Raw genomic sequence first — 54,090 nt, 5'->3', positions numbered from 1 at the left:
TTCAGCTGGATGTCCTTCACCCGATAGGCAAAGCCCGACAGGTTGAAGCGCACGCGATTATCGAGCAGGCTGGCCTTGATCCCGGCTTCGCCCGACAGGATCGTTTCCGAATCCGCCGTGGTGAAGTCGCTGTTGAAGACCGCCGAGCGCCCCTGGATCGTCGGGCCGCGGAAGCCGCGCGCGACGCGGGCGTAGAGGCTGACATTGGGGTTCACTTCATACAGGGCGCTGACGTCCCAGCTCGGCTCCTCGCCCTTCAGCCGGACATAACGCCGCCCGGCATAGCTCGACACGCCCGCCGCATTGGCGGTGGTGCGGACCAGCCGGGTTTCCTTGATATCCTTGGTGTAGCGGCCACCGGCGGTCAGGGTGAAACCGGGCGCAAGCTCGTAGCTGGCCTGGCCGAACAGCGCCCAGCTTTCATTCTTGTTGCGCAGCCGCACCCAATTATTGGGATTGTTGGCGGCGCCGCTCAGGAAATAGGCGCGCTGGTAGAAATCGGTGGTGTCGCGCTGGTCGAAATAAAGGCCGCCGACCTGCCATTTGAAACGGCCATCGCCATCGCTCGCCAGGCGGATTTCCTGGGTCAGCTGGTCGAGGTCGCGGACATTGCCCTGGCTCTGGCCAAAGCCGTTGGCGACGCCATTCACTGGATAATCCGCACCCGCGCCGCCGTCGGTATCGCCCCGGCTATAGCCCGACGTGGTTTCATAGGCGGTGATGGACGTCAGCGTGACGCCGCCAAGGTCCAGCCTGATATGCTCGGACGCGCCATAGGTCTTGTAGGCCTGCGGGTTGTTCATCGCCTCGTCGAGCGCGATCTTGGTGCGCGGCTCGTCCGCGACGCTGTTCGACCCCTTGGTCAGGCCGGCGCGGTGGAAGATGGTCGATGTGCCCTCATAGTCGCGGGCATGGACGCTGGTCAGCATCGACACCGTGTCATTGGGCGCCATCAGCAGCTGGAGGCGGACATCCTTTTCCTCGAAGCCGCCCATGGCGTCCTTCTTGGGGCTGACGGTGCCGTCGGCGCTCGGACCGTCATAGACATTATCGACCCAGTCGTCGCGGCGCTGGTAGAGCGCGGAGACGCGGAAGGCGAGCTTGTCGGCGACGATCGGGCCGCCAATGCCGCCGTCGAACGTGACCGTGTTGTAGCTGCCATAGCTGGCGGACGCGCGACCCTGCCAGTCCATCGTCGGGCGATTGGTATCGAACTTGATGATGCCCGCGGTCGTATTGCGGCCGAACAGCGACCCTTGCGGGCCACGCAGCACTTCGACCTGGGCAATGTCGAACAGCGGGTTCGACTTCAGCACCACATGTTCCAGCACGACATCGTCCTGGATGATCGACACGGGCTGCGACGCGCCCAGATAGAAGTCGATATTGCCCAGCCCGCGAATGTAGAAGCGCGGGAAGATGCGGCCGGTGGTGGTTTCGGCGTAGAGGCCCGGCACGCGCGCGGCCAGTTCCAATATGTCGCCGCCGCCCGCCTGGATGGCGCGCAGCTGGTCCCCCTGCACGACGCCGACCGACACGGGCACGTCCTGCAGATTTTCCGAACGCCGCTCGGCGGTGACGATGATTTCGTCAAGCTGCGCCGGATCGGCGGGAGCAGTCTGGGCGGCGGCCGATCCGGCGGCGGCGATCGCGCCGATGGCGCAACCGAACAGGAGCGCGGAGCGCCCGAAAAGCATGGTCGACACGAATGTCTCTCCCTGAAAAAAACAGAAGTTCGTCCCTGCGCCGCGGCCGCACATTGGCGGCCCTCTCCCCTCGCGCGTGCGCCCGGTCGTCCCTGCCGCTAGGCCCGGATTGTGGCGCGTTGGTGACAAATATTTCAGCCGCTTACATAGCCACGCCGAAAAGAAGAGCGCCGTGGCAATCGCGCAACAGCACCGCTAAGCCCGTCAGGATCATCCCTGCGGCGCACGCGTTGGCCCGCCAGTTTCCTGCGCGCTTGCGCCCTTATGTGAAAGGACGACCGATGCCGCTGCGTCACGCCCTCGCCTTGCTGTCCCTTGGCCTTGCCGCCCCGGCGCTGGCCGATCCGATGCTCGCCGATTTTTCCTATGGCTGGCCGGTGTCGCGCCACAGCCTGGTGAGCCAGGATGAAGCCATGGAAATGGCCTATATCGACGTCAAGCCCACGCGCCCCAACGGCCGCACCGCCGTGCTGCTGCATGGCAAGAATTTCTGCGCGGACACCTGGGATGCGACGATCCGGGCGCTGGCGGGCGCTGGCTTTCGCGTGATCGCGCCCGACCAGATCGGCTTTTGCAAATCGACCAAGCCGGCGCGCTATCAATATGGGCTGCATACGCTGGCGGCGAACACCCATGACCTGCTGACGACGCTGGGCATCGAAAAGCCGGTGCTGATCGGCCATTCAATGGGCGGCATGCTGGCGATGCGCTATGCCATCCAATATCCCGATGCGCCTTCGCGCCTGGTGCTGGTCAATCCGATCGGGCTGGAGGACTGGCGCGCCAAGGGGGTGCCCAACGCCACCGTGGATCAGCTTTATGCGACCGAGCGCAAGACCACGCGCGAGAGCATCAAGGCCTATCAGCAGAGCACCTATTATGCCGGCGGCTGGTCGCCTCGCTATGACCGCTGGGTCGACATGCTGGCGTCCATGTATCTGGGCAAGGGCGGCGACATCGTCGCCTGGCACCAGGCGTTGACCGCCGACATGGTCTTCAACCAGCCGGTCATTCATGAGATCGACCGGATCAAGGCGCCGACGCTGCTGATGATCGGCGCGCGGGACAATACGGCGCTGGGCAAGGGCCGCGCCGACCCGGCGCTGCAGGCGCGGCTGGGCGACTATCCCGTGCTGGCGCGCGCGGCGGCGGCGCGGATCAGGGGCGCGCAACTGATCCTCTATCCCGATTATGGCCATAGCCCGCAGGTGCAGGCGCCCGATCGTTTCCATGAGGATCTGCTGAAGGCGCTGGCGCGCTGACGCATCAGGAGGCGAGCGAGCGCGCCTGCGGGCGCAGCGCCGCCTGATCCACCGGCCGGTCGAAGGCGACACCCATCCGATCGTCCTTCGACCAGCGCGCCGTTGCCTGCACTACCAGCTGCTCGGCCAGTTCGATCGAGAAGCTGGTGCCCGGCGGCACGTTCCACAGCCCCTCGATCAGCGCGCCGGTTTCGGAGATATTGCGCACCCGCCCGGTATAGACATGGCCATCATGATGGACCGCCACGGTGCGCAGCATCGTCCGGCGCGCCGGACGGCTCGACAGGAACCCTTTGGGCGCGGCCGCCGTGGCGCCGCCGCGATGCGCGACCAGGACATCCTCATTGGGCATCGGCCGGCCATAGACATAGCCCTGGATATGGCTGCACCCCAGCTGCCGGATCAGCGCCAGCTCGTCCTGGGTCTCCGCGCCTTCGGCGGTCGTGTCCATGCCCAGCGCTTCGGCCAGGCTGACGATCGCCTTGATGATGGCGCTGTTGCGGCTGCCCTTCATCGCCGCGCCGCGCACGAAGCTCTGGTCGATCTTGATCTTGTCGAACGGCGCCTTCTTCAGATAGCCGAGCGAGGAATAGCCGGTGCCGAAATCGTCGAGCGCCAGCCGGACGCCCAGCGCCTTGAGCCGCGCGAACATCGAATCGGTGTCGGCGTCATCGTTCAGGAAGACGCTTTCCGTGATCTCCAGCTCCAGCCGCTCGGGCGCGAGCTGCGCTGTTGCGAGCGCGTTCATCACCGTGGAGGGGAAACCCGGATTGGCAAATTGCGTGGGCGACACATTGACCGCCACCCGGATGCCTTCGGGCCATTGCGCCGCGTCCAGGCAGGCGGTGCGCAGCACCCATTCGCCCAGCGGCGCGATCAGGCCCGTATCCTCGGCGATGGGTATGAACATGGTGGGCGAAATCGCGCCGCGCGTGGGATGGTCCCAGCGCAGCAGCGCTTCATAGCCCGTAACCTGTTCCGTGCCCGACGACACCACCGGCTGGTAGACGAGGTGCAGCCGGTCGCCGGCCAGCGCACGGCGCAAATCCTCCTCCAGCTGCCGGCGATCCTCGGCATCGGCGTGCATTTCGGGCGCATAGAAGCGATGCACGCCGCGCCCGTCGCCCTTGGCGGCATAAAGCGCCAGGTCCGCGTTGCGGATCAGCGCGTCGGCGGTCACGCCATCGCGCGGGCAGACGGACATACCGATCGACACGCCGATCACGACCGCCGTCCCTTCGATCATATAGGGTTCGGAAATGGTCGCGATGATCGTGCGCGCCAGCAACTCCAGGCTGGCCTTGTCGTGATTGCGCGGCAGCAGCACCTTGAACTCGTCGCCGCCCTGCCGTCCGACCAGCCCCTTGTCGCCGACCACCCGCTGCAATCGCTGGCTGACCTGGCGCAACAGCGCGTCGCCCGCCGGATGGCCCAGCGAATCATTGACGCTCTTGAACCGGTCCAGGTCCAGCATCATCAGCGTGCATTCGCCCGGCCGGCCATGGCGCACGGCCACCGCCTGCTCCAGCGAGCGCAGCATCTGGATGCGGTTGGCCAGGCCGGTGAGCGAATCATATTGGGCCAGCCGCGTGACTTCCGCCTGGCTGCGGCGCATTTCGGTGAGGTCGGTGCCCGATCCGCGAAAGCCGTGAAATTGCCCATATTCGTTGAACACCGGCTGACCCGAAATCGACCACCAGCGCTCTTCCTTCGACAGGGCGGCGCAAACCGCGATTTCGGAAAAAGCGGTGCGCGCGGACAGATGGAAGCCCAATGTCCGCTCGCCATCGCCCGCCTGCCGATCGCCATGACGCAATATGTCGGTAAAGGACCGGCCGATCAGGCTGCCGCAGGGCACACCCAGCGTTTCGCACAGCGCGTCGGAAATATAGGTGAGGCACCCCTGCCGGTCGGTTTCCCAGAACCAGCCGCGGCCGCTGCGCTCATGCTCCTGCAGCAGCCGGTCGGACCGCTGGGCGCGCAAATCCTGGCGGTGCAGCGCGATCGCGCGGTCGCGGTCGGCCGACGCCTGCCGCACCGTCGCCACCGCCATCACCAGCATGCAGCTGGCGAGCAGCGCGATCTGCGTCAGCCCCGCCCGGGCCGCCATGGCCGCCAACAGCAGCCCCAGAAGATAGCTCATGCCCAGCAGCCTGCGATCCCCCACGATGCAGGCGACCAGCAGCGCCACCACCAGTTCGGGCACCACCAGCTTGAGCACTGCGCCAGGCGCGGCCGGCACCTTGCCGTCCAGCCACAGGCTGTAGACCAGCCCCGACAGGAACAGCATCGCCAGCATCGCCCAATTCTGGACATGTGGCATCAAGCTGCGGAACCGCTCCTGCCGCGGCAGGATCATCACCAGCCCGTCGAACAGCAGCATCAGCGCCAGCAGCCCCGCCTGCGCCCCGTCGCCCAGCCGGAAGAAGGGCAGGCGCAGCATCATCACCATGCAGATCTTGGCGAGCAGGATCAGCGGCCAGAGCCGCGCGATATGAACGAATGCGCCGGAAATCCAGGAGGCGGACACCTCCGTTCCGCTGCGCGTCAGGCCCAGCGCCATCAGCAGCGTGACGGGACTGACCGGCTCTGACGAGGACGCGCGCATCAAGGACATGCGCGCTGTCTAATGCCGACTTGTTGACAGAGACTTACTGGCCGCGACGGGAACATCGTCAGCCGACGATCGCCCGACAGGACGATCGCGGCAGCGATGCGCGTCAGACCCGCATCGGCATCAGCACATAGAGCGCCGGGCTGGCGTCGCTTTCGCGAATCAACGTCGGCGCGGCGGCATCGGCCAGATGCAGTTCGACCAGATCGCTGTCGATCTGCCCCAATATGTCGAGCAGATAGCGGGCGTTGAAGCCGATATCGAAACCCTCGCCCTGGAACGCGCCCGGCACTTCCTCGGCCGCCGTGCCATTTTCGGGGCTGGTGACCGACAGCGTAATGCGGTCCTTGTCCAGGCTCATCTTGACCGCGCGGGTCTTTTCCGTGGCGATGGTGGCGACGCGATCGACGCCGTCCTCGAAGCTGCGCGGATCAATCTTGAGCAGCTTGTCGTTCGCGGTCGGAATGACGCGGCTATAGTCGGGGAAGGTGCCGTCGATCAGCTTGCTGGTCAGGATCGCACTGCCGAGGCCAAAGCGGATCTTGCTCGCCGACAGGCTGATCTGGACCGATCCCTCCACTTCGTCGAGCAGCTTGCGCAGTTCGCCGATGCATTTGCGCGGCACGATGATGCCCGGCATGCCGTCGGCGCCATCGGGACGGACCACGGTCACGCGCGCCAGGCGATGGCCGTCGGTGGCCGCGGCCTTCAACACCGGCTGACCCTCATCGGACACGTGGAAATAGATGCCGTTCAGATAATAGCGCGTCTCTTCGGTCGAAATGGCGAAGCGCGTCTTGTCGATGATCTGCTTCAGCGTCTCGGCCGGCAGTTCGAACTGAGTCGGCAGGTCGCCCTCGGCGATCACCGGGAAATCGTCGCGCGGCAGCGTCGACAGGTTGAAGCGCGCACGGCCCGCCTGGATCAGCATCTTGCCGTCGGCCGCATGCAGCGACACCTGGCTGCCTTCGGGCAGCTTGCGGGCGATGTCGAACAGGGTGTGCGCGGAAATGGTCGTCGCGCCGGGCTGCTCCACCTGGGCGGAAATGCTTTCCACCACCTGAAGGTCAAGGTCGGTCGCCATCAGCTTGATCGCGCCATCGGCCGACGCTTCGATCAGCACGTTGGACAGGATCGGGATCGTGTTCCGCCGCTCGACCACCGACTGGACGTGGCTCAGGCTCTTGAGGAGCGTTGCGCGTTCGATGGTGGCCTTCATGTCCCTGTTCTGTCCGTTCTTTTTAAGCCGATAGCCGGGCGTTCGGTCGAATCCCGGCGACACTGATGGATGCTTCTTCATAACCGCTGTTGCCGTCCCTGCAAGCGCGGCCTTCGCCCTTTCGTTACGCATGTCGATCGTCCCAGGGGTTGCAAATGGGGGCGGCTTGCGCTTTGCCGGGGCCATGCGTCGCGCCCTTGCCTGCCTGATCCTGCCGCTGGTCGCCGCGACGCCCGCCATGGCCCGCGATTCGCTGGGCATATTCGAACGCTGGGGCGCCTTTCGCGATCCTGCCGCGGGGCAAGGCGAGCCGCGCTGCTACGCCATCGCCCAGCCGCTGGTGCGCCGCGGGCGCGCGCCGCAGGGCTTTGCGGCCGTGGGCAACTGGCCGCGCCGCCGCGTGCGCGGGCAGGTGCATTTCCGCCTCAGCCGCGCCCGCGCCGCCGACGCGCCCGTCCAGCTCAGTGTCGGGGAAAGGCGCTTCACCCTGGTCGCGGGGCAGGTCGACGCCTGGGCGGCGGACCCGCGCGCCGACGCGCAGATCATCGCCGCCATGCGCTCGGCCAGCAGCATGAGCGTCTCCAGCGTCGGCGCCAACGGCCGCGCCTTCGCCGACAGCTACGCCCTGCGCGGCGCCGCCACCGCGATCGACGCCGCCGCTTTGGGATGCGCCCGGCTGCGCTGATGTAACATGGCTTTAAAAATCCGCCGAAATCGGCTATGGGCGCGGCCATGCAGACAGCCGCCAGCCCCCTGATGCCGATTCCCGGCGCTATCGATCCTGTGCCCGTGCCGCGGGCGGTGACCCCGCGCGCGGATGGACGCGTCGACCTGATGGGCCTGTCGCGCGCGCAGATCAAGGGCGCGTTCGAGGAAGCGGGCCTCGACGCCAAGGCCGCCAAGCTGCGCTCCAAGCAGATTTTCCACTGGCTCTATCACCGCGGCGAAACCGAATTCGACGCGATGACCGATCTCGCCAAGCCGATGCGCGGCTGGATGGCGGAACGCTTCGTCGTCGGCCGCCCGCAAGTGGTGGAGGCGCAGGTGTCGAGCGACGGCACCCGCAAATGGCTGCTGCGGTCGGACGATGGCCAGGATTATGAAATGGTCTTCATCCCCGATGCGGATCGCGGCACGCTGTGCGTGTCGAGCCAGGTCGGCTGCACGCTCAACTGCTCCTTCTGCCACACCGGCACGATGCGCCTGGTGCGCAACCTGACGCCGGGCGAGATTGTGGGCCAGGTCATGCTGGCGCGCGACGCGCTGGGCGAATGGCCCAAGGGCAGCATGGCGTCGGCCAATGATGACGAGGAAAGCGACGAGGCGTCGCACTACACGTCCGACGGCCGGATGCTGACCAACATCGTGATGATGGGCATGGGCGAGCCGCTCTATAATTTCGATCATGTCCGCGACGCGCTCAAGGTGGTGATGGACGGCGACGGCCTCGCCCTGTCGAAGCGCCGCATCACCTTGTCCACCAGCGGCGTCATCCCGATGATGGCGCGCGCGGGGGAGGAGATCGGCGTCAACCTTGCCGTATCGCTGCATGCCGTGACCAAGGATGTGCGAGACGAGCTGGTGCCGCTCAATCGCAAGTTCGGGATCGAGGAGCTGCTGGCCGCCTGCGCCGCCTATCCCGGCGCCAACAATGCCCGTCGCATCACCTTCGAATATGTGATGATCAAGGACAAGAATGACAGCGACGCGGATGCGCGCGAGCTGGTCCGGCTGCTGCGCCACTACAAGCTGCCGGCCAAGGTCAACCTCATCCCCTTCAATCCCTGGCCGGGCACCGACTATGAATGTTCAACGCCCGATCGGATCCGGCGCTTTTCCGACATCGTGTTCGAAGGCGGCATTTCCGCGCCGGTGCGCACGCCGCGCGGCCGCGACATCATGGCGGCCTGCGGCCAGCTGAAGAGCGCGAGCGAGAAGAAGAGCAAGGCGGACATGCGCCGCCTCGCCGAAGAGAAGCAAGCCGCTCTGGGGTGATCCGGGGCACATGACGCGCGCATGCGCTTCTTTGAACCCCGCCCTCACCCGGCGGGGTTTTGCTTAAGGGGACCGACGATGACGGACGATGAGATCGGGGCGCTCGCGCAAGGCTTTGTTGCCTGCACCCTGCCCAAAGCGCGCTGGACTCATGGCGCGCATGTCGCGACCGCGCTGTGGCTGATGCTGCGTCGGCCCGACCTGCTGCCCGAACGCGACCTGCCCGGCCTGATCCGCCGCTATAATGAAAGCGTCGGCGGCGTGAACAGCGATCGCAGCGGCTATCATGAAACGATCACGCAGGGCTCGCTGCGCATGGCGCGCCGCCTGCTGGCGGGCCTGCCGGCCGACATCGCGCCGTCGGCCGCCTTCGCCGCGCTTATGGCCTCGCCGCTCGGCGACAAGGATTGGCCCTTCGCCTATTGGTCGCGCGCGCTGCTGATGACGCCGGCGGCGCGCCGCGCCTGGGTCGAGCCCGATCTTCAGCCCCTGCCCGCCTGAACGTGACAGAAAAAGGGCGGCCCCTTGCGAGGCCGCCCTTCCCTTGATCTGATCTTGAGAGGGACCAGAAAGGCTTGGATCAGAAGCGGAAGCCCACGCCGACCATCGCGGCATCGCGGCCACCGACATTCTGCTCATATTCGGTGCGCTGATATTCGGCCGAGATGTAGGCGGTCGGCGTCGCGGCGAATTCCAGGCCGCCGCCATAGCGCACGCCTTCCAACGCCGCGCCGTCGCCATCGACCTCGAAGCGGGTCGAGGCATAGCCGACCTTGCCGAAGGCGAGGACGCGCGGAGCAAGGACATAGCCGGCGCGCAGCGAAGCGGCGAGATCGCGGCTGACGTCCAGGCCGCTGTCGTCGACGGTGCTGTCGCCCAGGCTGACTTCGACGCCGCCGGTGATGCGGGGGGCGAGCGCCAGGTCATAGCCAGCGGTCACGCCATAGGCGAAGCCGTCTTCGCCGCCGATCTTGTCATAGCCCAGCGTAACGCCGGCGCGCGGCCCGGTGAAGGGCGCAGCGTCCTGAGCGAAAGCAGGGGCCGAAACAGCGGTGGCAGCAGCAATCGCTGCGAAAATCACAGTCTTCATAAAGTCCTCGTTTTTATTCTAATCGCCTCGACTTAGATATTCATCGGGCGTTCAGGTTCGATGCAAAGAGACCATGGCTATTTACCTATGCTCACTCCTGCTTCTGTTCTCTCCGTCTTGGGGGAGAACAAAGCGCGTTGTGCATCATCATCGCGCAGGGCCCATCTAGGATTGCAAAAATCAGTTGCAAAGAGGGGCAGACTTTATTTCAATCAATTTCGCCGCTTGTGTTGCAAAACGGTTACATCGCTCGCCGGCGCGGGTCAGGCGCCGCGCGCCGACCTGTCATAAAAGAGGGCTTGGGACTATTGGCCATGGACAGCTTGCCCGACATCGCCGGACCCACCGTGAAGCGGCATCGCCTGTCCACGCGGCTGTGGCACTGGCTGAACGCGTTGCTGCTCTACATTCTCTTCGCCAGCGGCCTTGGCATCTTCAATGCCCATCCCCGCCTCTATTGGGGCCATTATGGCGCGAATTTCGACCGCGCCTGGCTGCAGCTGGAACGGTTCGGCAGCTGGTGGACGCTGCCGGCCAGCTATGATCTGGCGCTGTCGCGCCACTGGCATCTGGCCGCCGCGCCGATCTTCGCCTTCGCCCTGCTCGCCTATATGCTCTGGAGCCTCGCCAACCGCCATGTCTCCCGCGATCTCGCCTTCCGCCAGGGCGAACTGGCGCCGCGCCATGTCTGGCAGGACATCCGGGACCATGCGCGCCTGCGCTTCCCCACCGGCGCGGCGGCGCTGCGCTATAAAGTGCTGCAGAAGGCCAGCTATATCGGCGTCATCTTCGTCGCGCTGCCGCTCGTCATCCTGACGGGCCTCACCATGTCGCCGGGGATGAACGCGGCCTGGCCCTGGCTGGTCGACCTGTTCGGCGGGCGCCAATCGGCGCGCTCGCTACACTTCATCGCCGCCTTTGCGCTCGCCGCCTTCTTCCTGGTCCATATCCTGATGGTGCTGCTTGCCGGCCCGCTCAACGAAATGCGCGCGATGATCACCGGGCGCTATCGCGTGCCGCAGGACAAGAGCGGGGAGCGCCCATGATGTTCGCTCGCCGCGCGCTGCTCCTGGGCGCCACCGCCGCGCTGACCGGATGCGACCGGCTCGCTCGCAACGATCAGTTTCGCCGGGCGCTGTTTTCGGCCGAGAATTTCCACAAATGGGCGCAGCGCAGCCTGATGGCGCGCGACGCGCTGGCGCAGGAATTTCGCCCCGACCAGATTTCCCCGATCTTCCGCGCCAATGGCACCGCCAATCCCAACACCCCGGCCTACAAGGCGATCTGGCGCACCGGCTTTGCCGACTGGCGGCTGCGCGTCGATGGCATGGTGGCGCGGCCCCTGTCGCTTTCGCTGTCGCAGATGCACGCCCTGCCCCATCGCGAACAGATCACCCGCCATGACTGTGTCGAAGGCTGGAGCGCGATCGGCAAGTGGCGCGGCGTGCCGCTGCGCATCCTGCTGGACGCGGCCGGGCTGCGAAGGGACGCGCGATATATCGTCTTCCACTGCGCCGACGACATGGGCGGCGGGCGACCTTATTATGAGAGCATCGACCTGGTCGACGCCTTCCATCCGCAGACCATCCTCGCCTTCGCGCTCAACGACCGCCCCCTGTCGGTCGCCAATGGCGCGCCGCTGCGGCTGCGGGTCGAGCGGCAGCTGGGCTACAAACAGGCGAAATATCTGATGCAGATAGAGGCGGTGGACAGCCTCGACGCGATCGGCCGCGGCAAGGGCGGCTTTTGGGAGGATGTTGCGGGCTATGATTGGTATGCGGGCATTTGACGCCTGCGTAACGAGGTGACACAGTAGCAGCATGAAACTTTTCGAACGTGTTCTCAAACGGTTGGTCACACGCGGTCAGCTGACGGTCCACTATGCCAATGGCGAAAGCTTCACCGTCGGGCGGCCCGATCCCACCTTCCCCACTCTGGCCCTGCGCTTTCATGACGGGCGCGTCCCCTTCGACATCGTCCGGGACCCGCGCCTTGGCATGGCCGAAGCCTGGATTGATGGCCGGGTAGGCATAGAGGGCGGCGGCATCTTGGAGTTCATCTCCATGATCCGCGCGAACAATCCCTGGGAAGCGGGCCGCTCGATCGACGCCCGGAGCCGCCTTCGCCGCAGTTTCAAGACCGTGCGGCAAAAGCTGTGGCGCGCCAATCACAAGGCCCGCTCGAAAGCCAATGTCGCGCATCATTATGATCTGTCGGGCGCGCTCTACGCGCTCTTCCTCGATCGCGACCGCCAATATAGCTGCGCCTATTTTCCCGACATGGACAATCAGGCCGGCATCAGCCTGGAACAGGCGCAGGAGGACAAGAAGGCGCATATCGCCGCCAAGCTGCACCTGAAACCCGGCATGAAGGTGCTGGACATAGGCTGTGGCTGGGGCGGCATGGCGCTCTACCTGCATCGCACCTGCGGCGTCGACGTGACCGGCATCACCCTGTCGGAGGAACAGCTCAAGGTGGCGCGGCAGCGGGCGAAGGACGCCGGCGTCGCCGACCATGTCCGCTTCGAGCTGATCGACTATCGCGACATGCAGGGGCCCTTCGACCGCATCGTGTCGGTCGGCATGTTCGAACATGTCGGCACCGCCCATTATCGCACCTTCTACAACAAGTGCCGCGACTTGCTGACGCCCGATGGCGTGATGCTGATCCACACGATCGGCCGGATCGACGGGCCGGGCATCACCGACGCCTTCACCCAGAAATATATCTTCCCCGGCGGCTATATTCCCGCTTTGTCGGAAATGATCCAGGGCAGCGAAGGCACGCGGCTGATGGTGACGGACGTGGAGGTGCTGCGGCTTCATTACGGCCTCACCATCCGCGAATGGTACAAGCGCACCATGGCGCACAAGGCCGACATCATCGCCCTCTATGACGAGCGGTTCTTTCGCCTCTGGACCTTCTATCTGGCCGGCGCGGCGACGGTGTTCGAACATGGCGGCATGGTCAATTACCAGGTCCAATATGCGCGCGACCGCCGTACCCTGCCGATCACGCGCGACTATATGCAGGACGCCGAAAGCGCCCTGCGCGGACGCTGAACCTGCGCTGACGGCGTCATTCCCTTTCCGTTCAGTCGGCATGGCGCATCCCTCGATCACGGCCCGCCTGGCGGCGCGCCGTGAGAGGAGAGATGGGTATGACCTTGTTCTGGAAAGGCGCGGCGGCGCTCAGCCTCGCCATCGCCGGCCTGGGTGCGGCGGCGACGCCCGCGCAGGCGCAATATCATGGCGGCTATGGATGGCGCGACGGCCGCGAGGTGCGCTGGGACAACCGGCGCTGGGATGATCGGCGCTGGGATAATGGGCGCCGCTGGGACGGGCGCCGGCACTGGCGCGGCCAGCGCGACTATTATCGGCCCCATTATCGCTACCGCCCGCGCTGCTGGACCGAATGGCGCTATGATCGCTGGCGGCATCGCGACGTGCGCGTGCGCATCTGCCGCTGATACTTCCGACACAGACCCGCAACCCGCCCGATTGACTTTGCGGCGGGTTGCGGCATGTCTGCGGCATGAGCGATCCCATGCCCGTCATCCAGAGCCTGCTCGCGGGCCTGCCGATCCTGCTGCTCCATCTCGGGAGCGCCGCTCTGGTGTGGCTCGGCGCGCTGGCGCTCTATCTCTGGATCACCCCGCATGACGAGTTCGCGCTGATCCGCGCGGGCAATGAAGCGGCCGCCATATCGCTGGGCGGCGCGGCGATCGGCCTGGCGGTGCCGCTGGGCTTCTGCCTCGCCGGCTCGGTCAATGTCTGGGATGTCGTCATCTGGGGCAGCGTGACGCTGGTGCTGCAACTCATCGCCTTTCGCCTTGTCGACTTTCTGCTGGGCACCCTGTCCGCACGGATCGAGGCGAATGAGCGTTCGGCTGCCATCTTCCTTGCCATGATGAAGGCGGCGATCGCCTGCCTGACCGCCGCGGCGGTGGCGGGCTGAAGGCCGCATGGCGCGCCAGCAGGGCTGTAGCTGCCTTCCCTTTGCGCTGGGCGCGCTGCTGCTGGTCGCCTGGGTCATGCAGGACCAGGCCGTGCCCCCGCTGCAAGTAGAGCAGTTCGATCCGCGCAGCCCGCGCCGGCCGATGCCGCAATGGGGCGATGAACAGTTCGTGATCGAGGATCAGCCCGGCGGGCCGGCTGATTCGATGGGCACTGCCTTCGCGGTCGATCGGGACGGGGTATGGCTGACGGCCGAGCATGTCACCCATGGCTGCACTCGCGTCGGGCTGGAGGATGGCCGCTTCGCCCGTCCGGTCGCGCGCGTGCTCGAAAGCCGGGAAGCTGACGCGGCGATCGTGCAAGCGGATCTCGCCAGCCCCGACGCCCTGCCGCTTACCGGCGCGATGCCGCAGCCGGGCACGCCGGGCTATCATATGGGCTTTCCGGCAGGCGAGCCGACACTGGTCGTCTCGGAATTTATCGGATCCGCGAGCGCGCGCCGCGGCCGCAGCGAATTGATGCAGCCCGTGCTCGCCTGGGCCGAGCGCGGCCGCGTGCCCGTTGGCGCGGGCACGCTGTCGGGCATCAGCGGCGGCCCCATATTGGCGGAGGACGGTCATGTCGTCGGCGTCAACAGCGCCGCCACCGACCGGCGCGGCCGCATCCTCACCACCGCGCCGGATGCGGTCATCCGCCTCGCCATAGCCAGCCGCGCGATCGACGAACGGCCGGTTGCCTATCCCGTCGCTGGACTGTCCGACGCCAGCGCGCGCTTCGTCGCATGGCTGGACCAGGGCGTCATCCGACGCATCTTCTGCGATGTCGATGAGAGCCGGAGCGGGCTCGGCGGCGGTTGACGAGCGCGCGCCCCAGGCGCTAGGCGCGGCGCAACTTTTCGAGGATTTCCATCATGAGCGACACGCCTCCCGACCATCTGTCCACCAACCCCAAGAGCCCCCATTTCGACATGGACGTGCTCCAGCGCGGCATCGGCATCCGCTTCAAGGGGCGCGAGCGCAAGGATGTGGAGGAATATTGCATCTCCGAGGGCTGGATTCGCGTCGCCGCCGGCAAGACTCGCGACCGTCACGGCAATCCGCTGACGATCAAGCTCAATGGCGAGGTCGAAGCCTGGTTCGAAACGCCGGCCGAAGGCGCCGCGGACGATAAGGCGGCCGACCCCGAGTAAGCGAACATTGCGAAGGGCGCCGCGACCGGCGCCCTTTTCGCATCAGTTGAGCATCGTCTCGCGCTTCACGTCTGCGATGATGGCGCTGAGGCTGCGTTCCGCCGGCGCATTGTCGGCAAAGGTCAGGATCGCGGGATCGGTGCGCAGATGGGGCGCGCGCTCGCGCCGCGCGGGCTTGGGCTCCGCCACGGCCTGCACGATCCGCACCGACATGCGGCGGTCTGGCGTAGCCTTCTCCTCCTCCCAGCGATCGGCATCGACCCGCGCGAAGCGGATGCTGGCGCCCAGCGCCGGATCGGGCGTGAAATCGTGCAGCCTCGCCTTGGCCGGATAGATGAAGCCGAAGGTCGGATTGGTGCGCGCGCCCATCTGCCCGGTCGGGCTGTGCCAGACCCGCACCTGGCTCCAGTCGCCCAGCGCCGACACGTCGATGGCCAGCACATCCTCCTCGATCGCGCCGGGCGCCGACCAGTTGGCGTGCCGGATCAGGACGCGGCGATCGTCCAGCACGCGGCTCACCACCGCGACATGCCCCAGCGCCATCGGGCCGAAGGCCCGGAACGCCAGCACCGCGCCCTTTTTCGGCCTGTGGCCCCGCTGGAACCGGCCGTCGGCCTGATCCCACCAGTTGAGCGCGTCGCCATGGATGTCCACGCCCGACACGATGCGCGCATAGGGCACGCATTGCAGCATCCCCGCGCTCCAGCCAGGCGCGGCCGTCATCCCGGACAGCAGCAGCGCTGCGACCCGGATCATTGCTCGAATCATTTGCGATCCCGAAACGTCAAGAATCGCCCCACCGGGGGCGACCCTATGCGTCGGTCGGTTGGGAAAAGGTTAACGGCTCAGAAAGCAGAGCGGATCGCCGCGCCACCCGCCGCATAGGCCGAAGCGACCTGCACCGGCTGGTCGATGGTCGCGGGCTCATCTGCATAGATGAAGCCATTGGCGGGGTTGGACCGGGTGCCAAGGCCGCCGATCGGACCGTACCACACACGCACGTCGGTCCAGTCATTATGGGCCGACACGTCGATCGCGCGCACGTCGCGCTCGATGCCGCCGCGATAGGACCAGTTGGCGTGGGTCAGCAATATTTCGCGATCGCTCACCACCTTGCTCACCATGGCGACATGGCCCACCGGCATGGAGCGGCTGGACGCGAAGGCGAGCACGGCGCCGACGCGCGGCTGATGGCCACGAGCGTAGCGGCCCTCGGCCTGGCCCCACCAGGTGTTCGCGTTGCCGTAAATCTCAATGCCGGACACCTGCCGGGCGAAGGGCGCGCATTGCAGCGTGCCGGCGGCGGCGGGAACGGAAATCAGGGCCGAAAACGCAAGAACAGACGCCGCGAAAAACGCGCGAAAACCAGCCAACATGCGATTGCGACCCCGACTTGATAAAGGCTTGAACCCCGATAACCGCTTTAGGGCAGACGCCCGCTGCGATGAAAAGAGCCGGGCGACGAGTCGTTTGATCGTTGCGTTATGCTGCGGAACGAAAAATATGCCCGGCCGTTACCGTCAACCGGGTTGCAGATGCCAAGTCACTGAAAAGGCTTGGTTCCGTTCCCGTCATCCACACTTGCCCCCCGGTTTCGGCCAGCCGGTCGAACAAGGCGGCCCGCCGCGACGGGTCGAGATGCGCCGCCACTTCGTCGAGCAGCAGCACCGGCGGCTGGCCACGATCCGCCGCGACCAGCCCGGCATGGGCCAGCAGGATGGACAGCAGCAGCGCCTTCTGCTCCCCGGTCGAACACAGCGCCGCCGCCTGCCCCTTGGCCGCATGGATGACCGCCAGGTCCTGGCGATGCGGCCCCGACAGCGTCCGACCGGCCGCCGCGTCGCGTCGCCGCTCCCGCCCCAGCCGTTCGGCCAGCGGCGCATCGGCGCCCTCCTCGCCGGTTTCGATCGCGATCATCGGCCGCGCGAACGGCGCGTCAGGCTGGTCCGCGAGCAGCTGGTTCAGCCGCTCGACCAGGTCGGCGCGGGCGGCGGACAAGGCTGCGCCATGGTCGCCCATCTGCGCCTCCAGCGCGGACAGCCACGCCGGGTCGGCGTTGCGCGGGTCGCTCAGCAGCCGGTTGCGCGCACGCATCGCCGCGTCATAGCGCGCGCTGTGCGCCGCATGGCCGGGATGAAGCGCCAGCGTCAGCCGGTCGAGAAACCGGCGGCGTCCGCCCGGACTGTCGAGGAACAATCGGTCCATCGCCGGCGTCAGCCACACGATCGACAGATGGTCGGCCAGCGCATTGGCGGAAGCGGCCACCCCGCCGATCCGCACCTGCCGTCGTTCGGGCGCGGCCGCCTGGACCCCGGTGCCCAGCACCACCCCGTCCACCTCGGCGGCGATGCCGAACCCGCCCGGCCCGTCCTGCCGCGCCATCGCGCCGAGCGCCGCGCCGCGCAGCCCGCGCCCCGGCGCCAGCATCGATACCGCTTCCAGAATATTGGTCTTGCCCGCGCCATTATCGCCAGTCAGCAGCACGAAGGCATGGTCGGGCAGGATCAGCGCATCCGCATGATTGCGGAAATCGCTCAGGGTCAGGCGGCCGATCATCGCGTGGCTGTAGCGGGGACTGGACCGCGAAGGAAGCGCGCTTCGTCAGCAGCGCTTGCGCGTTACGGCCGTTCCGTCATTGACGATGGTCAGCCGCGCGCCATCGGCCGACGGCTTCAGGCTGAGCGTCCGGGTCCAGCTCTCGCCCTCTCCGGTGAAGGCCGCCTGCACCGCGATGCGGCCGTCCGCGCCCGCGCTCGCCGACTGCACCTTGCCCACGCTTTCGTGGAAGATCAGCTGGTCGGGCGCGATCGTCAATTCCAGCGCGTCGGACCGGTCGCCGCAGCGCGCGTCGATGCCGGCCCAGCGCCCCTGCACATTGGCGGGGATCAGCCCGGCGGGCGCGGGCGGCGGCGCGGGCGTTTCGATGTCCGGCGGCGGCTCGACCGGCGTGATTGCGTTGGGCGGAGGCGCGGGTTCATCCGTCGCAGGCAGGGCCTGGTCCATGATGTTGGACACGACGCCGGGCTGTTCGGTCTGGTTGCCGTCCTGCCGCCCGCACGCGGCGAGCAGGACGATCGGCAGGAGGGGGAGCAGGACGCGCATGGCGGGAAAACCCGGCGCGCCCGCCCCCGGTTCCAGCATCGCCCGCATCATGGTAGAAGCGGAGCCTTATCAAGGGGAGTCGATGCCATGCCGGTGCTGGGAATGGGCGGCCTATTCTTTCGCGCGCGCGATCCCGAAGCGCTGGGACAATGGTATCGCACGCACCTCCATGTCGGCGGCGGCTGCGTCGCCGATCCGGCGGCTCAGGCCAATGAATGGGTCTGGCAGACGCTGGGCGGGCCGATGGTGTTCGCGCCCTTCAAGCAGGACAGCGACTATTTCGCGGCCGACAAGGCCTTCATGCTCAACTTCCGCGTGTCCGACCTCGATCCTCTTCTGGACAGCTTGCGCGCGGCCGGCATTGCGATCATCACCAAAGCCGACTGGGACGATCCCGCGATCGGCCGTTTTGCCCGCATTCACGATCCGGAGGGGAATGCGATCGAATTGTGGGAGCCCCCGGCCCCGTCCGCCTGATCCGCATGCCGCCCTCCGCATATCGCCTGTTCCAAGGAGTCCATCGATGAAGCGCCTGTCCCTGATCCTCGCCGCCGCCGCCGCCCTGCTGCCGGCCGGCAACGCCACGGCTGCGCTCGCGGTCGGCGCGAAGGCCCCCGACTTCACGACGCGCGGCGCGCTGGCGGGCAAGACCTTCACTCTCACCCTGGCGCACCAGCTCAAGCGCGGGCCGGTGGTGCTCTATTTCTTCCCCAAGGCGTTCACCCCGGGCTGTTCGGCAGAAGCGCGCGAGTTTGCGGAGAATATCGACAAGTTCAAGGCGGCGGGCGCCACGGTCATCGGCATGTCGGCCGATCCGGTCGATGACCTCATATCCTTCTCCACCAAGGAATGCGCGGGCAAATTCCCGGTCGCCTCGGCCGGCCCGGGCATCATTTCGGGCTATGACGTGGCGCTCAAGATGCAGCCGGGCATGACCGACCGCACCTCCTATGTCATCGCGCCGTCCGGCCGCATCGCCTTCGTCCATAGCGAAATGAACTATGCCAACCATGTGAAGGCCACGCTGGACGCCGTGAAGTCGATGAAGGCGAAGTAGGAAAGCTTCGCTCACCCCTCCAGCTTGGTGAGCATGAACGCCAGCAGGAAGCCCGCGACGGCGATCAGGCCGGAAAATTCGTGGGTCTCCTCGGTCGCCTCGGGGATCATCGTATCCACCAGCATGGCCAGGATCGCGCCCGCCGCGACGGCGGTGGTCGCGGCGACGATGTCGTGATTGGCGCCAGCCATGGTGGCATAGCCGATCGCCGCCGCCACGCCCGATGCCGCGGCGATCGCGCCCCAGACGCCGAAGATATAGCCGGCGCTGCGCCCCGCCTTCTTCATCCCCGCCGCGCTGGACAGGCCTTCGGGAACGTTGGACAGGAACACCGCCGCCACCGTCACCAGGCTGACACCTCCGCCCTGCAACAGGCTGACGCCGATTACGACCGATTCGGGTATGCCGTCCAGCAACGCGCCAATGGCGATGCACAGGCCTGAATCTTCGTCCGCGACGGCCTGGCTCTTCGCCGGATTGGATCCCGACCGCTTGCGATGCTTCGCCCCCGCCCGCGACACCAGGATGTTCGCGGCGGTATAGACCAGCGCGCCGCCGAAAAAACCCACCGCTGTCGCGTCGAGGCCGCCGCGCGCATAGGCGTCATCCATCAGGTCGAAGGCGACGGCGGAAATCAGCACGCCCGATCCTACCGCCATGATGGCCGCGATCAGTCGCTGGGGCAGGTGGACCAGATAGGCGATGGCCGCGCCGATCAGCAGCGCCGACCCGCCGACAAAACCCCAAAGACCGGCGGCGACCGCGCCTTCCATGGCAACTCCTCTTCCAACAATCAGCAATGATTGGGGAAAGCGTCAGCGCCGGGTGGGTTCCGGCGCGTGATCGTAAGCGTCAGGGCGCAAGGAAATCGCCGCTCCGGATTGGCGCCAGCCCCGCCTCGTCGCGAACATAGACATAGGCCCAGGCACAGGCAGGTCCGCCCGGCCCATCGACCATGATCCGGCTGCGCCGATATTCCCGGGGTTCGGGAAAGCCGGGCGCGCATTCTTCATAGATGTCGATCCAGCCCAGGGTCGTTGCCGGGTCCGGAAGGGCGAACAGGTCGCCGACCACCCTGGCCGCGCCGCCGGGCACCAGGCCGGGATAGTCGGCAATGCGATACAGCAGCCCGGCGGTCCTGGCGCGGCCCAGAAGCCGGGCTTCGCACCGCAGCCGCTGCGCCATCGGTCCGGCAAATTCGGCCCGCAACGTGCCATAGACGAAGAGCAGCGCCCCGCTCATGGAACCTCCGCGCACATTTTCCCAAGTCCATGAACATTTCCCCAATAGTCCGCGAGGATCACTGCGACCCATGGCTGCACGTGACGCAAGAACATCGGAAATCCGCCGAAAATGGAAATTGGCACACCCCCTGCAATTGCTTTTGGCATCAAGGCCGGATGGTCCGGCCGCACAATCAGGGAGTATCCACCATGTTCATCGCCAAGATCCAGAACGCCGCCTTCGCCCTCGTCGGCGCTGTCGTCTTCGCCAGCCTGTTCGTGGGCGCAGCGGTTCCGGTTGCGCCGATCGCCTGATCGGCGCGACCCATCTTCCAGACCATGTGATCCATAGAAGGCCAGACACATGAACAACAGCTTCACCCTCGACCGCCGCCACGGCAAGATCATGGGCGTGTGCGCGGGTCTTTCCAACCGGTCAGGCATCGACGTCACGCTGATCCGCGTCGCGCTGGTGCTGCTGACGCTCTGCGCGCTGGGACCGATCGGGGTCGCGGCCTATCTGCTGGCCGGATGGCTGGCGGAGGGCTGATGCTCCCTCGCGCGTCGCTCGGACCGTCGCCCCTTTCTCCTCATGAGGCCGCTCCGGCGCCCGCCGGACGCGGCCTTCCCGTTCCTGCGCCCGACCTTACCGGCGCGAAGCCGCCAGCGCCGCGATCATCGCCTGTGCCGCGGCAGGGTTGCGCTCCTTCGCGCCGCTGATGAAGAAGGCGAAGACATCGCCCTTCTCCGCCTGTTCCCTCGCCTGCTGCGTCCATCGCCCGATCGCGTGTGCGGCATAGCCGATCGGCTCATCCGCCTGCGCTTGCATCAGGCGCATATAGCTGAATCCCACATCATGGCCCCTGATCGCCGGATAGTCTGGATGATCCGCCAGCACGACCGCGACGCCCGCCTCGCGCGCCATGTCCAGAAACGCCGGATCGTCGAAACTCTCATGCCGCACCTCCAGCGCATGGCGCAGCGGCACGCCATCCACGCTGCCGGGCAGCAGCGTCAGGAACGCGCCGAAATCATCCGGGTCGAACCGCTTGGTCGGCATGAATTGCCACAGGATCGGGCCCAGCCTGTCGCCCAGTTCGGCTATGCCCTGGCCGGTGAATTTCGCGATCGAATCCGCCGCCTGCGCCAGCTGCTTGCGATTGGTGCAGTAACGCGACGCCTTGACCGCGAACTGGAAGCCATCAGGCACCGCCCTGGCCCAGTTGGCAAAGGTCGCCGGCTTCTGGCTGCTATAATAGGTCGCGTTGATTTCCGTCGCGGTCAGATGCTGGCCGACATAGGCCAGCTCGTCCTTCTGCCGCAGCCCGGCGGGGTAGAAATTGCCGCGCCACGGCTCATAGACCCAGCCGCCGATGCCCACCCTGATCCGTCCCGCCATAGCGCATCTCCCTTGCCTTCCTTCTGATCGCCTGACCCGATCAGAGCCAGCGGAAAAAGCCCTTTGGCATTATTGCGAATAGTTCTTATTTGCATCGTCAGCCAAGGAGATGCCCCATGCCGCTCGACCTCATCAAGACGCTCACCTATCTGACCATTCACCTGACCGTCGGGTTCACGGTCGCCTATGTCATGACCGGATCGGTCGCGCTGGCCGGCGGCATCGCGCTCATCGAACCTGTCATCAACGCCGTGGCCTTCTTCTTCCACGAACAGGCATGGAAGAAAGTGCAGGCCCGCCCCCCGCGCGAAGGTGCCCGCGCCTGGCTGCGCGGGCAGGCGGCCTTTGCCTGAACCTGTCTATTTCGCTGTCCGCTTCAGCCCCAGCAGCCACGGCTTGGGCCCGCGCGACGGGGTTGGCCGGCCATCCAGCCGGCGCGCGCGGCGGATGCTGATGGGCCTGACGATCATCTGGTCGCGCATCGGGCCGGAGCCGCAGCAGGTCGGCACCGCCAATATCCGTTTGACCACGTCCATCCCCGCCACCACATGGCCAAAGGCGGCATAGCCGATATAGGCGCCGCGCACGTCCATATTGGGCGTTGCGCCGATGGTGATGAAGAAATTGCCGGCGGCCGAGTTGGGCCGGTTGGGCCGCGCCATCGACAGGGTGCCGTCAAGATGGCGAAGCCCCGTCTTGCTGGTCGGTTCATGCGGGATCGGCGGCAGCGACCGGCGCAGGTCTGTGTCGATCCCGCCCTGGATCAGTCCCAGCCTGGCATTGCTTTTGCGCCGCGCCGCCCGGTAGAAGGTGACGCCGTCGAACCGCCCGTCATCGACATAGGTCAGGAAATTGGCCGACGTGCGCGGCGCGCGCTTCAGGTCCACCGCCACGATGATCGTGCCCACCGACGTCTCGATCGCCACCCGGGCATAACCGGGCGTCGGCTTGTTGGCGGGAAGCGCGAGCGCCGCAGCGGGCGCGGCGCACAGCAGCAGCAGACATAGTCGGAGCACGAGCAGCATCGCGCGCGGTGGTAGAGAGCCGGCGAGCGGCGCGCAACCGGCAGGGCGCTTGAAGAAAGATGGCGGGGCCGCTGCCGGCGGGGCGTTGGGCACCATGGGGTGGGTAGGTAGCTGGCGGAGAGGGTGGGATTCGAACCCACGTTACGGTTACCCGTAAACCGCATTTCGAGTGCGGCGCATTCGACCACTCTGCCACCTCTCCGCAGAAGGTCCGGCAGGCGCTGGGAGGCGCCGCGTTCCCGGTCGAGCGGCGGCCATTAGCGAATGAAATCACGCTTGCCAAGCGGCCAAACGGGTATTTTTCTTGTGTCGGCGCGGCAGGCTCCTAAATTGAGGCGATGACAGAGATGAATCAGATTTTCGGCGCGGGCATGACGGCCCCGCCGATTGTCCATGCCCACTTCAGCATCGGCGATGTGGTCCAGCACCGGATGTTCGGCTTCCGCGGCGTGGTGTTCGATATCGATCCCGTCTTCGCCAACAGCGAGGAATGGTATGAGGCGATCCCCGAAAGCGCGCGGCCCGACAAGCACCAGCCCTTCTACCATCTGCTCGCCGAAAACGGCGAATCCAGCTATGTCGCCTATGTCAGCCAGCAGAATCTGGTGGCCGACGACAGTCACGAGCCGGTCGATCACCCGGCGATCACCGGCATGTTCGGCGCTTATGTCGATGGCAAATACCGGCTCCGCCCGCTCCACCGTCATTAAGGCGCCGGCGCCCTGGGGGCTGGCCGCCTTGCTGCTCGCCGTCCCCATGGCCGCGCCGCGGGCAGCCGGCGCTGCGCCGCCCGCCCCTGTTCCCAACGCCGATCCGGCCTTTCCTTTCTCCCGCGAGATCGACGCCTTCGCCAAGGCGAACAGCGCGGGCCCGCCCGTCCGCGACGCGACGCTGTTCCTGGGCAGCTCCAGCATCCGGCTGTGGGACATCGCCGGCAGCTTTCGGGATATCCGCACGGTCAATCGCGGCTTTGGCGGCGCCACCACGCCGCATGTGCTGCATTATTACAAGCGGCTGCTGCCGCCGGTCGCGCCCCGGGCGATCGTCGTCTATGTCGGCGAAAATGACCTGGCCGCCGGGGCGGCGCCTGAAACCGTCGCGAACGACATCATGACATTGTTGAGGTGGCTGCGAAGGGATTATCCCCGGGCCGCCATTTCCTGGCTCTCGCTCAAGCCCAGCCCGATACGCTGGACGCTGCGGCCGAAAATGGCGCAGGTCAACGCCATGGTCGCCGCGCGCGCGCCGCGCGTGCGGGTCGAATATCTCGATGTCGGCACCGTCCTGCTCGCGCCCGACGGCTTGCCTGATGCATCCTTGTTCACGCGCGACGGACTGCATATGAACGCCAAGGGCTATCAGCGGTGGAGCCGGCTGGTCCATGCCTGGCTGGATCAGGAGACAGCGGCCGGATCGCCCGGCGCCTCCTGATCGACTTTCCGATTGATCCGCGGCAAAGCAACATTATTACCAGCCAATCCGAGTTCATCAGCCCGAGGGATGCAGCGTGACAATCGAAACCAAGGCGCCCGCGAGCGCCACGCCCCCCGTCAGCGGCATGGCCGAACTGACGCTGCGCGGCGTCATCCTGGGCGCGCTCATCACGCTCGTCTTCACCGCGGCCAATGTGTATCTCGGCCTCAAGATCGGGCTGACCTTCGCCACGTCGATCCCCGCCGCTGTCATCTCGATGGCGGTGCTGCGGCTGTTTTCGACCGGCACCATCCTGGAAAACAACATCGTCCAGACCATCGCGTCGGCGGCGGGCACCTTGTCGGCGATCATCTTCGTGTTGCCGGGCCTGGTCATCATCGGCTGGTGGCAGGGCTTTCCCTACTGGCTGTCCGCCTTCACCATCGCGACCGGCGGCATATTGGGCGTCATGTATTCGGTGCCGCTGCGCCGCGCGCTGGTGACGGGGTCCGACCTGCCTTATCCCGAAGGCGTCGCCGCCGCTGAAGTGCTGAAAGTCGGCGCCGGTTCGCGCGAGGGGCTGGAGGAAAACAAGCGCGGTCTTGCCGCCATCGTCGCCAGCGCCGTCTCCGCCGCCGCCTTCTCGGTCGTGGCCAAGACCAAGCTGATCGCCGAGGAAGCCGCGACCTTCTTTCCCCTGGGCGCGGGCGCGACGTCTGTGTCGATCAGCTTTTCGATGGCGCTGATCGGCGTGGGCCATCTCGTCGGCCTGTCGGTGGGCGTCGCCATGTTCATCGGCCTGCTGATCAGCTGGGTCGGCCTCGTCCCCTATCTCACCGCCCCGCTGCCCGCCGGCGCGGACCTTGCCGATCTGGTCGGCGCCGCCTTCCGCTCCGAGGCGCGCTTCATCGGCGCGGGCACCATCGGCGTCGCCGCCATCTGGACCCTGCTCAAGATCCTCGGCCCCATCGTCAGCGGCATCCGCTCCGCGCTCGCCGCCAATGCCGCGCGCAAGTCAGGCAATGCCGGGCTGCTCGACATCACCGAGCACGACCTGCCGATCGGCATCGTCGCGGGGACCATCGTGGCGGCGCTGCTGCCGATCGGCATTCTGCTCTGGGTCTTTGCCCAGGGCGGGCCGATCGCCCTTAATCCCGTGCCAGTGATCGGGCTCACGCTCGCCTATGTGCTGGTCGCCGGCATCGTCATCGCGTCGGTCTGCGGCTATATGGCCGGCCTGATCGGCGCGTCCAACAGCCCGATCTCGGGCGTCGGCATTCTCGCCGTGCTGGGCGCGTCGCTGCTGCTCGCCGCCATCTACGGATCGGGAGGCGACGAAGGCCAGACCCAGGCGCTGATCGCCTATGCCCTGTTTACCACCGCGATCGTCTTCGGCATCGCGACCATTTCCAACGACAATCTGCAGGACCTCAAGACCGGCCAGTTGGTCGGCGCGACGCCGTGGAAGCAGCAGCTGGCGCTGGTGCTGGGCGTCATTTTCGGCGCGCTCGTCATCCCGCCGGTGCTCGACCTGCTCAACAGCGCCTTCGGCTTTGCCGGGGCGAGCGGCGCGGGCGCCAGTGCGCTGCCGGCGCCGCAGGCGGCGCTGATCTCCGCACTGGCGAAGGGCGTGCTGGGCGGCGATCTCGACTGGGGCCTGATCGCCATCGGCGCCGGCATCGGCGTCGTCGTGATCGCCATCGACGAGACCCTGGGCCGCGCGGGCAAGCTGCGCCTGCCGCCGCTGGCCGTGGGCATGGGCATCTATCTGCCGATGGCCCTGACGCTGCTGATCCCGGTCGGCGCGGCGATCGGCCATTTCTATAATCGCTGGGCGTTGCGCCAGGCGAACCCGGAATTCGCCGAGCGCATGGGCGTCCTGATGGCGACCGGCTTCATCGTGGGCGAAAGCCTGTTCGGCGTCGCCTTCGCCGGCATCGTCGCGGGCACCGACAGCGATGCGCCGCTCGCGCTGGTGGGCGAAAGCCATTGGGCGGTGCCGCTCGCCGTGCTGATCTTCGCTGGCGTGATCGCGGGCCTCTATGCCCGCCTCAGGGGCTGGGCCAGCCGCCCCCTGTCCTGAAGGAAAGGGGCAAAGTTCGTCCGATCCTGGTTTGCTCGGCCGATGGGGCGAAGCGGTTGTGGACGAGATGATGGACGCAACCCGGCCGCCATTGCGGCCTATCTCGACGTCGACCTGTTGCAGAAGCGCGGATAGCAAGCGCTGCCTTGCGCGTTCTTCCCGTCCCAGCATGATGAGGAAAACGCCATGATCGACGATCAGATCAGCCCGCCCACCCCCTCCCCGCAGGACCCGGCAGAGGGGCGCCCCGATATTCCACCGCCCAACGAAGGATCGCCGGGCACCGACAGCGATGCGGCGGGCAAGCCCGCAACGAACGATCCCGATGAAGCCGATGGCGGCTGATCCAATGGACACCGGGCAGCGACCGCCGGTGCCCCGTGACCTCAAGCGCATATCGGTGGACGATCCGCTGAGCGCCCAATATTGGGCCGATCGGTTAGAGATTTTCGCAGGATCGGCTGAAGCAGGCCGTCGATGCCGCGGGCGCGGATGTCGACGCCATCGTCCGCTGGCTCACCAATAATCGCTGACATAGAAAAAGGGGCCGCGCCACTGGCGCAGCCCCTTCCCATTCGGACGTGGCCGATCAGAAGGCCATGCGCGCGATCAACTGGAAGACGGGACCCGCCTTCTCGCTTTCCAGCTCATATTCGTCGAAGTTGCGGTCGATCTGGTCGGCCAGATTGTCGAACTTGTTGAACGTCTCGCGCTTGGCGCCGTTCAGCAGGTTGGATCCCACCGCGCGAATGGTGAACGTCTTGCCAAAGCGCTTCTCCACGAACACTTCCAGCTCGGCGCCGTAGGTGGTCGTCACTTCCTCCGCGATTACCCGGCTATAGGCCGCGCCCTGCTTGCGATAGGTGGCGCCGAACGCCGCGCCGAAGGTCGGGAAGTCCTGGATGAAGCCGAAATTATAGACATATTTCGACTGGTTGTTGAAGCGACGCTCACCCAGTTCGTCGGTGATCTCGCTGTCCAGCCAGGACAGGTTGCCGAACAGGCCGGTATTGGGCAGGCCGATGAAGCCAAGGTCGGTCGACAGGTCGAATTCGACGCCATAGACCTTGCCGTCGCCCACGTTCATCGGCGTGTAGACGAAAGTGCCTTCGCCTTCCGACCCTTCCTCGCCCGTGTTGGTGAGTTCGATCAGGTCCTTGACGTCGCGATAGAAGAAGTTGACGCCCACGATGCCGCGGCTGCCCATGCGATGCTCATAGCCGATGTCGAAGCCCCAGGCGCTTTCGGGGTCGAGCTGCGGGTTGCCGAGCAGGTCGCTGTCACCGACTTCCTCTTCCAGCGTCGCAGGCAGGATATAGTCGAACTGCGGGCGGCGCAGCGTGCGCGCGACCGAACCGATGATGCGATCCTTGTCGGTCAGCGACAGCTTGAACGATGCCGACGGCAGGAACTTGCCATAGCTGTTCGACTGATCGGCGATGTCCTCGTCCACCGTATAATCGGTGACGCGCACCTTGGTATGCTCGTAGCGGACGCCCGCTTCCCACTTGATCGCACCGGTATCGCCCTCGATCAGGGCGAAGGCGTCGCGACGCTTCTCCTTGATCCGGCTGTCGCCGCCGTCGATCGCTTCCAACTCCTCAAACTCGGTCGCCAGGTCGGTGGGGTTCTGCTGGAACTGGTTCCACTCGAAGCTGCCCGTGCCTTCCTGCTCGGCTTGGAAGATGCCGGTGCGGCGCGTCTTGTCCTGATAATAGCCGCCGAACACGAACTTCATCGTCTCGCCCAGCGGAATCTCATGCTCCAGCTTGACGGTGAATTCCTGGTCCTCGATGTCCGTCTGGGTCAGCGTGCCTTCGAACTCGGGATCGTCGCCCTCGTCCACGTCGAAGCCGATCTCATATTCGGTTTCGCGGCGATCCTCGATGAACTTGGCATAGCCCACGCGCAGCGAGGTCTTGCCCGCCGACCAATCCTGGGTCAGCTTGCCGTCGATCGAGTAATTTTCCTGGTCGATCTTGGCGACGTTCGCATTGTCGCTCAGCAGGTTGCCGTCCGGCACCGGGCCGGTGACCGCGGTCGGATCATCATATTCGAAGCTGCGCTCGGTCTCCGTGCGATCGGTCTTCACATAGAAGCCGTTCAGCTTGAAATTGGTGTCGCCCGCATCGATTTCGTAGCTGCCGTTGAAGCTGTAATCCTTGCCATCGCGCGTGTCCGTCTGGTCCTCGCGATTGTCGAATTCCTCGGTCGCATAATCGGCGACATTCTCGGGCGAATCGCCGTAGCGCAGGCTGGTCTTCTTCTTGGGATTGTGACGACCCTGAAGATTGCCGCCCAGCAGCAGGCGGCCCGGACCGACCGCGCCGCCCCAGACGAAGCCGAGGCTTGGTTCCAGCTCATTGTCGTCATAGACCAGGCCACCGGCGCGGACATAGCCGCCGTTCAGCTCATAGCCGTCACGCAGGTTGATGTTGAGCGTACCGGCGATCGCATCGCCCGTGCGCCGCGCCGAGGAGGAGCGCACGATCTCGACGCTGTCGATCAGTTCGGCCGGAATGCGGTCCATGAAGAAGCTGCGGTCGGTCGATCCGCCCGGCACGCGCTCGCCGTTGATCAGGATCTGGGTATAGCCCGGCGGCAGGCCGCGCAGCTGCGGCGCGTCGCTTTCGATCACGTCCGACAGGAAGGTGACGGACGGCACGCGCTTCAGCGCGTCGCCCGCAGTCAGCGGCTCGAAGCGCTGGAAATAGTCGGTGCCATATTTCAGCACCGGCTCGGGCGTGTCCGTCCGGTCGCGATAGCCGATGCCGGCGATGACGACGATGTCCGACGCCTGCGTGATCGGTCCGTCCGTCCTCGACACTTCGTCCGAAGTCGACGGCGCCTGCGCAAGAGCTTGGGAAGAGATAAGCGCCATCGAAGCGCAACCAAGCATCAGCCACTTATTCGCGACCATATTGCCCCCTAGGTTTCGTGGACAAAGCTTGACTGGGTGACTCCGGATCGATTCAAGGCTGGTTTTGGGAGGCAGACTTGGGCGAACGGATCGGTGTTTCGGATGAAGAATGGGCACTGATCGGACCGCTTTTGCCATCAGAGCGAGGATGCGGCTGCCGCCCTGCGGGCGATAATCGACCCTATTTTTTGAAGGGATGATGTGGATCGCGCGGACCGGATCGCAATGGCGTCACCTGCCCGATGAATATGGGAAGTGGAACAGCGTCTTCCGGCGCTACCGGCGCTGGGTGGAGACCGGGGTGTTCGACGCGATGCTGGAGACCTTGGCCGGGATGGCCGGTGGGGATCGCACCGCCGACATGATCGACAGCATAATCGTCCGGGCGCACCATTGTGCGGTCGGCATAAAAAGGGGACTCAGCAAACCGAGGCGCTTGGCCGATCGCGCGGCGGCTTCACCACCAAGCTCCATGCCCGATGCGATGCGAAAGGCCGTCCGCTCGGCTTCGTGATGACGCCGGGACAGGCGCATGATGTGCAGGGCTTTGGCCCGCTGTTCCGCATGATCGCTGACCGGGTCCATGCCCTGCTCGCTGATCGCGGTTACGACGCCGACGCCATCCGCGCCGAGATCGCCATCGCGGGCACTCAGGCCGTGATCCCGGCGAAGAAGGGCCGGCGCACACCAGCCCTCCATGATCGCCGGAAATATCGGCTGCGCAATCAGATCGAGCGTCTGTTCAACAAGCTCAAGAACTGGCGCCGCGTCGCTACCCGGTACGACAAGAGCAAAAGCTCCTACCTCGGCTTCGTCAGCCTCGCCTCAGCATCGCTCTGGCTCCCCTTTGTCCACGAAACCTAGTCATGATGAGAAATTGACGAACGGGGCCGGTCTTGTATCTAGCCCCTCGTCCCGCGCCGCTAGGAGTTGTTCATGACCGCATCGCGAAATAAATATTACACTTCGATGATTTCCTGTTTCACTTTGATGACACTCGCGGCTTGCACGGCGACCGAGCAGGAAATTCCCGTCGAAGTCCGCATCGCCCATGCGACGCCCGCGGTCTCGGTCACGGCGCGCGGCGAGACCACGCCGGTGGGCACGCCCAATGCGGACGCCGCCGACGATCCGGCGATCTGGCGCAATGCCGCCGATCCCGCGCAGAGCCTGATCGTGGGCACGGACAAGAAGGCGGGTCTTTATGTCTATGGCCTCGACGGCAAGAGCCGCGATTTTCTGGATGCCGGCCGCGTCAACAATGTCGACCTGAAGGATGGCGTGGCCATCAACGGCGCGCAGGGCGTGCTGGTCGCCGCGTCGGACCGCAATGACGTCGCCAATGCCAAGATCGCGCTGTTCCGCCTCGACACCGCGACCGCGAAGCTGACGGCCATCGGCAAGGTCGACGGCGGCCGGGGCGAAGCCTATGGCATCTGCCTTGGCCGGGACGAAAGCGGCCTGTCCGCCTATATCGTTCTGAAGGACGGGACCATCAACCAGGTCGCGATCGACACGTCCGGCGCCACGCCTGCCGGCCGCATCGTACGCACCATGAAGCTTGGCACCCAGGCGGAAGGCTGCGCCGTCGATGACCGCACCCATATCCTCTATGTCGCGGAAGAGGATGTCGGCCTGTGGCGCTTCGACGCGCGCGCGAGCGGCGCCACAACGCTGACGAAGATCGCTGCGGCGGACGGCAAGAACCTGGTCATGGATGCCGAAGGCGTGGCGATTGCGCCGATCGGGGAGAAGGACGGCTATGTCCTCGTCTCCAGCCAGGGCGACAATGCCTATGTCCTCTACCGCCTGCGCGACGACGCCTATGTCGGCCGCTTCCGCGTCGTGGATGGCGCGGTTGGCGGGTCGGAGGAAACCGACGGCATCGAACTGATGCTCGGCGATTTCGGCCCTGCTTTTCCCGGCGGCCTGTTCATCGCGCAGGACGGCCATAATGCGGCGGCGGCGCAGAATTTCAAGCTCGTCGCCTGGGATGACATCGTCCAGGCGCTCGGCCTGCCGCAGCCGTGACGATCAAGGGGGCGGGCGGACAAAGCGCCCGCCCCCTTTTCAGCCCCTTGGTCTGGCGCGGCCCTTGCTCTATGGGGTCAGGCCTGTCCAACATGAGGGAAGCCGATTTGATCCTGGACCTTGCCGCGGCCGCTTCGACCGCCATCCATTTCAACGATCTGGGGCTCGATCCCGTCGCGCTCGACCTCGGCTTCTTCCAGTTGAAATGGTACAGCCTCGCCTATCTGGCCGGCATCCTGATCGGCTACTGGTATCTGCTCAAGCTGGTCGCGCAGCCCGGATCGCCGATGGCGCGCCGCCATGCCGACGACATGATCTTCTATGCGACGCTGGGCATCATCATCGGCGGGCGGCTGGCCTATGTGATCTTCTACCAGCCCGAGATCCTGGCAAATCCGCTCGACATCCTCAAGCTGTGGAATGGCGGCATGTCCTTCCATGGCGGCGCGGTCGGCGTGTCGCTGGGCATCCTGTACATGGCGTGGAAGGAAAAATTGAGCTGGCTGCGCATCCATGACTATGTCGCCTGCGTCGTGCCCTTCGGCCTGTTCTTCGGCCGCCTCGCCAATTTCGTGAACGGCGAATTGTGGGGCAAGGCGAGCGACGTGCCCTGGGCGATCGTCTTTCCCACCGGCGGCGACGTGCCGCGCCACCCCAGCCAGCTCTACGAAGCCGGGCTGGAAGGCATCGTCCTGTTCCTGATCCTCGCCTTCGCCTTCTGGAAGACCAAGGCGCGCTACCAGCCGGGCATGCTGGTTGGCCTGTTCCTGCTCGGCTATGGCTGCTTCCGCTTCGGCATCGAATATGTGCGCGAAGCCGACGCGCAGCTAATGGAGTTCGCCGCGCGCACCGGCCTGCACATGGGCCAGTGGCTCTGCATCCCGATGATCCTCGGGGGCCTCTATCTCATCGCGACGGCCAGGGGGCGGCGCCTGCGCGTCGAGCCGGTCGCCGGCGGCGCCAGTGTCGCCTGATCCGCTGCCGCTGGCCGAAAGGCTGGCGCGGCAGATCGCCTCGGGCGGGCCGATCTCGGTCGCGCACTACATGGCCGAGGCGAACCAGCATTATTACGGCACGCGCGATCCGCTGGGGGCGGAGGGGGATTTCACCACCGCGCCGGAAATCAGCCAGATGTTCGGCGAGCTGATCGGCCTCGCGATCGCCGACATCTGGATGCGATCGGGCCGGCGCGGACAGGCCGCCTATGTGGAGCTTGGCCCCGGGCGCGGCACGCTGGCGTCCGACGCGCTGCGGGCGATGGCGCGCGTGGCCTTCGCGCCGCCGGTCCACTTCGTCGAGACCAGCCCCGCCCTGCGCGGCCGGCAGCAGGCATTGCTGCCCACCGTCATCCACCATGACATGATCGCCAGCCTGCCCGAACAGGGGCCGCTGCTGGTCGTCGCCAACGAGTTTTTCGATGCCCTGCCGGTGCGTCAATATATCCGCGTCGGCGACGAATGGCGCGAGCGGGTGCTGCTGGCGCGGGAGGAGCCGGGCCGCTTCATCCCGGTGGCGGGGTATCGCCGCATCGAATCCGGCCTGCCGCCGATCGCCGCGGCCGCGCCCGATGGCGCCATCCTCGAATCGCCAATCGCTGGGGCGGAGATCGCCTATGCCCTGGCGCAGCGCATCGCCCGTCAGGGGGGGGCTGCGATCCTCATCGACTATGGCTATGAAGGTCCGGCGCTCGGCGACACGCTCCAGGCGGTGAAGGCGCACCAGTTCGCCGATCCCTTCGCGGATCCCGGGGAAGTCGATCTCACCACGCATGTCGATTTCACGACATTGGGCAATATGGCGCGTCAAGCCGGGCTGCGCGTCCACGGACCCGTCGGCCAGGGCGATTTCCTGCGCCAGCTGGGCATCGACGCGCGCGCGGCGCAGCTCGCCGCGACCGCGCCTGACCGCGCGCAGGAGGTGCAGGCAGCCGCCCACCGGCTGACCGATGCGGACGCGATGGGCGCCTTGTTCAAGGTGATGGCCTGGACCCACCCCGACTGGGCCGATCCGGCGGGGTTCGAAGGCTAGCGCGACCGCCGGGCCCGCTCAATCGTCCTGATGATAGCGGCTGAGCTTGCGGATGAAGCCGATGAGGCCGGTCTGGCGGCTGCGTTTCATGCGTTCGGCATGCAGAATGGTTTGGACCCGGCGGAAACAATCGTCGGCGTCGACATTGCACAGCACATAGTCATAGCCGTCCCAGTGCGCGATCTCACCCGCCGCGCGCGCCATCCGGCCTTCGATCACGTCGTTGCTGTCGGTCGCCCGTCCGCGCAGGCGGCGCTCCAGCTCCTCCATCGAGGGCGGCAGGATGAAGACGCGCACCACATCGCCCCCGGCGATCTGGTGCAGCTGCTGCGCGCCCTGCCAGTCGATGTCGAACAGCACGTCCTTGCCGGACTTGAGCATCGCCTCCACCGGCGCGCGCGGCGTGCCGTAGCGCTGGCCAAAGACATGCGCCCATTCCAGAAATTCATGCTCGTTCGCCATCCGCCGGAATTCTTCCAGGTCGACGAAATGATAATCCTTGCCCTCGACCTCACCCGGGCGCATCGGCCGGGTCGTGGCCGACACCGACATGGACAGGTCCGGTTCGGCCGCCAGCAACTTGCGCGCGATCGTCGATTTGCCTGCGCCCGATGGCGAGGACAGGACGAAAAGCACGCCGCGGCGCTTGAAATCGGGAATATCTGTGAGGATGCTGTCGGCCATGGCCGCTAGTGGCCTCAATGACGCATTTTTGCAAGGGTGGGGGACAGGCGATTGGCACGAACGCGCAAGGGACGGAACCGGCGCGGCCTGCTGCTGGCGGCGCTGATCGCGGCGGCGGCCTGCGCCCTGCTCTTCCTGATGGACCGCCCCCCCATCTGCACCTGCGGGCGGGTCGAACTCTGGCACGGCGCGCTCGACAGCGGCAACAGCCAGCATATCGCGGACTGGTACAGCCTCAGCCATGTGATCCACGGCTTCCTCTTCTACGCCCTCGCGCACTGGCTGCTGCGCCGCCAGCCCATCGGCATGCGGCTGGCGCTGGCGGTCGCGCTGGAGGCGACACAGGAAGTGGTCGAAAACTCGCCCGTGATCATCGACCGCTATCGCAAGGCCACGATCGCGCTTGGCTATTCTGGCGACTCGATAGTCAATTCGATGAGCGACATCGCCATGATGGCGGCGGGCTTCCTGTTCGCTTGGCGCGCGCCGCTCTGGGCTACCATCATCGTGGCGATCGCGCTGGAGCTGCTGGCCTTGTGGGTGATCCGCGACAATCTGACGCTTAACATCCTGATGCTGAGCTGGCCGATCGAAGCCGTCCGCGATTGGCAAGCGGCGCTCTGACGCCGTCGGTCAGGCGTTGCTGGTCTTGCGCGCGCTTTCGATAGGAATGGGTTCACCGCTCTTGTCGGGCAGCAGCTTCTGCGCCTTCTTGCGATCCGCCGCGCGCTTCGCCTCATAGAGCTTGCCTGCCATATAGGCGCCGGTGACGAACAGCGCGCCGGTGGGATAGCGCAGGATCAGCCGTTTGGCCCCGGCGCCGGCCAGCAGGCCGATGACGCCCTTCTTGCCGGTGTCGGCCGCGACCCGCGCCGCAACGAGGGTCGCCCCGACCCGCGCGGCCTTACGCAAAATCCCCCGCTTTTGCGGCGGGCGGACGGTGACAAGGGCGGGGGGCGCGGATTTCCTCTTCATATCCGGTCAATGTATCGCGCGGCGACTGGTTCCGCCACGCTCACACCATATTTTCGGGGCGCACCAGCCGGTCGAATGTCGGCCCATCGACCAGCCCCAGCTCCAGCCCCGCCTCGCGCAGCGTCTGTCCCTGCTTATGGGCATGTTTGGCGATGGCGGCCGCATTGTCATAGCCGATTTCGGGCGCCAGCGCCGTCACCAGCATCAGCGACCGGTCGACGAGGTCGGCGATGCGGGCTTCATTGGCCTGCAGCCCCTCGACGCAGCGCGCGGCGAAGCTTTCCATACCGACGCTCAGCAGATGGATCGAGCGCAGCACATTGGCGCCAATCAGCGGCATGAAGACATTGAGTTCGAAATGCCCCTGCATCCCGCCGACGGTTACCGCCTGATGATTGCCGATCACCTGCGCCGCCACCATGGTCAGCGATTCGCACTGGGTCGGGTTGACCTTGCCCGGCATGATCGAACTGCCCGGTTCATTGGCCGGCAGGTCCAGCTCGCCCAGGCCCGATCGCGGCCCCGAGCCGAGAAAGCGAATGTCGTTGGCGATCTTGGTCAGCGCCACCGCCAGGCTGTTCAGCGCGCCGGAATAGAAGACCAGCCCATCCTTGGCGGCGAGCTGCTCGAACTTGTTGGGCGCGCTTTCGAACGACGTGCCGGCGATGTCGCTGATCGCCGCGACCATATCCTCGGCCCAACCCTCGGGCGCATTGAGCCCGGTGCCGACCGCCGTGCCGCCGATCGCCAGCTTGCGAATACTGCCGTTGAGCGCGCCCTCGATCCGCGCCTTGCTGCTGATCAGCTGCGCGGCATAGCCTGAAAATTCCTGGCCCAGCGTCAGCGGCGTCGCATCCTGCGTATGGGTGCGGCCGATCTTGACGATATGGCTCCACCCCTTCGCCTTGGCCGTGAGCGCGGCGGTTAGCGTCTCCAGCGCCGGGATCAGCCGGTCGCGCGTCGCCAGCACCGTCGCGACATGCAGCGCGGTCGGAAAGCTGTCGTTGGACGACTGGCTCATATTCACATGATCATTGGGATGGACGGGGCTCTTGCCGCCGCGGGTGCCGGCAAGCTGTTCATTGGCATAGCCGGCGATCACTTCATTGACGTTCATGTTGGTCTGGGTGCCGCTGCCGGTCTGCCAGATGACGAGCGGGAACTGGTCGTCCAGCGCGCCCGACACGATGCGCTGCGCCGCCTGCTCGATGCCCTCGACAATCTTGGAATCCAGTCCGTGCTTCGCGTTCACCCGCGCCGCCGCCTGCTTCACGATCGCCTGGGCGTGGACGATGCCGATCGGCATCCGCTCGGTCGCGCCAAAGGGGAAATTCTCGATGCTCCGCTGCGTCTGCGCGCCCCAATAGGCGCTGGCGGGCACCTCGATGGCTCCGATGCTGTCGGTTTCGGTGCGCGTGTCGGCCATGAAGCGGGACTCCTAATTGAGAACAGATCGCAAAACATGTAGCGCGCCGGGCCGGGATTCCAACCCTTGTCCCCTCCGCTCGCTGCGCTATGCACGCAGCTGTCATCAGCGCGGGAGCATCCATGGGTCGGCTTGTCAGCATCATCCGGGGCGCGGGGGTCGCGCTGCTGTTCCTGCTGATCGCCTTGTGCCTGGCGATCACGATCCTGCCGCCCTTCCTCGACCGCATCTATTATGATGGGCCGGTCAGCCGCCATTATGACGGCGCGCGCTTCTTCAATCCCGACGGCGACATCGACACGCCCGCCCCGCCGGGCGCCAGCCGATCGGGTTTCATCGCCCGCTATCTGCTGGGCGACGACGACCGGCCCGCCTGGCCGGAAGCGGTCGCGGTCAAGCCGGCGCGTCCCGCGCCCTTCGCCGCCCCGCGCGGCATGAGCGCCACCTGGGTCGGCCATGCGACCGTGCTGGTTCAGGCAGCAGGGCTCAACATCCTGACCGATCCGATCTGGTCCGACTATGCCAGCCCCTTTCCGCCGCTGGGCCCCAAGCGCGTGGCGCAACCCGGCATCCGCTTCGACGATCTGCCCAAAATCGACCTGATCGTCATCAGCCACAATCACTATGATCATATGGACCTGCCGACGCTGAAGCGGCTCTGGGCGCGCGACCGGCCCAGGATCGTCACCAGCCTGGGCAATGACGCGATCCTCAAGGATAATGGCATCCCCGCGACCGCGCTCGACTGGGGCCAGTCGGTCAGCGGCGCGGCGCTCAACGGTCTCGCGCCGCAAGCGGTGATCCAGTGCGGCAATTACGAACATTGCCCTGATTATCGCGTCCATGTGACCCGCAACCATCATTGGGGCAGCCGCTGGGGCAGCGACCGCAACCGTGCGCTCTGGTCGAGCTTCGTCATCGAAACCCGCGCGGGCAATATCTTCTTCGCCGGCGACACCGGCGCTGGCGACATGGGCTGGCCAGTGCAGGCGCGCCGTTTCGGGCCGATCCGCCTGGCGCTGATCCCGATCGGCGCCTTCCGCTTCTGGAAGGGGCAGATGCAATCGGACGCGCATATCGGCCCTCTGCAGGCGGCGGAGGTGTTCAGGCGGCTGGGCGCGTCGAGCGCGATCCCCATCCATTGGGGCACATTCCGCCTGTCCTATGAAGGCTGGAACACGCCGCCCCGCATGCTGCGACTGGCGCTGCGCTGCGCCGGGATCGACGCCCGGCGCTTCGCCCCGCTGCGCATCGGTCAGACGCTGGCGGTGCCGACCGTCAGCCCGGTGCCGTCGGTGCCCCGGCGCTGCGACGAACGCGCGATCCGGGCGCTGGAATAGGCTCAGGCCCCAGGGCGCGGAGCGGGTGCCTTCTGCCGATTGCTGCTGCTGAAGAAAAGATGGTGCGGTCGAGAAGACTCGAACTTCCACGGCCTTTCGGCCACAACGACCTCAACGTTGCGCGTCTACCAATTCCGCCACGACCGCACATCAACAGGGAAACCGGCGGGGCCGGTGCCTTGGTAGGAGGCGGCCCTTAGCAAAGGCTTTTGGGTCATGCAACAAGTGATCTGCATCTGCGTTGGGTTTGTCGGGAGGGGCTATGGGTGAACCGCCCGAGCGGGCGGGAGGAGTGGACAAGATGCGACTTTGGATGCTGTCGGGCACGACCGTGGCCGCCGCGACGGCAATGGGCCTGACGCTGGGAAGCTATGCCGTCAGCCCCCAGCGTTCGCCGCTGGAGCGCGACGCCGAACCTTCGCTCTACACCGACTTCGAAGCGCCCGTCGCGGATGCCGCCGATCCCGGCCCCCGCAGCATCCATTGCATCGGCTGCGGCCCGACGCTGGCCGACCGGCGCTATTCCGCCGCGATGGCGGGTTATGATGATTATGGCATGGTCGATGGCGGCAGCAGCGACCCTGTCGTCCAGGATTATTTGGCGGCGGCCGATGGCGGGACGGGATATGCTGCCGCGCCGGTTGAAGCTCCGATCCCGGTCATTCACCAGTTGCCGCCCAATGTCGTGCGCTTCGCCGACGCGCCCTCGCCCGCCGCGCGACCCCAGGCGCCCGTGCAGGATAGCGTTCAGGCACCCGCGCAAGCATCCGGCCCCGCCATGCGCGTCGCGCTGACGGAGCCGGCCGCCAGCCCCGCTGCCCGGGCGACGGCGCCGGGGGCAGCGACGACCGGCGCCTATTGAGGCGCCGAGGCCGCCGCTGCTTATTCGGCGGCGACCGTCTGCGCCGGCGCGTCGCTCAGCGGATGCGCCAGGCGGCTCACCATTTCCTTGGGGCAGACCTGCCAGACATAACGGCGCCAGCGATCCCAGTCGTCCAGGATGGTGTTCGACCATTTGCTGTCCGTCGCCACCGCATGTTCGGCGATCAGCGCCTTCAGCTGCGCTTCCCAATATGCGCTTTCCAGCCGCTGCCACAGGATGCTTTCGGGATTGGCGCGCGTCGGGAAGCTGCCATCCTCGTCCAGGATGAAGGCCATGCCGCCGGTCATGCCAGCGCCGAAATTGGCGCCGGTCTTGCCCAGGATCACGGCGGTGCCGCCGGTCATATATTCGCAGCCATTGGCGCCGCAGCCTTCGACCACCACCTGCGCGCCCGAATTGCGAACCGCGAAGCGCTCGCCCGCCTGGCCCGCCGCGAACAGCTTGCCGCTGGTCGCGCCGTAGAGGACGGTGTTGCCCAATATGGTGTTGTCCTTCGAGGACAGTGGCGATGACACGGTCGTGCGCACCTTGATGATGCCCCCAGACAGCCCCTTGCCGACATAGTCATTGGCGTCGCCGAACACCTCCAGCGTGATCCCCTTGCACAGGAACGCGCCCAGCGACTGACCCGCCGACCCGCGCAGCCGCACGGTCAGGTGTCCGTCCGCCAGAGCGGACATGCCGAACTTTTCGGTGATCTTCGCCGACAGGCGCGTGCCGACCGCGCGGTGCGTGTTGCGCACCGTATAGGTCAGCTGCATCTTCTCGCCCCGCTCGAACACGGCGCGCGCATCCTTCATCATCTGCGCGTCCAGGCTGTCGGGCACTTCGTTGCGCCAGGCGTCCAGCGAGAAGCGTCGCTGTTCGTCAGGCGCGTCGACCTTGGCCAAGATCGGGTTGAGGTCGAGATCGTCCAGATGCTCGGCGCCGCGATTGACCTGCTTCAGCAGCTCGGTGCGGCCGATCACCTCGTCCAGGCTGCGGAAGCCCAGGCGCGCCAATATCTCGCGCACTTCTTCGGCGATGAAGGTCATGAGGTTGATGACCTTTTCCGGCGTGCCGGTGAATTTCTGACGCAGCTTCTCATCCTGCACGCACACGCCCACCGGGCAGGTGTTGCTGTGGCACTGACGCACCATGATGCAGCCCATCGCGACCAGGCTCAGCGTGCCGATGCCATATTCCTCCGCGCCCAGGATCGCGGCGATGACGATGTCGCGCCCGGTCTTGAGCCCGCCATCGGTGCGCAGCTTGACGCGATGGCGCAGACCGTTGAGCGTCAGCACCTGATTGGCTTCCGACAGGCCCATTTCCCAGGGCGTGCCGGCATATTTGATCGACGTTTGCGGGCTCGCCCCAGTGCCGCCGACATGGCCGGCGACCAGGATGACGTCGGCATGCGCCTTGGCGACGCCGGCGGCGACCGTGCCAATGCCGGCCTGGCTCACCAGCTTGACGCAGACCCGCGCGCGCGGGTTGATCATCTTGCAGTCGTAGATGAGCTGCGCCAGATCCTCGATCGAATAGATATCATGGTGCGGCGGGGGCGAAATCAGCGTCACGCCGGGCGTCGAATGGCGCAGGCGGGCGATGAACTCGGTCACCTTGAAGCCGGGCAGCTGGCCGCCCTCGCCGGGCTTGGCGCCCTGCGCGACCTTGATCTCGATCTCCTCGGCGCTGCCCAGATATTCGGCATGGACGCCAAAGCGGCCCGACGCGATCTGCTTGATCACCGAATTGGCGTTGTCGCCATTTTCATAGGGCTTGAAGCGCGCGGCATCCTCGCCGCCTTCGCCCGACACCGCCTTGGCGCCGATGCGGTTCATCGCGATCGCCAGCGTTTCATGCGCTTCGGGGCTGAGCGCGCCCAGCGACATGCCCGGCGTGACGAAGCGCTTGCGGATCTCGGTGGTAGCCTCCACCTCGTCGATCGGCACCGCCTCGCGCGCGAAGTTGAACTCCATCAGGTCGCGCAGATAGACCGCCGGCAAGTCGCGCACCCCACGCGAAAATTGCAGATAGGTCGAATAGCTGTCGGTCGCGACCGCGGTCTGCAGCAGGTGCATCAGCTGCGCGGAATAGGCATGGCTCTCGCCGCCATTGCGCTGGCGATAGAAGCCGCCGACCGGCAGGCGCACGACCGCCGCGTCATAGGCCGCCTGATGCCGCAGCATCGCGCTATAATGCAGCGACTGATAGCCTTCGCCCGAAATCTTCGCGGGCATGCCGGGGAACAGGTCGTTGACCAGCGCGCGCGACAGGCCGACTGCTTCGAAATTATAGCCGCCGCGATAGGAGCTGATGACCGCGATGCCCATCTTGGACATGATCTTCAGCAGCCCTTCGTTGATCGCCTTGCGATACCGCTCGACGCACTGGTCGAAGCTCAGGTCGCCGAACAGGCCGCGCGCATGGCGATCGGCAATGCTCGCTTCGGCCAGATAGGCGTTCACCGTGGTCGCGCCGACGCCGATCAGCACCGCATAATAATGGGTGTCGAGCGCTTCGGAGCAGCGGATGTTGATCGACGCGTAGCTGCGCAGCCCCTTGCGCACCAGATGCGTGTGCACCGCCGCCGCCGCCAGCACGCCCTGGATGGCGACGCGCTCGGCATTGACATGCTCGTCGGTCAGGAAGATTTCGGTCCGTCCCTCGCGCACCGCCTGCTCGGCTTCCTGACGAATGCGTGCGATCGCCGCGCGCAGCTGCTCCTGCCCGCCTTCGGCCGGGAAGGTGCAGTCGATCTCCGCCACCGCCGCGCCGAAATAGGCCTTCAGCCGCGCCCATTCGCCGCTCGTCACCACCGGGGATTCCAGCACCAGCACATGGCTGTTCTGCGCGCCTTCCTCCAGGATGTTGTGCAGGTTGGCGAAGCGGGTCTTCAGGCTCATCACATGCCGTTCGCGCAGGCTGTCGATCGGCGGGTTGGTGACCTGGCTGAAATTCTGGCGGAAGAAATGGCTGATCGTGCGCGGCTTGTCGGAAATGACGGCGAGCGGCGTGTCGTCGCCCATCGATCCGATCGCTTCCTTCGCATCCTCGACCATGGGGCTGAGGATCAGCTCCATATCCTCCAGCGTCAGGTTGGCGGCGACCTGCCGGCGCGTCAGTTCCGCCTTGTCCCAGGCGGGCAGCGCGCTGGGCGCATCGCCCAGGTCATCGACCGTCAGGAAGTCCTTGATCAGCTCGCCATAGGGGCGTTCGCCCGCAATCTGGTCCTTGATCGCGCGATCCTCGTAGATTTCGCCTTCGGCCAGGTCCACCGCGATCATCTGGCCCGGGCCCATGCGGCCCTTCTTGACGATGGTGGTTTCGGGCACGACGACCATGCCGGTTTCCGATCCCACGATCAGCAGATTGTCGCCGGTCAGCGTGTAGCGCAGCGGGCGCAGCGCATTGCGGTCGACGCCGGCCACGACCCAGCGGCCGTCGGTCATGGCGAGCGCGGCGGGTCCGTCCCACGGCTCCATCACGGACGCCAGATATTCATACATGTCGGCATGCGCCTTGGGCAGTTCGGCATTGTCCGCCTGCCACGCCTCGGGCACCAGCATCAGCTTGGCGGTGGGCGCGTCGCGGCCCGACCGGCAGATCGCCTCGAACACCGCATCCAGCGCAGCGGTGTCGGATGCGCCGGCCGGGATCACCGGCTTGATGTCCTCCGACTGCTCGCCAAAGGCCAGGCTCGCCATCTTGATCTCGTGGCTCTTCATCCAGTTCTGGTTGCCGCGGATCGTGTTGATCTCGCCATTATGGGCGAGCGTGCGGAACGGCTGGGCCAGCCACCATTGCGGGAAGGTGTTGGTCGAATAGCGCTGGTGGAAGATGGCGACGCGGCTCTCGAACCGCTCATCCTGCAGGTCGGGGTAAAAGACCGACAGCGATTCGGCCAGGAACAGCCCCTTGTAGATGATCGAGCGGCAGGACAGGGAGCAGACGTAGAAATCCTGGATCTGCGCCGCGATGACCTTGCGCTCGATCCGGCGGCGGATGAGGTAGAGCTCCTTTTCGAACTCGGCGGTGTCGCGTTCCTCGGGCATGGGGCCCGCGATCATGATCTGCTCGATTTCGGGCCGGGTGCGCTGCGCCTTCTCGCCGATGACCGACACGTCCACGGGCACCTGGCGCCAGCCATAGATGGTGTAGCCCGCCTCGATGATCTCGCTTTCGACGATCGTGCGGCAGGTTTCCTGGGCGGACAGGTCCGTGCGCGGCAGGAAGATCATGCCGACCGCCAGGCGGTTGGGCAGCGGCTTGTGCCCGCCATCGGCGATCGCGTCGTCGAAGAAGCGCACCGGCAGGTCGACATGGATGCCCGCGCCATCGCCGGTCTTGCCGTCCGCATCGACCGCGCCGCGGTGCCACACGGCCTTCAGCGCGTCGATCGCGCTCGCCACGACCCGGCGCGACGGCTTGCCATCGGTCGCCGCGACCAGGCCCACGCCGCAAGCGTCGCCCTCCATTTCGGGATGGTACATGCCCTCGGCAGCGATCCGTGCGCGCTCTTGCGGGCTGGCGGTGAAATTGGTGTCGCTCATCGGCGCTTCCTCATAAATCCGTTCGGAGGGAAAGATCATATCAAGCAGCGACGCGATCGCCCGACGCCGCCCTGGCTTTCGCCTTCAAATAGCGGTGCATATGTTCGGTCACGTCGCGCCCGTCCCGGATCGCCCAGACGACAAGGCTTGCGCCGCGCACGATGTCGCCGGCGGCGAAGACGCCGTCCAGGCTGGTCATCATCGTCTTGTGATCGACGCGCAGCGTGCCCCAGCGCGTGACGGACAGGTCGTCCGCGCCGAACAGCTTGGGCAGCTCCTCCGGGTCATAGCCCAGCGCCTTGATCACCAGGTCCGCCTCCAGGCTGTACTCGCTACCCGGGTCCGGCTCGGGCGCGCGGCGGCCCGATGCGTCGGGCTGGCCCAGGCGCATCTTCGTCACCTTGACGCCGGTGACATGATCCGTGCCCTCGAACGCGATCGGCGCGGTCAGCCACACGAACTCGACGCCTTCCTCCTCGGCATTGGCGACCTCACGCTGCGATCCGGGCATATTGTCGCGGTCGCGGCGATAGAGGCACTTCACCGACTTCGCGCCCTGGCGGATGGCCGTGCGCACGCAATCCATCGCCGTGTCGCCGCCGCCGATGACGACGACATTCTTGCCCGTCGCCAGCAGCGATCCATCCGCATGCTCGGGCACGTCATCGCCAAAGCCCGCCTTGTTGGAGGCGGTGAGATAGTCGAGCGCCTTCACCACGCCCGCCGCACCCACGCCCGGCGCGCGGATGTCGCGCGGCTTGTAGACGCCGGTCGCGATCAGGATGGCGTCGTGCCTGTCGCGCAGCTGCTCCATGGTCGCGTCGCGGCCGACCTCGAAACTTTCGTGGAAGACGATGCCGCCGTCCTTCAACCGCTGGATGCGGCGCATGACGACGTCCTTTTCCAGCTTGAAGCCGGGGATGCCATAGGTCAGCAGACCCCCGGCGCGATCGTGCCGGTCATAGACATGCACCTCATGCCCCGCCGCGCGCAGATATTCAGCGGTGGTGAGGCCGGCCGGCCCCGCGCCGATCACGCCGACCGACTGGCCGGTGGGGCTGCCGGGCACCAGCGGCTCGACCCAGCCTTCCTTCCAGGCGGTGTCAGTGATGAATTTTTCGACGCTGCCGATGGTGACGGCGCCATGGCCGGAAAATTCGATGACGCAATTGCCTTCGCACAGCCGATCCTGCGGGCAGATGCGGCCGCAGATTTCGGGCATGGTGCTGGTCAGGTTCGACAGCTCATAGGCTTCGCGCAGCCGCCCCTCGGCAGTCAGGCGCAGCCAGTCGGGAATATGATTGTGCAGCGGGCAATGCGTCGAGCAATAGGGCACGCCGCATTGCGAGCAGCGCGACGCCTGCTCCTCGGCCCGGTCGAGGATGAAGCTGCGGCTGATCTCCAGAAAATCATCCGCGCGGTCGTCGGCCGCTCGCTTGTCCGGATAGGCTTGGCCCAAGCCCACAAATTTCAGCATCGGATTGTCGGCCATCATGCGTCCCCAACGTCAGTGTCGGGCAGGCAGATAGCAGAATAATCCGCGGAGTCACGCGGATTCTGATGATTATGGCAGCATAGCTGACCTACTTAATGCGCTTCACCGTGCTTGTTGCGACAGGCTCGCAACAGCCAGCCTGAAATCTGTTCCGTTTCGGCCCTATCGCATAGCCAGCCAGATCAACGCCGCCACCCCGGCGCCGATTCGGTACCAGGCAAAGGGCGCGAATCCATGTTTCGACACCAGCCCGACGAACCAGCGAATGACCAGCAAAGCGACCAAGAAGGACACGGCAAAGCCCAGTGCGATGCTGTCCCATCCGACCGCGGCGCTGGTGATCCGGTCGCCCTTCTTCAGCAGCTCCAGCGTCGTCGCGCCCAGCATCGTCGGGATGGCGAGGAAGAAGCTGAATTCGGCGGCCGTGCGTCGTTCGACGCCCAGCGTCAGCGCGCCCATGATGGTTGCCCCAGACCGGCTCACCCCCGGCACCATCGCCAGGCACTGGATGAAGCCGATGCCGATCACTCGCGCCAGCGGAATGTCGGCGATGCCGTGGAACAGATTCTGCTTCACCATGCGCTCGATCAGCAGGATGGCGATGCCACCGGCGATCAGCGCCCAGGCGACGACCTGCGGCGCGCCCAGCAGCATCTCTATATAGTCGTGCAGCGCCAGGCCGATGACCGCCGCGGGGATGAAGGCGACGACCAGGTTGCGCAGGAAGCGCCAGCTCACGGCTTCGCGCCGCAGCAGCCCCATCGCCACCGCCCAGAAGGTGCGCCAGTACAGCACCACCACCGCTAGGATCGCGCCCAGCTGGATGACGACGTTGAACATCGCCCAGGTCGCGGCGTCATAGCCCAGCAGTTCGCTCGCCAGGATCAGGTGCCCGGTCGAGGATACGGGCAGGAACTCGGTCAGCCCCTCGACGATGCCCAGCAGGATGACGGTCAGATAATGAAGGTCCATGGCTGCGCCCTATTCGCCTCGCACAAAAAATCCTCCCCGGTTGCGGGGAGGAGCGGAAAAAGGCGGGACGGCGTATGCGCCGTCCCGATCCGGATCGGTCAGGATGGTCAGGCGCGCACGCGGCCGGCGAAGCGGCCATGCTTGCGATAGCGCACCATCCACTTGTCGGCGACCGCGCCCATCGGCGTCGGCGCGACGCCCAGCGCGTCCAACCCCAGCGCACCGGGCGCGGCGACATTGTCGCGGCCCAGCATCGCCAGCTGGTCGCGGGTGATCGGCCCGCCCGGCAGCATCGCCAGCAGCGACGCGACGCCGCCCGGCACGTCGACCACCGGCTTGTCGCGACCGATCGTCTTGGCGATCCAGGTGTTGATCTCCTTCATCGTCATCACCTGCGGGCCGGCGACCTCATAGATCTTGCCGCCATGCAGGTCCGGCTGCTCCGCCGCATTGACGATCGCGTCGGCGACATCGCCGACATAGACGGGCTGAAACCGGGTCGCGCCGCCGATCACCGGAATGACCGGCGCGGCCCCGATGATCCCGGCGAAACGGTTGAGGAACTGGTCCTCGGGCCCGAAGATGATCGACGGGCGAATGATGGTCGCACCGGGGAAGGCCGCGCGCACCGCCGCCTCGCCCGCCGCCTTGGACCGGCCATAGGCCGATGGGCTGTCGGCGTCCGCGCCGATCGCCGACACATGCACCAGCGCGCGCACGTTGGCGGCCGCGGCGGCCTGCGCGACATGGGCCGCGCCCTGATGATGAAACGCCTCGAAATCGCCGGACAGGATGCCCACCAGATTGATGACGATGTCGCTGCCGACGATGGCGCGCTCGACCGTCGCGGGCTTGCGGATGTCGGCCGCCACGAACTGGGTCTGGCCCAGCGCGCCCAGCGGCTTCACCTTGACCGCGCTGGCCAGGTCCCGCTGCGCGATCCGCACGCGCGCGCCCCGCGCCATCAGCGCCTGTGCGACCTGCCGGCCCAGAAAGCCGCCGCCGCCGAAGATCGTAACCAGACTGTCCTTCATCACGCGCGTCCCATGTCTTTCAAGCTGAAGGGAATGACTCCGCCGATCCCCTTGCAACAGCCGCCGCGCGCTGACAACCGCCCCGCGCGCGGCGCGTTCCTTTTTTGCGCCTTTCAAGGCCGGGTTATCCAGCCCTGAAGATCGACGATCATCCACAGCCCCAGCAGCAGGAACAGCAGGGCCGCGCCCATCTGCAACGCCCGCATCGGCACGCGCCGGGCCAGCGCTTCGCCGAACAGCACCGCGGGCAGATTGGCGATCATCATGCCCAGCGTCGTCCCCGCGGTCACCGCCAGCAGATCGCCGAACCGCGCGCCCAGCGCCACGGTCGCGACCTGCGTCTTATCGCCCATCTCCAGCAGAAAGAAGGCGATGAGCGTCGTTGCGAACACTCCCGCGCGCGACGGTGCGGCCAGCGGCGCGTCCTCGTCGATCCGGTCGGGGACCAGCGTCCACGCCGCCATGGCGATGAAGGATAGGGCCACGGCATAGCGGAACCAGGGTCGGTCGAGCACGCCGGCCACGGCGTGGCCGAGGGACGCGGCCAGAAAATGATTGGCCAGTGTCGCCACGAATATGCCCAGGATGATGGGCGCGGATTTTCTGAAGCGCGTGGCGAGCAGCATGGCGAGCAGTTGCGTCTTGTCGCCCATTTCGGCGAGCGCGACCAGCGCTGTGGAGGTGAGCAGGGCTTCCATCGGGACTGTTCCGGGGCCGGGCAAGGATGAAGGACACAATGCCATCGCCGCCTTCCGCCCGGCCAGACAGGAACGCGCCGATGCCATTGGTCTCGCCCGATGCGGCTTTGCGCCGCCTCCCATACGCCATGACCTCTCGGCCAAATATGTTGACGCATGGCCCGTTCTTTACGGAACGGCTGGCTACTCCCCAGATGACGCGCTAGCCTGTAGGACGCGGCAATGGGAAAGGCAAGCCATGGGCGTGGCGAACAAGACGGCCGAAACCGACGCGGCGGTGGATCTGTATCTCGCGCGGGTGCAGCCGCCCGAGCGCCAGGCGGACGGGCGCGTCGTCACGGCGCTGATGGCCCGCCTGTCGGGCACGCCCCCGGCCATGTGGGGGCCCAGCATCATCGGCTTTGGCCGCTATCATTATCGCCATGACAGCGGGCGCGAGGGCGACATGTGCCGCATCGGCTTCTCGCCTCGCAAGGCGGAGCTGGTCTTCTACCTGCCGGGCCTCGAAGACGCCGACCTCTTCCCGCTCGGTCCGCACCGCCGGGGCAAGGGCTGTCTCTACATCAAGCGGCTCTCGGCGATCGACCTGGCGGTGCTGGAAAGGCTGATCGCCCGCAGCCTGGCTCATATGAACGCGCACTACCCGCGCTGAGAAGCTCAGCGGGTTGGCACCGGCTCGGGCCCCGAATAATCGTAAAAGCCGCGCCCCGTCTTGCGGCCATACCAGCCAGCCTCGGCATATTTCACCAGCAGCGGCGCGGGACGATATTTGGGATCGCCCGTGGTGGTCAGGAACACGTTGAGGATTTCCAGCGCGGTATCCAGCCCGACGAAATCCAGCAGCGTCAGCGGCCCCATCGGATGGTTGAGCCCCAGCTTGCAGCCCTGGTCGATGTCCGTGACGCTGCCCACGCCCTCGCCCAGCACGAACACCGCTTCGTTCAGCATCGGCAGCAGGATGCGATTGACGACGAAGCCGGGCGCATCGAACGCATGGACCACCGTCTTGCCGATCTTCCCGGCAAAGGCCTCCACCGCGGCCACCGTTTCGGGCGTGGTGGCCAAGCCGCGAATGACCTCCACCAGCACCATGACCGGCACGGGATTGAAGAAATGGACGCCCACGAACCGGCCGGCGTCGGGCGCGGCCTGCGCCAGCCGCGTGATCGGGATGGAGGATGTGTTGGTCGCCAGGATCGCGTCCGCCGCCAGGATCGCGCCGACATTGCCGAAGATCGCGCGCTTTACCTCCTCGCGCTCGGTCGCGGCCTCGATCACCAGCTGCGCCTCGGCCAGCGGCGCGATCTCGCCCACCGGCCTGATCCGCGCCAGCGCGGCGTCGGCGTCGGCCTCACTGATCTTTTCCTTCTCGACCGCGCGTGCCAGCAGCTTGGCGATGTTCGCCTTGCCCTTTTCCGCGCGCGGCAGGTCGATGTCGGAAAGGATCACATCATAGCCCGCCTGCGCCGCCACCTGGGCGATGCCGATGCCCATCTGTCCCGCGCCGATCACGCCTGTGGTGCGAATATCCGTCATGCCTGCCATCTCCCGATTGAGTCCTTACTCGTCCCTTAGCTTTCCCACCATCGTCCGACCAGTGGCGGCGGCGCAGGATCGGCCCGTCGATCAATGGCCACGCACCAGCCGCAGGGCGAAGCGCGCTGACTCATTTTCCGTCTTTGCCTGACGCCCGCGCCATGGTTAAAAGCCCGCCATGTCCTCTCCCGACCCGATGCCAGCGCCGGCAACCGGACGCTTCCTGTCCGCCGTGCATCATTTCCCGCTGCGCATCTATTTCGAGGACACCGACCTGTCGGGCGTCGTCTACCATGCCAACTATCTGCGTTACATGGAGCGGGCCAGGTCCGACATGCTGCGCATCGCGGGCATCGACCAGCGCGGCGAACATGAAGGGGGCAGCGGCGTCTATGCCGTAACCGACCTGCAGATCCGCTATCGCCGCCCCGCGCGGCTGGACGATGAGCTGATGGTGGTCAGCCGCGTCGTCGACGTGCGCGCCGCCAGCTGCGCCATTCATCAGTCAGTCATGCGGGGCGACGAAGAACTGACCGACGCCACCATCACCGTCGCCTGGCTGACGCCGCAGGGCCGCCCGCAGCGCCAGCCCAGGACCTGGACCGACATCTATACTCGCCTTTGCCAAGGGGAAGACATCCACCCATGACGCTCAACCTGCCCGCCGGCGCGATCACCGACGCCGCGACCATTTCCCCGCTCGCCCTGTTCCTTCAGGCCGACATCGTCGTGAAGGGGGTGATGATCGGCCTGTTGCTGGCCAGCATCTGGACCTGGGCGATGATCATCGGCTTCAGCGTCACGCTGCGCAAGGCCAGCCGGGAAAGCCGCAAGTTCGAAGCGGATTTCTGGAAGGCGGAGGATATCGACCGCTTCTACGAAGCGCGCGGCAAGGCCGGCTTTCCGGCGGCCAAGGTGATGGCGGCGGGCGTTACCGAATGGCGCCGCTCGACCGCGCAGAAGGTGATCGACCGCGAAGGCACGCGCGACCGCCTGTCGACCGTCATGTCCAGCACCATCGCGGGCGAGGTCGACCGCCTGTCGGATCGGCTCAACATGCTGGCGACGATCGGATCGGTCGCGCCCTTCGTCGGCCTGTTCGGCACGGTCTGGGGCATCATGCGCGCCTTCACCTCGATCGCGGCGGAGCAGAACAGCTCGCTCGCCGTCGTCGCGCCGGGCATCGCCGAAGCCCTGTTCGCGACCGCCATCGGCCTGTTCGCCGCCATTCCCGCGGTCATCGCCTACAACCGGTTCAGCCATGGCATCAATCGGCTGGAAGCGGCGCTGTCGCGCTTCGCCGACGGCTTCTATTCGACGCTCAGCCGGGAACTGGAGGCGCAACGCTGATGCCGGCAGCAGCTGACATGCAGGGCGCACGCTGATGGCGATGTCGGGCCCTCCCTCCGGCCGGCGCGGCCGCGCCCGCGCGCCGATGGCCGACATCAATGTGACGCCGCTGGTCGACGTCATGCTGGTGCTGCTGATCATCTTCATGGTGACAGCGCCGCTGCTGGTGACCGGCGTGCCGGTGAACCTGCCCGAAACTCGCGCCAAGGGGCTGGATCAGGACGCCAAGCCGACCGTGGTGTCGATCGACCGCGACGGCGGCCTTTTCATCGACGACGCGCAGGTCAGCGACGCCGAACTGCCCGACCGCTTGGCCGAAATCCTCGCCGCCAATGCCGGCAAGCCCGACGCGCCGCAGATTTTCCTGCGCGCCGACACCGCGCTCGATTATGGCCGGGTGATGCGGGTCATGGGCGAGCTGAACCGTGCGGGCCTCAACAAGGTCGCACTGGTCAGCACCGGTTCGGACAGCGACGGTTCAGAATAGGGGCCATAGGTCGTTCATATGGAGCGCGCGGAAAAGATCGGCCTTGGGGTCGCGACGGCGGGACACGTCCTCCTGTTCGGCTTGCTGTCGGCCGACTTTCTCTCGACCCCCAACCCGCTCAAGCTCAACAGCCCGCCCATGGATGTGAGCCTGGTGGACGAAGTGGCGCTCAAGTCCATGGCGCCGCAGGTCTCGACTGAGCCGCCCCCGCCCAGCGTGGCGCCCGACGAAGGCCCGACCGAGGACGCCGCCCCCGCGCCCGAGCCAGCGCCTGCCCCCGAACCGACTCCCGCGCCGCCCGAGCCCACGCCCGCACCGCCCCGCCCCGCCCCCAGGGAAGCCCCGGCCAAACCGAAGGAAAAGCCCGCGCAGCCCAAGAAGGCCGTCGCCAAGACGCCTGCCAAGTCCAAGCCGGCAGCGGAAAAACCCGCAGCCAAGGCCCCGTCCAAGCCGGAAAAACCGACGCCCAAGCCTGCCGCCGCCGCGCCCGCCAAATCGTCGACGAAAAGCGCGAAGCAGAACGATGCGCCCGCCAAGGCTTCGGGGTCCGGCAAGGCAGACAAACCCCGCGGCTCGCTGCTGGGCAAGGATTTCCTCAAGGGCATCGACACCAGCGCCGACGCCCCGCGCAAGGCCGCGCCCGCGCCCGCCGCGACGATGGGGCCGGCGCAGAAATCCGCGCTCGACGCGGAAATTCGCCGCCAGCTCAAGCCCCATTGGCGGCCCCCTTCGGGCGCGGACGCGGACCGGCTGGTGACGCTGCTGGAGGTGCGCCTCGACAAGAGCGGCGCACTGGTGGGCACGCCGCAGGTCATCGACCAGCAAGGGGTGACCGCCAGCAACCGGCCGCAGGCCAAGCTGCATGCGGAGCGCGCGATCCAGGCGGTAAAACTCGCCGCGCCCTTCCGGAATTTGCCCCCTGAATTTCACGACCAATGGAAATGGCTCCGGCCACTCCGCTTTGACGCGAGGCTGAACCGATGAAGACCACCTTCCTGCGCGCCCTGTCGCTCGCGACCGTCGCGCTTGCCGCCCTGCTGTCCGCGCCGGCCATGGCGCAGCTGTCGGTCGACGTGACCGGCGACATCGACAGCAATTTGAAGATCGCGGTGCCCCCCATGCCCGCGCAGCAGGAGGCGACGACGCCCGCCGGATCGGCCAGCGACCTTGGCCGCAAGGTGGCCGAAGTGATCGCCTCGGACCTCAAGGGGTCCGGCCTGTTCGATCCGTCCGGCCCGGGCGGCCTGCCCGCCATTCCCTTCCCCGAAGTCACCTTCCCCCAATATGAAAAATGGGGCGCCTATCAGGCGCTGGTGCAGGGCTTCGTGCGCACCAGCGGGGGCGAGGCCGACATCACGGTGGGCTGCTATCTCTACGACGTCGCGCTGAAACAGGAACTCACGCGCCAGGGCTTCGTCGTCGCGCCGCGCGACTGGCGCCGGGCCGCGCACAAATGCGCCGACGCCATCTATGCGCGCCTGTCGGGCGAAAGCCCCTTCTTCGACAGCCGCATCGCCTATATCGCCGAAAGCGGTCCCAAGGGGAACCGCACCAAGCGGCTCGCCATCATGGATTCGGATGGCGCCAACCACCGTTTCATCACCAATGGCCAGTCGATCGCGCTCACCCCGCGTTTCTCGCCCGATTACAAGTCGATCGTCTATGTCAGCTATCTGGGCGCGCGCGTACGCCTCTATGTCTATGACATCGGGACGGGGCAGCAGCGGCTGGTGACCGAAAGCAACAACCCGACCTTCGCGCCGCGCTGGTCGCCCGACGGGCGCAACATCCTCTTCTCGATGGCGGCGGCGGGCAATACCGACATCTACCGCGTCTCGGCCAATGGCGGCTCGCCGGTGCGGCTCACCAATTCGCCCGGCATTGACGTCGGCGGCAGCTATTCGCCCGATGGCAGCCGCATCGTCTTCGAAAGCGACCGCTCGGGCGGGCAGCAGCTCTATGTCATGAACGCCGATGGGTCGAACCAGCGCCGCATCAGCCATGGCGGCGGCCGCTATGCGACGCCCGAATGGAGCCCGCGCGGCGACCTCATCGCCTTCACCAAGATGTCGGGCGACTTCAAGATCGCGGTGATGACGCCCAATGGCGACGATGAGCGGATCCTGACCAATGGCTGGCAGGACGAACAGCCGACCTGGTCGCCCAATGGCCGCGTGCTGCAATATTTCCGCACCACGCCCGGCCGCCAGGGCACCAGCCAGGTGTGGCAGGTGGACCTGACCGGCGTCAACGAACGCCGCATCCCGACGCCGCTCAGCGGATCGGATCCGGCCTGGGGCCCGTTGCTGCCCTGACCGGGCGTGGGACCCAATCGTCTTGACAGCGTAACGATATCTACAGACCCTGTCGCCGGCTTGGCTCGTCCAGGCGGCAGACAGCGCAACAAGGAGACCTTGTGATGAAATTGTCCCGGACCTTGCTGGCTGCGAGCGCCATCATCGCGCTTGCCGCCTGTTCGAAGAAGCCGCCGGCGGAACTGCCGCCCGCGCCCGGCGGCACCGATGCCGGCAGCACCATGCCGACCGGCCCGACGACGCCCGACGGCCCGCGCAAGGGCAGCCAGGAGGATTTCGTCGCCTCGGTCGCCTCCGACCGCATCTTCTTCGGCCTCGACCAATATGATGTCGATGCGGAGGATCAGGCGACGCTGCAAAGCCAGGCCGCCTGGCTGCAGCAGAACCCGTCGGTCCGCGTCACGATCGAGGGGCATGCCGACGAACGCGGCACCCGCGACTATAATATCGCGCTGGGCGAACGCCGCGCCAACGCCGCGAAAAACTATCTCGCCTCGCTCGGCATCGATCCGGGCCGCATCACCACCGTCAGCTATGGCAAGGAACGCCCCGCCGCGCTCGGCTCGGACGAGGCAGCCTGGGCGCAGAATCGCCGCGCGGTGACCGTCACCATTCAATATTGATCGTCCGGGCGATCGCGTCCGTCGAAAAGCAGGGGCCCGCCGGTCGCGCGACCGGCGGGCCCCTGCTTTTCGGGGAACAAATCTGCTGACAAAGCCGCCAAATTGCCCGATAGGCTTTCCGATATATGGGACGCGTCCGCCATATGGGACGCGGGAGACTTGATCATGGCAGTGCAGAATAGCGAAGAGAAGCAGGAGCAGGGGGTCAAGGGCACGCAGACGCTGATGCGCGCGCTCGACATCATGGACGAAGTGATCGACGGGCCGATCCGCGCCGCCGACCTCGCGCGCAAGCTCGGCATGAGCAAGACCACCGCGCATCGGCTGGTGCAGGCGCTGCGCTCGCGCAACTATCTGTCAGTGACGCGCGACGGCTTCGCTCTTGGCCCCAAGCTGCTGCAGCTGGGCGTGCTCGCGACCGA

The 54,090-nt window shown here is 66.3% G+C and carries 56 protein-coding genes, 2 tRNA genes, 1 pseudogene and 1 riboswitch (2 of these 60 running past the window's edge); of the genes and pseudogenes, 35 read left to right on the top strand and 24 right to left on the bottom strand.

The genetic code is table 11. The features are described 5' to 3' along the window. Positions 1-1,697 carry the 5' portion of a TonB-dependent receptor gene (locus ACGGKE_RS12710; protein ID WP_394441984.1) on the bottom strand. Its footprint begins 598 nt before the window's first position, so 1,697 of the gene's 2,295 nt are visible here — the first part of the coding sequence; its start codon is at positions 1,695-1,697; its stop codon lies off the left edge, out of view. A 290-nt stretch (positions 1,698-1,987) separates the two neighbouring features. Here ACGGKE_RS12710 and ACGGKE_RS12705 point away from each other — a divergent pair, with 290 nt between their 5' ends. Next, positions 1,988-2,968 (top strand): alpha/beta fold hydrolase, encoded by a 981-nt coding sequence (locus ACGGKE_RS12705; protein WP_394438430.1) that lies wholly within the window; start codon positions 1,988-1,990, stop codon positions 2,966-2,968. Between the two features lie 4 nt (positions 2,969-2,972). Here the strand turns inward: ACGGKE_RS12705 and ACGGKE_RS12700 are convergent, their stop codons facing one another. Next, positions 2,973-5,585, bottom strand: coding sequence for an EAL domain-containing protein (locus ACGGKE_RS12700; protein WP_394438428.1), 2,613 nt, complete (start codon positions 5,583-5,585; stop codon positions 2,973-2,975). A 103-nt stretch (positions 5,586-5,688) separates the two neighbouring features. After that, positions 5,689-6,801 (bottom strand): DNA polymerase III subunit beta, encoded by a 1,113-nt coding sequence (gene dnaN / locus ACGGKE_RS12695; RefSeq protein WP_394438426.1) that lies wholly within the window; start codon positions 6,799-6,801, stop codon positions 5,689-5,691. Between the two features lie 184 nt (positions 6,802-6,985). Here dnaN and ACGGKE_RS12690 point away from each other — a divergent pair, with 184 nt between their 5' ends. The 3 genes from ACGGKE_RS12690 (at position 6,986) to ACGGKE_RS12680 (ending at position 9,297) form a co-directional block, all read left to right on the top strand. Continuing rightward, positions 6,986-7,486: a hypothetical protein gene (locus ACGGKE_RS12690; RefSeq protein ID WP_394438424.1), complete on the top strand. Its 501-nt coding sequence runs from the start codon at positions 6,986-6,988 to the stop codon at positions 7,484-7,486. 47 nt (positions 7,487-7,533) lie between these two features. Then, positions 7,534-8,796, top strand: coding sequence for a 23S rRNA (adenine(2503)-C(2))-methyltransferase RlmN (gene rlmN / locus ACGGKE_RS12685; RefSeq protein ID WP_228167934.1), 1,263 nt, complete (start codon positions 7,534-7,536; stop codon positions 8,794-8,796). A gap of 78 nt (positions 8,797-8,874) precedes the next feature. Beyond that, positions 8,875-9,297: a hypothetical protein gene (locus ACGGKE_RS12680; RefSeq protein WP_394438421.1), complete on the top strand. Its 423-nt coding sequence runs from the start codon at positions 8,875-8,877 to the stop codon at positions 9,295-9,297. Positions 9,298-9,376: 79 nt separating this feature from the next. Here ACGGKE_RS12680 and ACGGKE_RS12675 read toward each other — a convergent pair whose 3' ends face one another. Further along, the gene (locus ACGGKE_RS12675) at positions 9,377-9,886 is read right to left on the bottom strand and encodes an outer membrane beta-barrel protein (RefSeq protein WP_394438419.1); all 510 of its coding nucleotides are present in this window, start codon (positions 9,884-9,886) and stop codon (positions 9,377-9,379) included. A 314-nt stretch (positions 9,887-10,200) separates the two neighbouring features. Between ACGGKE_RS12675 and ACGGKE_RS12670 the strand changes: the two genes are divergently transcribed. The 7 genes from ACGGKE_RS12670 (at position 10,201) to ACGGKE_RS12640 (ending at position 15,031) form a co-directional block, all read left to right on the top strand. Continuing rightward, positions 10,201-10,932, top strand: a complete 732-nt coding sequence (locus ACGGKE_RS12670; protein WP_394438417.1) for a cytochrome b/b6 domain-containing protein — start codon at positions 10,201-10,203, stop codon at positions 10,930-10,932. Continuing rightward, on the top strand, positions 10,929-11,675 hold the full coding sequence (locus tag ACGGKE_RS12665; protein ID WP_394438415.1) for a molybdopterin-dependent oxidoreductase: 747 nt from the start codon (positions 10,929-10,931) through the stop codon (positions 11,673-11,675). The genes ACGGKE_RS12670 and ACGGKE_RS12665 overlap by 4 nt, the downstream gene beginning before the upstream one ends. A gap of 31 nt (positions 11,676-11,706) precedes the next feature. Next, entirely contained in the window at positions 11,707-12,948 is a 1,242-nt protein-coding gene (locus ACGGKE_RS12660) for a class I SAM-dependent methyltransferase (protein WP_394438411.1), read from the top strand. A gap of 98 nt (positions 12,949-13,046) precedes the next feature. Further along, complete coding sequence (locus ACGGKE_RS12655; protein WP_394438409.1) at positions 13,047-13,355, top strand: hypothetical protein; 309 nt, start codon at positions 13,047-13,049, stop codon at positions 13,353-13,355. Positions 13,356-13,420: 65 nt separating this feature from the next. Further along, positions 13,421-13,843, top strand: a complete 423-nt coding sequence (locus tag ACGGKE_RS12650; protein ID WP_394438407.1) for a DUF350 domain-containing protein — start codon at positions 13,421-13,423, stop codon at positions 13,841-13,843. Between the two features lie 7 nt (positions 13,844-13,850). Beyond that, on the top strand, positions 13,851-14,699 hold the full coding sequence (locus ACGGKE_RS12645; protein WP_394438405.1) for a serine protease: 849 nt from the start codon (positions 13,851-13,853) through the stop codon (positions 14,697-14,699). A 53-nt stretch (positions 14,700-14,752) separates the two neighbouring features. Beyond that, positions 14,753-15,031: a DUF3297 family protein gene (locus tag ACGGKE_RS12640; protein ID WP_394438403.1), complete on the top strand. Its 279-nt coding sequence runs from the start codon at positions 14,753-14,755 to the stop codon at positions 15,029-15,031. 42 nt (positions 15,032-15,073) lie between these two features. On the opposite strand, the gene ACGGKE_RS12635 is transcribed toward ACGGKE_RS12640, so the two are convergent. The 4 genes from ACGGKE_RS12635 to ACGGKE_RS12620 form a co-directional block, all read right to left on the bottom strand. Further along, the gene (locus ACGGKE_RS12635) at positions 15,074-15,787 is read right to left on the bottom strand and encodes a CHAP domain-containing protein (RefSeq protein WP_394438401.1); all 714 of its coding nucleotides are present in this window, start codon (positions 15,785-15,787) and stop codon (positions 15,074-15,076) included. Between the two features lie 89 nt (positions 15,788-15,876). Next, the gene (locus ACGGKE_RS12630; protein WP_394438398.1) at positions 15,877-16,407 is read right to left on the bottom strand and encodes a CHAP domain-containing protein; all 531 of its coding nucleotides are present in this window, start codon (positions 16,405-16,407) and stop codon (positions 15,877-15,879) included. A gap of 106 nt (positions 16,408-16,513) precedes the next feature. After that, positions 16,514-17,587 carry a DNA replication/repair protein RecF gene (gene recF, locus ACGGKE_RS12625; RefSeq protein ID WP_394438395.1) on the bottom strand — a complete coding sequence of 358 codons (1,074 nt, stop codon included), beginning with the start codon at positions 17,585-17,587 and terminating at the stop codon, positions 16,514-16,516. Between the two features lie 45 nt (positions 17,588-17,632). Further along, complete coding sequence (locus tag ACGGKE_RS12620; RefSeq protein ID WP_394438392.1) at positions 17,633-18,184, bottom strand: hypothetical protein; 552 nt, start codon at positions 18,182-18,184, stop codon at positions 17,633-17,635. 36 nt (positions 18,185-18,220) lie between these two features. Here ACGGKE_RS12620 and ACGGKE_RS12615 point away from each other — a divergent pair, with 36 nt between their 5' ends. Next, positions 18,221-18,610 (top strand): VOC family protein, encoded by a 390-nt coding sequence (locus ACGGKE_RS12615; protein WP_394438389.1) that lies wholly within the window; start codon positions 18,221-18,223, stop codon positions 18,608-18,610. 46 nt (positions 18,611-18,656) lie between these two features. Continuing rightward, complete coding sequence (locus ACGGKE_RS12610) at positions 18,657-19,190, top strand: peroxiredoxin (protein WP_394438386.1); 534 nt, start codon at positions 18,657-18,659, stop codon at positions 19,188-19,190. An 11-nt stretch (positions 19,191-19,201) separates the two neighbouring features. Here ACGGKE_RS12610 and ACGGKE_RS12605 read toward each other — a convergent pair whose 3' ends face one another. Both ACGGKE_RS12605 and ACGGKE_RS12600 read right to left on the bottom strand, forming a co-directional pair. Next, positions 19,202-19,963 (bottom strand): ZIP family metal transporter, encoded by a 762-nt coding sequence (locus tag ACGGKE_RS12605; RefSeq protein ID WP_394438384.1) that lies wholly within the window; start codon positions 19,961-19,963, stop codon positions 19,202-19,204. A gap of 79 nt (positions 19,964-20,042) precedes the next feature. Continuing rightward, positions 20,043-20,432 (bottom strand): gamma-glutamylcyclotransferase, encoded by a 390-nt coding sequence (locus ACGGKE_RS12600; protein WP_394438382.1) that lies wholly within the window; start codon positions 20,430-20,432, stop codon positions 20,043-20,045. Between the two features lie 345 nt (positions 20,433-20,777). Here ACGGKE_RS12600 and ACGGKE_RS12595 point away from each other — a divergent pair, with 345 nt between their 5' ends. Continuing rightward, complete coding sequence (locus ACGGKE_RS12595) at positions 20,778-20,963, top strand: PspC domain-containing protein (RefSeq protein ID WP_317516895.1); 186 nt, start codon at positions 20,778-20,780, stop codon at positions 20,961-20,963. Positions 20,964-21,059: 96 nt separating this feature from the next. On the opposite strand, the gene ACGGKE_RS12590 is transcribed toward ACGGKE_RS12595, so the two are convergent. Next, on the bottom strand, positions 21,060-21,812 hold the full coding sequence (locus ACGGKE_RS12590; RefSeq protein WP_394438379.1) for a DUF72 domain-containing protein: 753 nt from the start codon (positions 21,810-21,812) through the stop codon (positions 21,060-21,062). A gap of 116 nt (positions 21,813-21,928) precedes the next feature. On the opposite strand from ACGGKE_RS12590, the gene ACGGKE_RS12585 reads away from it, so the two are divergent. Then, positions 21,929-22,165 carry a DUF2061 domain-containing protein gene (locus ACGGKE_RS12585; RefSeq protein WP_394438377.1) on the top strand — a complete coding sequence of 79 codons (237 nt, stop codon included), beginning with the start codon at positions 21,929-21,931 and terminating at the stop codon, positions 22,163-22,165. A 6-nt stretch (positions 22,166-22,171) separates the two neighbouring features. Here the strand turns inward: ACGGKE_RS12585 and ACGGKE_RS12580 are convergent, their stop codons facing one another. Both ACGGKE_RS12580 and ACGGKE_RS12575 read right to left on the bottom strand, forming a co-directional pair. Next, positions 22,172-22,837: a peptidylprolyl isomerase gene (locus tag ACGGKE_RS12580; protein ID WP_394438374.1), complete on the bottom strand. Its 666-nt coding sequence runs from the start codon at positions 22,835-22,837 to the stop codon at positions 22,172-22,174. A gap of 112 nt (positions 22,838-22,949) precedes the next feature. After that, positions 22,950-23,039: transfer RNA gene (locus tag ACGGKE_RS12575), tRNA-Ser, on the bottom strand. A 136-nt stretch (positions 23,040-23,175) separates the two neighbouring features. Between ACGGKE_RS12575 and hspQ the strand changes: the two genes are divergently transcribed. The 4 genes from hspQ (at position 23,176) to ACGGKE_RS12555 (ending at position 26,678) form a co-directional block, all read left to right on the top strand. After that, positions 23,176-23,547, top strand: a complete 372-nt coding sequence (hspQ, locus tag ACGGKE_RS12570) for a heat shock protein HspQ (RefSeq protein ID WP_394438372.1) — start codon at positions 23,176-23,178, stop codon at positions 23,545-23,547. Next, positions 23,504-24,268 carry a GDSL-type esterase/lipase family protein gene (locus ACGGKE_RS12565; protein ID WP_394438370.1) on the top strand — a complete coding sequence of 255 codons (765 nt, stop codon included), beginning with the start codon at positions 23,504-23,506 and terminating at the stop codon, positions 24,266-24,268. Before hspQ ends, ACGGKE_RS12565 begins: the two co-directional genes overlap by 44 nt. A 127-nt stretch (positions 24,269-24,395) precedes the next feature. Continuing rightward, the gene (locus tag ACGGKE_RS12560) at positions 24,396-26,333 is read left to right on the top strand and encodes an OPT family oligopeptide transporter (protein WP_394441981.1); all 1,938 of its coding nucleotides are present in this window, start codon (positions 24,396-24,398) and stop codon (positions 26,331-26,333) included. 186 nt (positions 26,334-26,519) lie between these two features. Next, positions 26,520-26,678, top strand: a complete 159-nt coding sequence (locus ACGGKE_RS12555) for a hypothetical protein (RefSeq protein WP_394438368.1) — start codon at positions 26,520-26,522, stop codon at positions 26,676-26,678. 244 nt (positions 26,679-26,922) lie between these two features. Here ACGGKE_RS12555 and ACGGKE_RS12550 read toward each other — a convergent pair whose 3' ends face one another. Then, positions 26,923-29,253: a TonB-dependent receptor plug domain-containing protein gene (locus ACGGKE_RS12550; RefSeq protein ID WP_394438366.1), complete on the bottom strand. Its 2,331-nt coding sequence runs from the start codon at positions 29,251-29,253 to the stop codon at positions 26,923-26,925. 196 nt (positions 29,254-29,449) lie between these two features. Between ACGGKE_RS12550 and ACGGKE_RS12545 the strand changes: the two are divergent. From ACGGKE_RS12545 to ACGGKE_RS12525, 5 genes and pseudogenes are all read left to right on the top strand, one after another. Continuing rightward, positions 29,450-29,509: pseudogene (locus ACGGKE_RS12545) on the top strand (hypothetical protein); the annotation flags it as partial. Then, positions 29,509-30,117 carry an IS5 family transposase gene (locus ACGGKE_RS12540; protein ID WP_394438364.1) on the top strand — a complete coding sequence of 203 codons (609 nt, stop codon included), beginning with the start codon at positions 29,509-29,511 and terminating at the stop codon, positions 30,115-30,117. The pseudogene ACGGKE_RS12545 and the gene ACGGKE_RS12540, both read left to right, overlap by 1 nt. A 72-nt stretch (positions 30,118-30,189) precedes the next feature. Next, on the top strand, positions 30,190-31,284 hold the full coding sequence (locus tag ACGGKE_RS12535; RefSeq protein ID WP_394438362.1) for a phytase: 1,095 nt from the start codon (positions 30,190-30,192) through the stop codon (positions 31,282-31,284). Positions 31,285-31,376: 92 nt separating this feature from the next. After that, entirely contained in the window at positions 31,377-32,258 is an 882-nt protein-coding gene (gene lgt, locus ACGGKE_RS12530; RefSeq protein WP_394438360.1) for a prolipoprotein diacylglyceryl transferase, read from the top strand. Next, on the top strand, positions 32,248-33,312 hold the full coding sequence (locus ACGGKE_RS12525; RefSeq protein ID WP_394438358.1) for a class I SAM-dependent methyltransferase: 1,065 nt from the start codon (positions 32,248-32,250) through the stop codon (positions 33,310-33,312). Before lgt ends, ACGGKE_RS12525 begins: the two co-directional genes overlap by 11 nt. Before the next feature lie 18 nt (positions 33,313-33,330). Here ACGGKE_RS12525 and gmk read toward each other — a convergent pair whose 3' ends face one another. Next, positions 33,331-33,996, bottom strand: a complete 666-nt coding sequence (gmk, locus tag ACGGKE_RS12520; RefSeq protein WP_394438356.1) for a guanylate kinase — start codon at positions 33,994-33,996, stop codon at positions 33,331-33,333. 51 nt (positions 33,997-34,047) lie between these two features. Between gmk and ACGGKE_RS12515 the strand changes: the two genes are divergently transcribed. After that, positions 34,048-34,620, top strand: a complete 573-nt coding sequence (locus ACGGKE_RS12515; RefSeq protein ID WP_394438353.1) for a DUF2585 domain-containing protein — start codon at positions 34,048-34,050, stop codon at positions 34,618-34,620. 9 nt (positions 34,621-34,629) lie between these two features. On the opposite strand, the gene ACGGKE_RS12510 is transcribed toward ACGGKE_RS12515, so the two are convergent. Further along, entirely contained in the window at positions 34,630-34,971 is a 342-nt protein-coding gene (locus ACGGKE_RS12510) for a hypothetical protein (RefSeq protein ID WP_394438351.1), read from the bottom strand. Between the two features lie 40 nt (positions 34,972-35,011). Next, positions 35,012-36,397 (bottom strand): class II fumarate hydratase, encoded by a 1,386-nt coding sequence (gene fumC, locus ACGGKE_RS12505; protein ID WP_394438348.1) that lies wholly within the window; start codon positions 36,395-36,397, stop codon positions 35,012-35,014. Between the two features lie 122 nt (positions 36,398-36,519). On the opposite strand from fumC, the gene ACGGKE_RS12500 reads away from it, so the two are divergent. Further along, entirely contained in the window at positions 36,520-37,737 is a 1,218-nt protein-coding gene (locus ACGGKE_RS12500; RefSeq protein WP_394438345.1) for an MBL fold metallo-hydrolase, read from the top strand. Positions 37,738-37,797: 60 nt separating this feature from the next. Here the strand turns inward: ACGGKE_RS12500 and ACGGKE_RS12495 are convergent. Next, positions 37,798-37,884: transfer RNA gene (locus ACGGKE_RS12495), tRNA-Leu, on the bottom strand. Between the two features lie 154 nt (positions 37,885-38,038). Between ACGGKE_RS12495 and ACGGKE_RS12490 the strand changes: the two genes are divergently transcribed. After that, positions 38,039-38,599 carry a hypothetical protein gene (locus ACGGKE_RS12490; protein WP_394438343.1) on the top strand — a complete coding sequence of 187 codons (561 nt, stop codon included), beginning with the start codon at positions 38,039-38,041 and terminating at the stop codon, positions 38,597-38,599. 20 nt (positions 38,600-38,619) lie between these two features. On the opposite strand, the gene gltB is transcribed toward ACGGKE_RS12490, so the two are convergent. The 5 genes from gltB to ACGGKE_RS12465 all read right to left on the bottom strand — a co-directional run bounded on the left by gltB (position 38,620) and on the right by ACGGKE_RS12465 (position 47,357). Beyond that, complete coding sequence (gltB, locus tag ACGGKE_RS12485; protein ID WP_394438341.1) at positions 38,620-43,158, bottom strand: glutamate synthase large subunit; 4,539 nt, start codon at positions 43,156-43,158, stop codon at positions 38,620-38,622. 40 nt (positions 43,159-43,198) lie between these two features. After that, complete coding sequence (locus ACGGKE_RS12480; protein WP_394441978.1) at positions 43,199-44,650, bottom strand: NAD(P)-dependent oxidoreductase; 1,452 nt, start codon at positions 44,648-44,650, stop codon at positions 43,199-43,201. Between the two features lie 165 nt (positions 44,651-44,815). Then, positions 44,816-45,625: an undecaprenyl-diphosphate phosphatase gene (locus ACGGKE_RS12475; protein WP_394438339.1), complete on the bottom strand. Its 810-nt coding sequence runs from the start codon at positions 45,623-45,625 to the stop codon at positions 44,816-44,818. Positions 45,626-45,732: 107 nt separating this feature from the next. Next, positions 45,733-46,659, bottom strand: coding sequence for a complex I NDUFA9 subunit family protein (locus ACGGKE_RS12470; RefSeq protein WP_394438337.1), 927 nt, complete (start codon positions 46,657-46,659; stop codon positions 45,733-45,735). A gap of 113 nt (positions 46,660-46,772) precedes the next feature. After that, positions 46,773-47,357 carry a TMEM165/GDT1 family protein gene (locus tag ACGGKE_RS12465; protein ID WP_394438335.1) on the bottom strand — a complete coding sequence of 195 codons (585 nt, stop codon included), beginning with the start codon at positions 47,355-47,357 and terminating at the stop codon, positions 46,773-46,775. Positions 47,358-47,456: 99 nt separating this feature from the next. Continuing rightward, positions 47,457-47,562, bottom strand: a riboswitch (yybP-ykoY riboswitch). Positions 47,563-47,595: 33 nt separating this feature from the next. On the opposite strand from ACGGKE_RS12465, the gene ACGGKE_RS12460 reads away from it, so the two are divergent. Next, positions 47,596-48,009 (top strand): DUF1801 domain-containing protein, encoded by a 414-nt coding sequence (locus tag ACGGKE_RS12460; protein ID WP_394438333.1) that lies wholly within the window; start codon positions 47,596-47,598, stop codon positions 48,007-48,009. A 5-nt stretch (positions 48,010-48,014) separates the two neighbouring features. On the opposite strand, the gene ACGGKE_RS12455 is transcribed toward ACGGKE_RS12460, so the two are convergent. Beyond that, on the bottom strand, positions 48,015-48,893 hold the full coding sequence (locus ACGGKE_RS12455) for a 3-hydroxyacyl-CoA dehydrogenase NAD-binding domain-containing protein (RefSeq protein ID WP_394441975.1): 879 nt from the start codon (positions 48,891-48,893) through the stop codon (positions 48,015-48,017). 178 nt (positions 48,894-49,071) lie between these two features. On the opposite strand from ACGGKE_RS12455, the gene ACGGKE_RS12450 reads away from it, so the two are divergent. The 7 genes from ACGGKE_RS12450 to ACGGKE_RS12420 form a co-directional block, all read left to right on the top strand. Next, positions 49,072-49,542 (top strand): YbgC/FadM family acyl-CoA thioesterase, encoded by a 471-nt coding sequence (locus ACGGKE_RS12450; RefSeq protein WP_394438331.1) that lies wholly within the window; start codon positions 49,072-49,074, stop codon positions 49,540-49,542. Continuing rightward, positions 49,539-50,243: a protein TolQ gene (tolQ, locus tag ACGGKE_RS12445; RefSeq protein WP_228167538.1), complete on the top strand. Its 705-nt coding sequence runs from the start codon at positions 49,539-49,541 to the stop codon at positions 50,241-50,243. Before ACGGKE_RS12450 ends, tolQ begins: the two co-directional genes overlap by 4 nt. A gap of 34 nt (positions 50,244-50,277) precedes the next feature. Next, positions 50,278-50,730: a protein TolR gene (tolR, locus tag ACGGKE_RS12440; RefSeq protein ID WP_394438328.1), complete on the top strand. Its 453-nt coding sequence runs from the start codon at positions 50,278-50,280 to the stop codon at positions 50,728-50,730. 18 nt (positions 50,731-50,748) lie between these two features. Further along, entirely contained in the window at positions 50,749-51,714 is a 966-nt protein-coding gene (locus tag ACGGKE_RS12435) for a cell envelope biogenesis protein TolA (RefSeq protein WP_394438326.1), read from the top strand. Continuing rightward, positions 51,711-53,045, top strand: a complete 1,335-nt coding sequence (tolB, locus tag ACGGKE_RS12430) for a Tol-Pal system beta propeller repeat protein TolB (RefSeq protein WP_394438324.1) — start codon at positions 51,711-51,713, stop codon at positions 53,043-53,045. The genes ACGGKE_RS12435 and tolB overlap by 4 nt, the downstream gene beginning before the upstream one ends. 104 nt (positions 53,046-53,149) lie before the next feature. After that, positions 53,150-53,668, top strand: a complete 519-nt coding sequence (gene pal, locus ACGGKE_RS12425; protein ID WP_394438322.1) for a peptidoglycan-associated lipoprotein Pal — start codon at positions 53,150-53,152, stop codon at positions 53,666-53,668. Between the two features lie 165 nt (positions 53,669-53,833). Beyond that, positions 53,834-54,090 carry the beginning of an IclR family transcriptional regulator gene (locus ACGGKE_RS12420; protein ID WP_394438320.1) on the top strand. Its footprint extends 526 nt past the window's final position, so the window shows 257 of its 783 coding nt (coding positions 1-257); the start codon lies at positions 53,834-53,836; its stop codon lies off the right edge, out of view.

Source organism: Sphingobium naphthae (genome assembly GCF_043589935.1).
Classification (GTDB): Bacteria; Pseudomonadota; Alphaproteobacteria; order Sphingomonadales; family Sphingomonadaceae; genus Sphingobium; species Sphingobium naphthae_A.
The sequence above is the reverse complement of the archived record's forward strand: the minus strand, read 5'-3'. Positions and strand labels throughout refer to the sequence as shown.

Excerpts from the sequence above, each read along its gene's own strand:
- lgt (WP_394438360.1), top strand. The coding sequence starts at position 31,377 with ATGAGGGAAGCCGATTTGATCCTGGACCTTGCCGCGGCCGCTTCGACC.
- tolB (WP_394438324.1), top strand. The coding sequence starts at position 51,711 with ATGAAGACCACCTTCCTGCGCGCCCTGTCGCTCGCGACCGTCGCGCTT.
- ACGGKE_RS12560 (WP_394441981.1), top strand. The coding sequence starts at position 24,396 with ATGGCCGAACTGACGCTGCGCGGCGTCATCCTGGGCGCGCTCATCACG.
- ACGGKE_RS12660 (WP_394438411.1), top strand. The coding sequence starts at position 11,707 with ATGAAACTTTTCGAACGTGTTCTCAAACGGTTGGTCACACGCGGTCAG.
- ACGGKE_RS12450 (WP_394438331.1), top strand. The coding sequence starts at position 49,072 with ATGTCCTCTCCCGACCCGATGCCAGCGCCGGCAACCGGACGCTTCCTG.
- ACGGKE_RS12595 (WP_317516895.1), top strand. The coding sequence starts at position 20,778 with ATGAACAACAGCTTCACCCTCGACCGCCGCCACGGCAAGATCATGGGC.
- hspQ (WP_394438372.1), top strand. The coding sequence starts at position 23,176 with ATGACAGAGATGAATCAGATTTTCGGCGCGGGCATGACGGCCCCGCCG.
- dnaN (WP_394438426.1), bottom strand. The coding sequence starts at position 6,801 with ATGAAGGCCACCATCGAACGCGCAACGCTCCTCAAGAGCCTGAGCCAC.
- ACGGKE_RS12600 (WP_394438382.1), bottom strand. The coding sequence starts at position 20,432 with ATGAGCGGGGCGCTGCTCTTCGTCTATGGCACGTTGCGGGCCGAATTT.
- fumC (WP_394438348.1), bottom strand. The coding sequence starts at position 36,397 with ATGGCCGACACGCGCACCGAAACCGACAGCATCGGAGCCATCGAGGTG.
- tolQ (WP_228167538.1), top strand. The coding sequence starts at position 49,539 with ATGACGCTCAACCTGCCCGCCGGCGCGATCACCGACGCCGCGACCATT.
- ACGGKE_RS12550 (WP_394438366.1), bottom strand. The coding sequence starts at position 29,253 with ATGGTCGCGAATAAGTGGCTGATGCTTGGTTGCGCTTCGATGGCGCTT.
- ACGGKE_RS12480 (WP_394441978.1), bottom strand. The coding sequence starts at position 44,650 with ATGGCCGACAATCCGATGCTGAAATTTGTGGGCTTGGGCCAAGCCTAT.
- ACGGKE_RS12435 (WP_394438326.1), top strand. The coding sequence starts at position 50,749 with ATGGAGCGCGCGGAAAAGATCGGCCTTGGGGTCGCGACGGCGGGACAC.
- ACGGKE_RS12490 (WP_394438343.1), top strand. The coding sequence starts at position 38,039 with ATGCGACTTTGGATGCTGTCGGGCACGACCGTGGCCGCCGCGACGGCA.
- ACGGKE_RS12455 (WP_394441975.1), bottom strand. The coding sequence starts at position 48,893 with ATGACGGATATTCGCACCACAGGCGTGATCGGCGCGGGACAGATGGGC.
- ACGGKE_RS12700 (WP_394438428.1), bottom strand. The coding sequence starts at position 5,585 with ATGTCCTTGATGCGCGCGTCCTCGTCAGAGCCGGTCAGTCCCGTCACG.
- gltB (WP_394438341.1), bottom strand. The coding sequence starts at position 43,158 with ATGAGCGACACCAATTTCACCGCCAGCCCGCAAGAGCGCGCACGGATC.
- pal (WP_394438322.1), top strand. The coding sequence starts at position 53,150 with ATGAAATTGTCCCGGACCTTGCTGGCTGCGAGCGCCATCATCGCGCTT.
- ACGGKE_RS12630 (WP_394438398.1), bottom strand. The coding sequence starts at position 16,407 with ATGTTGGCTGGTTTTCGCGCGTTTTTCGCGGCGTCTGTTCTTGCGTTT.
- ACGGKE_RS12590 (WP_394438379.1), bottom strand. The coding sequence starts at position 21,812 with ATGGCGGGACGGATCAGGGTGGGCATCGGCGGCTGGGTCTATGAGCCG.
- rlmN (WP_228167934.1), top strand. The coding sequence starts at position 7,534 with ATGCAGACAGCCGCCAGCCCCCTGATGCCGATTCCCGGCGCTATCGAT.
- recF (WP_394438395.1), bottom strand. The coding sequence starts at position 17,587 with ATGATCGGCCGCCTGACCCTGAGCGATTTCCGCAATCATGCGGATGCG.
- ACGGKE_RS12690 (WP_394438424.1), top strand. The coding sequence starts at position 6,986 with ATGCGTCGCGCCCTTGCCTGCCTGATCCTGCCGCTGGTCGCCGCGACG.
- ACGGKE_RS12650 (WP_394438407.1), top strand. The coding sequence starts at position 13,421 with ATGAGCGATCCCATGCCCGTCATCCAGAGCCTGCTCGCGGGCCTGCCG.
- ACGGKE_RS12665 (WP_394438415.1), top strand. The coding sequence starts at position 10,929 with ATGATGTTCGCTCGCCGCGCGCTGCTCCTGGGCGCCACCGCCGCGCTG.
- ACGGKE_RS12470 (WP_394438337.1), bottom strand. The coding sequence starts at position 46,659 with ATGAAGGACAGTCTGGTTACGATCTTCGGCGGCGGCGGCTTTCTGGGC.
- ACGGKE_RS12565 (WP_394438370.1), top strand. The coding sequence starts at position 23,504 with ATGTCGATGGCAAATACCGGCTCCGCCCGCTCCACCGTCATTAAGGCG.
- ACGGKE_RS12655 (WP_394438409.1), top strand. The coding sequence starts at position 13,047 with ATGACCTTGTTCTGGAAAGGCGCGGCGGCGCTCAGCCTCGCCATCGCC.
- tolR (WP_394438328.1), top strand. The coding sequence starts at position 50,278 with ATGGCGATGTCGGGCCCTCCCTCCGGCCGGCGCGGCCGCGCCCGCGCG.
- ACGGKE_RS12585 (WP_394438377.1), top strand. The coding sequence starts at position 21,929 with ATGCCGCTCGACCTCATCAAGACGCTCACCTATCTGACCATTCACCTG.
- ACGGKE_RS12645 (WP_394438405.1), top strand. The coding sequence starts at position 13,851 with ATGGCGCGCCAGCAGGGCTGTAGCTGCCTTCCCTTTGCGCTGGGCGCG.
- ACGGKE_RS12465 (WP_394438335.1), bottom strand. The coding sequence starts at position 47,357 with ATGGAAGCCCTGCTCACCTCCACAGCGCTGGTCGCGCTCGCCGAAATG.
- ACGGKE_RS12670 (WP_394438417.1), top strand. The coding sequence starts at position 10,201 with ATGGACAGCTTGCCCGACATCGCCGGACCCACCGTGAAGCGGCATCGC.
- ACGGKE_RS12460 (WP_394438333.1), top strand. The coding sequence starts at position 47,596 with ATGGGCGTGGCGAACAAGACGGCCGAAACCGACGCGGCGGTGGATCTG.
- ACGGKE_RS12610 (WP_394438386.1), top strand. The coding sequence starts at position 18,657 with ATGAAGCGCCTGTCCCTGATCCTCGCCGCCGCCGCCGCCCTGCTGCCG.
- ACGGKE_RS12675 (WP_394438419.1), bottom strand. The coding sequence starts at position 9,886 with ATGAAGACTGTGATTTTCGCAGCGATTGCTGCTGCCACCGCTGTTTCG.
- ACGGKE_RS12680 (WP_394438421.1), top strand. The coding sequence starts at position 8,875 with ATGACGGACGATGAGATCGGGGCGCTCGCGCAAGGCTTTGTTGCCTGC.
- gmk (WP_394438356.1), bottom strand. The coding sequence starts at position 33,996 with ATGGCCGACAGCATCCTCACAGATATTCCCGATTTCAAGCGCCGCGGC.
- ACGGKE_RS12580 (WP_394438374.1), bottom strand. The coding sequence starts at position 22,837 with ATGCTGCTCGTGCTCCGACTATGTCTGCTGCTGCTGTGCGCCGCGCCC.
- ACGGKE_RS12535 (WP_394438362.1), top strand. The coding sequence starts at position 30,190 with ATGACCGCATCGCGAAATAAATATTACACTTCGATGATTTCCTGTTTC.
- ACGGKE_RS12555 (WP_394438368.1), top strand. The coding sequence starts at position 26,520 with ATGATCGACGATCAGATCAGCCCGCCCACCCCCTCCCCGCAGGACCCG.
- ACGGKE_RS12510 (WP_394438351.1), bottom strand. The coding sequence starts at position 34,971 with ATGAAGAGGAAATCCGCGCCCCCCGCCCTTGTCACCGTCCGCCCGCCG.
- ACGGKE_RS12640 (WP_394438403.1), top strand. The coding sequence starts at position 14,753 with ATGAGCGACACGCCTCCCGACCATCTGTCCACCAACCCCAAGAGCCCC.
- ACGGKE_RS12705 (WP_394438430.1), top strand. The coding sequence starts at position 1,988 with ATGCCGCTGCGTCACGCCCTCGCCTTGCTGTCCCTTGGCCTTGCCGCC.
- ACGGKE_RS12635 (WP_394438401.1), bottom strand. The coding sequence starts at position 15,787 with ATGATCCGGGTCGCAGCGCTGCTGCTGTCCGGGATGACGGCCGCGCCT.
- ACGGKE_RS12475 (WP_394438339.1), bottom strand. The coding sequence starts at position 45,625 with ATGGACCTTCATTATCTGACCGTCATCCTGCTGGGCATCGTCGAGGGG.
- ACGGKE_RS12615 (WP_394438389.1), top strand. The coding sequence starts at position 18,221 with ATGCCGGTGCTGGGAATGGGCGGCCTATTCTTTCGCGCGCGCGATCCC.
- ACGGKE_RS12620 (WP_394438392.1), bottom strand. The coding sequence starts at position 18,184 with ATGATGCGGGCGATGCTGGAACCGGGGGCGGGCGCGCCGGGTTTTCCC.
- ACGGKE_RS12605 (WP_394438384.1), bottom strand. The coding sequence starts at position 19,963 with ATGGAAGGCGCGGTCGCCGCCGGTCTTTGGGGTTTTGTCGGCGGGTCG.
- ACGGKE_RS12500 (WP_394438345.1), top strand. The coding sequence starts at position 36,520 with ATGGGTCGGCTTGTCAGCATCATCCGGGGCGCGGGGGTCGCGCTGCTG.